The following is a 57,671-nucleotide window of genomic DNA, read 5'->3' on the forward strand; positions in this document are numbered from 1 at the left end:
ATAGATGAGGGGGAGAAAAGGGGTTGCCCTCGGCAACCCCTTTTCTCCCCCCTTAAAATGATTATCATTCTTGAGAAAACCTGTCTCTTGTTTTTCTTGGAATAATTTATTCTTTGGAAGTCCCTAACTTCTTTTTCTTGTCCGCGCCAAGGTTGACCAATGGGGTTGCCGTGAATATCCCACAAGCGCACTGTAGAATCATTGCTGGCACTGATAATCCACTTACCATCAGGGCTAAAGGCGACAGAATTAACTTCTTTTTCATGTCCGTGCAAAGGTTGGCCAATGGGGTTGCCGTGAATATCCCACAAGCGGATTGTAGAATCATTGCTGGCACTAATAATCCACTGACCATCAGGGCTAAAGGCGACAGAATTGACCCAATTCTCATATTTGCGCTGCGATCGCCCGATGATCCGATCTTGTAATATTTGATGTAGCTCCCACAAACGCACAGTGCGATCGCCACCACTGATAATCAACTTGCCATCGGGGCTAAAGGCTAGGGAATTAACCTGTCCCTCATGTCCCCGCCAAGGTTGAGTGATGGGGTTGCCATTGATATTCCACAAGCGTATTGTGCGATCGCAGCTACCACTAATAATAAACTTACCATCAGGGCTAAACGCTACAGAATTTACATGTCCTTCATGCCCGTGCCAAGGTTGACCGATAGGATTACCTTGGATGTCCCACAACCGCACTGTAGAATCACTGCTACCACTGACAATCAACTTGCGATCGGGGCTAAAGGCGGCGCAAATAATTTTTGCCTCATGTTTGTGCCAGGGTTGAGTGATGGTGTTACCTTCTAAATCCCACAAACATACCGTTCCGTCAAAACCAACGCTGACAATAGAATCGCCATTTGGGCTAAAGGCGACGGAAATAACTCCTTCCTTGTGTCCGCGCCAAGGTTGAGTAATGGCGTTACCTTGTAAATCCCACAAACACACCGTTCCGTCAAAACTAACACTGACAATGCGTACCCCAGAGGGGTTGGCGCAGCCATCGCTATTTGGGCTAAAGGCGACGGAAATAACTCCTTCCTCATGTCCCTGCCACGGTTGAGTAATGAGATTACCTTGTAGATCCCATAAACACAAAATTCCGTCAATACTGCCACTAACAAGAAACTTGCCATCAGGACTAAAGGCTATACAATTAACCTCTTGCTCATGTCCACACAAAAATTGAGCGGTAGGATTGCCAATGACATTCCATAAGCACACCGTAGAATCGCTACTGCCACTGGCAATAAACTTGCCATCAGGACTAAAGGCTACACAATTAACCTCTTGCTCGTGTCCGCGCAAGCTATTTGCCTCTGTGGGTGTGTTCATTGCTTCCTTTAAGCTTCCCAAAACAGGAGCTAGAAGCTGGTTTGGGTATTTCTCTAGATTCTCACCCATTGTTTGAATTGCCAGCACCAGACCCTCTAGCGGTTGGACAGGAAGTAAATTCAAAACCCTGGCGGATTGCTCGCGCAGTTTTAATTCAGTCAGTGCAAGGTTTAACTTTTGAATCTCTTGTTCCTGGCGATCGCCCCATCCAACACTAGCATTAATAAATCGATTAGCTTGTTCGCTTAAAGAACCAAAAGTTTGCTCTTTTAGTTCTTTATAAGTGTTTGTCTTCAGAACCCTGCTTGCAATATTTTCTCTTTTCCACAGCATATCTAAGGTGTATGCCAGAAGTGGTAAATAATCATTTTGTTGGTGAAAATCATGAATAATTTGTTCAACTAATCCTTGTTCAAAGATAACGCCATGTCTAGCAGCAGGTTCAGCGATCGCTAACTTTAATTCTGCATCGCTCATTCTAGTGAGTATACGACTATAGCGATCGTGAATCTTGGCAAGTTGAGGATACTCACTAAATTTATCCAGAAAATCAGACCGCATTGTTAAAACAATTTTGACAGAGCTATCCTGCTGCTGGAACTGTTGAAAGAGACTAGCAATAAATTTATCGCATTTCGGTTTTTGAGTTTTCGTAAACAGTTCTTCAAATTGGTCAATAAAAATCAGAACGCACTGATAATCTTGTTTGAGGAATGTGACAATTTTAATTAGGGTATTTTCTCTTATTTCTCGACTAATATCAGCTATTGGTGATTTTTTTCCATAATTAGAAGCAAGACACTGATAAAGAGATTTAAAAGGATTTTCATTTGGGTGAAAACTTATATTAATTAATGAATTGTTATTATTTCCTAAATAAGGAATTAAACCTGCCCGAATCAATGATGATTTGCCAGTGTCTGATGCTCCTAAAAGCAAGATTATATTATCTTTTTTTAAGCGATCACCCAGATTAACAATCCACTTTTCCCGACCAAAAAATTTGTCTTTATCTTTAATTTCAAAAGTTTTTAGTCCTAAGTAGGGAGAGTCTGTTTTGAGTGGACGACAATAAATGTCCTCAAAATTACTGTCAGAAAAAAAGTCGTATTCAGAAATACATTGGACATTACACCCAATATTTATATCGCCTTCAGAACTGTTAACCATCTTATCTCCTTACCTTTGAACATCTCTGGCTAAATCTTTACCTCAGTTATAGTTCCTTGGCTAATCTTTGTAAGTACCTCAACAAAATTAATTACATATTCTCTTGTGAAGCTTTCTCTATCGCCGCCCTAGAAGTTTTGTAAATCCTATCCGTGAAAAATTAAGGTTTTAAATAGGTTTATTCAGCAAAATTACTTAAGTAACTTTCAAAAATATGTAGTAGCTTTATCCTAAAACACCGCAAATGACAAACGGGATGGAACTTTTTGATAACCTACACCTTGCTATGTTTAGTGGTAAAGGTGGAGTCGGAAAAACGACAATCTCCTGCACCTTTGCATGTCGTTGGGCGCAGAAATTTGCCAATGAGCAAATTCTTTTAATCTCAACCGATCCGGCTCACTCTCTTGGAGATGTCTTACAAGTTAGCGTTGATGACATTCCTCGTCCCATAGCGGAACTACCCAATCTACGAGTAAGGGCGTTGGATGCAAAGCGTCTACTACAAGAGTTTAAAGAACGTTATGGTCAGGTGTTAGAACTGTTAGTGGAGCGCGGTAGTTTTGTTGAAGGAGAAGACTTGTCTCCAGTTTGGGATTTAAATTGGCCTGGACTGGACGAGTTGATGGGCTTGTTAGAGATCCAACGCCTTTTTCAGGAGCAGCAGGTAGATCGAGTAGTAGTAGATATGGCTCCTAGCGGTCATACTCTTAACTTGTTTGGATTGATGGACTTTTTAGACACTTTCCTCCACTCTCTCGAACTATTTCAAGAAAAGCATCGGTATATTAGCAAGACCTTTGCTGGAAGTTACACACCCGATCGCGCTGACGAATTCTTGCAAACCCTGAAAGCTGAACTGTCGCAAGGTCGTCGTCTGCTTCAAGATCCCACCCATACTGCTTGTTTGTTAGTTGCGATCGCCGAACCAATGAGTTGGTTGGAGTCAAAACGATTCCTAGAAGCCTTACAAACCATGCAGGTTCCTTGCGGAGGGTTATTTGTCAACCAAGTCCTTGCCAGTGCGACTGACGCAGATCGTTACCAAGAACAACAACCGCTCATCAGCCAGTATACGGCTCTTGCTAACGGAAAGCCGATGTTTATTGTGCCACAGCAAGATGAGGAACCTTTGGGAATTGTAGCCCTTAGCCATCTCATCAACCAAATCCATATTCCTCAGCTTGAACCACTATCTCCTGTACATCTACTCCCAATTCAATGGCCTGAAAAAATTCCTCCTAGTTTTGGAGATTTTCTGACCCAAGGTCGTCGCCTGTTACTAATTGGCGGTAAGGGTGGAGTTGGCAAGACCACAGTAGCAGCTGCCATTGGTTGGGCTATGGCTCAACAACATCCCGATCGTAAAATTCGCATGGTTTCTATCGATCCAGCCCACTCCTTGGGTGATGCCTTTGGTCTGAGTTTAGGACATGAACCATATCAAATAACTGCCAATCTTCGAGGTCAGGAAGTAGATGGCGATCGCATTGTCGATCAATTCAGAGCCGATTACCTATGGGAACTAGCCCAAATGATGAGTGGCGAAACCCAAACAAGCGAATCTATCGAAATGGCCTATGCTCCTGTTGCCTGGCGCAAAATTGTCGATCAAGCTTTACCAGGGATTGATGAAATACTTTCCCTGTTAACAGTAATGGAATTGCTAGAGCAACAAGAAGAAGACTTGATTATTTTAGACACTGCTCCTACAGGTCATCTTCTGCGTTTTCTAGAAATGCCAACTGCACTAGCAGACTGGCTAGCTTGGATTTTCAAACTTTGGATCAAGTATCAAAATGTCCTTGGTCGTACAGAGTTTATGGGGCGTTTACGAATTTTGCGACAGCGCGTAGTCAAAGCCCAAAAAGTGCTAAAAGACCCACAACAAGTAGAGTTCATTGGGGTTACACTTAACCAGACTAGCGTACTTGCCGAACAACAACGCTTGTTCAAATCTATGCAAGAAATAGGTGTAAGTCAGAATTACCTTGTTCTCAACCGCTTTACTTCTACAGCAACTGTTAATTGCGATGACTGCGAGACAAATTTTCCAGGTTTGACAATGGTTCGTTTACCAATGCTTCCTCGCTCAGTTCAGACTTTAGAACGCATCCAAGCAGCAGCCGCCTGTTTATTTTAACGGCTAATTAGACTAAATACTTTCATACCCAAAGAGAAATTTATTATGCATCGCACTCCAAACCGCAGACAAATTCAAGCCAAACTTAGCACCATGCCTCCTCAACGTTCTCAAGCAACAGCTTACTTAAATGCTTACAAAATGATGTTAGAGAAGGAGCGTTTAGAGGAGGAACTAGAGAAACTCGAAGCACGCCGACATCAGATTCAGCAGCGTCTTGCTATTTTAAATAGTCAAACAATTACTGAAGGGGACATGACCCATCAGCAAACAAATACTGACTTGAAGGACAATACACCAAAATTCAAAACCTTAACATTGGAATACTAAAATTTTTATACCTTTTGTTTCATTTTTAGACAACAATGTAAATAGTATTTGAAATTCTTACAACTGCATTGATTTCTAAGGCTTTTATCCAAGAACAAGGTAATGGACGGCTCCAACATGAGGAGCAACTTGTTAGTGAAGAACTCAGAGCCAGAGGCATACCAATTACTTTTTATACCCAAAAACGTATTCAAAGGCGACAACTGGCACTTGATAATGAGTCTTTAGTTGTTGGTGATATGCCATGTATTTTAGGTGCAATCAAACAGCTTGGTATTCCAGAACCTGAGCCTAATGATTATCCTGCTTCACTAAAGAACTTCATGCACCGCCGGACATGGACATCTACCTTAGAACAGTTAGAAATAGAATTACGCAAAGGTAGATATGCGCCAACATTTGCTAAACCTGCAACACGCCGTAAACGCTTTACAGGTTATGTTTTTGAATCGGAATATGATTTGTGCCAAGTCTACGGAGTCTCACGCCAAGAGCCGTTGCTGTGTTCAGAAGTTGTATCTTGGGTAAGCGAGTATCGAATTTATGTGGTTCATTCACAAATTAGAAGCATTGATCATTATGATGGTAATCCCAATATTGTACTAGATATTGAAAAAGTTCTCTGTGCTATTCAAGCTTTAGACAATGCAGGAGAATCAATTGCTGGATATGCAATTGATTTCGGAGTTTTAGATTCTGGAGAAACTGCTCTGGTAGAAATGAATGATGGTTTTGCAATTGGAGCATACAAAATTGATAGAAAAAACTATACAGATATGATTGTGGCAAGATGGGAAGAGCTTTTAATGAGCGTCAAATAAGATGTAAACAGTCTAAAAATAACTTTTTATATACAGCTACAGGCTTAAAATCTGCGTTTAAAATGTGCCTTTAATTTGTAAGTAAAAAGTAAGAAAATCTAATGATTAGTCACTGTTAAACCATGATGACTAATTACTTCTTACTTCTATGAGGAGCGACCGCATACCTTGATTGCGCTGTCGAAGCAAGCAGATAGAATAACCATTTATCCCCAGTGAGTGGAAGCTTATCGTCCGGTTAAAAATATTTGCCTAAAATTAGTCAGATCGCTTCACAAGGAATGGAAAATCGACATCTAAAAGCCAATTCTCATCAATAAATTCTAGATTTTCATCATAAACAAGAACCAATTCGCCAAGTTTTTGAGCATTGCTACTTGCAGTTTTTCTATTATCAACAGCATCAGCTATGAGCAAAAACTTTAGTTGTAAAAAACGTTCTTCGTGAGTAACGCCTATTGAACTGCTAACTAATTCGGCTTCGAGAGTACGAGGTAACGTAATTTTCTCATAATATTCATCTTGTTCATCCCAATAGCCACGCACTTGATAATCACACTGGTCAAGATGTTCTTGAACAAGAAGATTAGCATCTAAACTTTGTAATATTTCAGTTAAATCTTGCCAAACTTGATGATTTTTTAATTCGAGCCTTGTCATAGTTATGTGGGTTTAATGTTCTGTTACCAAACCAGAGAAGTGCAATATACCATCAATGAATTTTGCATGAAATCGGCGGTCGCCACCTTTACCTAAGACTTTAGATTTCAAATCGTAGCCAGATTCTTGGGAAGCCACCAACCCAACATTACCGCGAGGAGGTACAAGCCCTTTCTCAATGGCTTTTAAATGTTTCCCCTTCCGATCATATTTTAATCCCAGCTTTATTTGTTCACTGCCAAATGAAACTAGCAGACCACTGATTGAAAGATATACAGTATCAGGTTGAATATCTGCCCAATTATCGGGTAAAGCTTCCATTAAATTAATACTTGTATAGTAGAAGCATAATTTACTTAAGTATAATAGCTAACAATATTTTTAAAATTAACGTGAGTCTCCAACGGAGGCGCACGTTAGTTAATAGGTTAATCTACAATGCTTGCTCTAATATCTTTTAAAGTCATCATTAGCGTTAATGCTTCTATTGGCGATGCTTGAAAACCACGTTTTAAATAAAAATTTTTGGCTTCTTCATCTTTAGCATGAACCAAAATACATCTAACACCAGCTATTTGAGATACTGATAAAATGCGTTTAATAGCATCTTTTAATAAACCAGACCCTATACCTTGTCCTTCCCATTTGATATCTACAGCTAGCCTACCAATAAGCATACACGGTATAGGGTCTGGTGCGTTCCGTTTAGCTTTGCTAACAGCTGCTAAATGAGTTACAGAAGCTGTTGATAAACAGTAATAGCCTATTACTTTATTTTCAACTGTTACTACAAATGTTCTGGCTGTATCCCCCTCATTTTTCAAAGCTCTCTCCTTCAGCCAGCTATTCAAGGCTTCTGATTTGGATTCAAACTCTGATACATCATGGTTTTTAGTAACAGGCTGAGGAGCATTGATCATTTTCCTTTGGTTTGTCATCAATCCCAAGGCGATTTAGCAGTTAAGAGTTTACGAATTTCTTCATTCGCTTTAGGTGGTGAGTCTAAAATAGCAAGGAACTCTTGATATTTTTCCTCATCTAATGCAAAAAAGGTTTTGTCACAGATGACTTTTTCAGCTTCTCTACAGGCTACCTCTAACATAAAGTCAGAACGGCTTTTACCAAGAATCGCAGCCGCATTGTCAATTAAATCCCGTTGTTGTTCTTGAACTCTAATATTAATTACTTGGTTACGACCAAGATTATCCATTTTAGAACGGGCAACCATTAGGTATCTTCCATATTTATGTGTCAGATTAAGCATTACCGAAGTAAGGTTGCAGCTTACTTCGGTAATGCTTAATATCTAATATAGAACATTTGTATATACAATGCCAATACATTTTATGTGTTATAGGACTTACGCAATAAACCTCCCAAACTCTTATTCCTCCGTGTCCTCTGCGTTCTCTGTGGTTCGATTTTCCGTGACTTGTGCGTAAGTCCTGTGTTAGTGAAAATGTCGGGAAATGACTCTTTTCCTGGCGTTGCTGAATCTAGGGATGAAATTGTACGTATTGAAATATAAAATTCCTTATCCTCTCTGCGTCTGGAGCGCGACGGACACTTTCTACCCTGCGGGTTCCGCGTTAGCGGTACAAGTCGGGAAACCCGCCCACAGAAGTGTCCTCCTCTGCGTGAGAAAAACCATCCCGCATTTATGCAACGCCCTATTCCTCCAACTCTGTTCCCTCCTGTTCTGCTTCCAGAATCGCTAATAAAAGAGCTTCTTCCTGAATTTCAAACTCTTCTTCAGGAATTTCTCCCATATCAAAAGCAAGTTGGAGTGCAAGAAGCTGCTTGCTGAGATTTTCTTTATCATCAATTTCAGTACTCGCCTGTTCTAAAATTTTTTCCCCAAGCCACGTTACCCCCATTAATGGGCCGGTAATCGGTAATAGTAAAAAGCGCAGAACCATATTGCTTTACACCTGAGTGGATTTATTAAAGGTATCCTTTCAAGACCGTAATCATGCTGATGACATAAATATTAAACATTACTAGTCTTGTGTTGATGCCAAAATGCGTTGGATTTTAGTCCAGTTAAGGCTAATTGACATCTGTATTTTATATTTGCAATGTAAAAAAAAATACTTTCGTATGACACATTACTATTTACGAGGTACTTAGAGTTTGACAACAGTATTAAATGCATCTCCCCAACGATTTGTCAATACCCCTGCTGTTCAACGCATCGCTCAACGTGCTTTACGCTATCTACAGTCAGGTTTTTCAATACACTTACGTGGTGCAGCCGGAGTCGGAAAAACTACTCTGGCAATGCATCTAGCTGATTTGCTCAACCAGCCGATCATCCTCTTATTTGGAGATGATGAGTTTAAAACCTCAGACTTGATTGGTAATCAATTAGGTTACACCCGCAAAAAGGTTGTTGATAACTTCATCCACAGCGTTGTCAAAATTGAGGATGAAGTCCGACAACATTGGGTTGATGCACGATTAACCCTAGCTTGTAAAGAAGGATTTACGCTGGTTTACGACGAATTCAATCGATCGCACCCGGAGGTAAATAACGTTTTACTCTCCGTACTTGAGGAGAGGTTGTTAGTATTACCAACAAACCAACATCGAGCCGAGTATATCCGGGTTCATCCTCAGTTTCGGGCAATCTTAACATCAAATCCTCAAGAGTATTGTGGAGTTCATGCAACTCAGGATGCTTTGATGGATCGTGTTATTACCATTGATATGCCTACACCTGATGAACTGAGTCAGCAGGAAATTGTAGTTCATAAAACAGGTATAGATTCTGAGAAAGCAGAAGTAATTGTCCGCTTAGTACGGACGTTTTGGAGTCGATCTGGTTCTGGACAGGGCGGTGGATTGCGTTCCTGTCTGATGATTGCCAAAATCTGCCACGAACACGAAATTTCTGTAAACCCTGGAGATCCTAGCTTCCAAGATATTTGTGCCGATATCCTGCTTTCTCGCACGAATCAACCTCTCATGGAAGCAACTCGGCTACTGGAAGAGGTTTTAAGTGAATTGTATCGTAGTATAAATACTCAATCTCAGTCGTCAGAGATAATACCAAACAACCAAAATCAGATTGTATTGGAACAACGAGTACCTTACGAGCATGAAGTCTACAACTACCTGTGTAATTCTCCAGGACGGCGTTTCTCTGAATTGGCAGTAGAGTTAGGGATCGATCGCAGTCAAATTGTGGCTGCACTCAAGTCTCTCAGAGAACAGGGAGTATTAGTACAAATGCAGGGTAATGCCGAGCCGCCAAGCATCTCACAGACAGTTGCTTTTGATTCTGGCCATTTAATAAACAAATGAGTACTAATACTAATCGGGGAGCTATCACCACATCAACTCAAGGTTCTACCTTGGCAGATATTCTAGAACGGGTTCTGGATAAAGGCATTGTTATAGCAGGAGATATTTCTATTTCCGTAGGCTCCACAGAACTGCTCAACATTCGGATTCGTTTGTTGATTTCTTCTGTTGATAAAGCCAAAGAGATTGGAATTAACTGGTGGGAGAGCGACCCCTATCTTAATAGTCAAACTCGCACCTTATTAGCAACTAATCAACAACTTCAAGAGCGTCTTGTCAGTCTAGAAACAGAACTGCAATCGCTCAAAGCACTCAATCCTAATAATCATCAGAATGCAGGCGATTAGTAAATCAAAAGGTTCCGATTCCGGTTTAGCACCGTTGTTACTGACGGTTGTTGAACTGATACGCCAACTCATGGAAGCTCAGGTGATTCGGCGAATGGATGCTGGCACCCTCAACGACTCTGAGCTAGATCGAGCTGCCGAAAGCCTGCAACAGCTTGAACAACAGGTTGTTAAGCTTTGCGAGATATTTGATGTTGACCCAGCCGATCTAAATATTAACTTGGGTGAAATGGGAAATTTATTGCCCCAATCTGGAGGATACTACCCCGGTGAAACCTCTAGTCAACCTTCTATTTTAGAACTTCTCGATCGCTTATTAAATACGGGTGTGGTGGTTGAAGGTGACTTGGACTTGGGACTGGCTCAGTTAAGCTTAGTTCATGCCAAATTAAGACTAGTACTCACTTCTAAACCCCTATAACTTTTTTATCTACATTCTTCTTTGGTAAGACATTTTTATGAGTTATGGCTTTTACATTTATGGAATTTTGACCTTGCCTGCTCCACAAAACTTAAATTTACAGGGCTTAGATCGGCAACCTGTACAAATTAAAATTTTGGATGATTTTGCAGTCATCTACTCGGAAGCACAGCAAGAGCGTTATTTGGCCAGCCGTCGTAACCTGCTAAGTCATGAGAAAGTCCTTGAGGAGATCATGCAAGGAGGCGATCGCTATTTACTGCCAGTGCAATTTGGACTTTTGGTTTCAAGCTGGGAAACGGTTTCACAGCAATTAATTCGTCCTCATCAAGAAGAATTGACGCAATTGCTTGCGAAGTTATCGGGTTGCCGAGAAGTTAGTGTCAAAGTTTTTTGGGATACCGAGGCAGAAATTCAGGGACTATTAGCAGAACACCCAAATCTCAAAACCGAAAGGGATAAACTAGTGGGTCAACCCCTGAGTATGGAGCGAGTAATCCAAATAGGGCAAACCATCGAACAGGGAATGAGCGATCGCAAGCAAGGCATCATAGATATATTTCAAAGCACGCTCAACTCCATTGCGATCGAAGTGGTAGAAAATACTCCCCAAATGGACACAATGATTTACAATTCAGCCTACCTAATTCCTTGGGAAGCAGAATCACAATTTAGCGAACACGTTGAAGCACTCGATCGGCAATTTGAAGACCGTTTGCGAATTCGCTACAACAATTTCACTGCCCCGTATAACTTTGCTCGTCTTCGATTAACAATTTCCAACTGATTAATTCCTCTCTCTGTTGAATAGCAATAAAAATTGAGAATGAAAAATTATTGAAACTTTTAATTTTTTGGGAAATTAAATTTTCTCTACCTTTTATTTAAGAGGATGTTTGAAAAGTCCTCTTGTCGATAGTAAAACGTTATAGATCCCCCTAAATCCCCCTTAAAAAGGGGGACTTTAATTCCGGTCCCCCCCTTTACAAGGGGGGTTAGGGGGGATCTAAAAGTACCCAAAATCACAGTAAAACACTTTTCAAACAACCTCTAAGTAAAATCAATGGACGACATATTTAAAGGATTTGAACACCTATTAGAAATTGCCAAAGCTTTAGAAGAAAAAGCAGAGAAAGGCGAGTTAAAAACTTCTATTCAAATTCGCTCTCATAATCTCAGTAGTATTCCCCGGCAAGGCAATATTCCCAGAACAAATAATTCCAGCCGAGTCAGATCCAATTCCACCGTTGGCACTACACCAATGGATGATACTGATGTCACTCCCCCATCAGATAAGACGAACTCAAAAACTTCTTGGCAAGATGTCGGCGGCTTGGCTAATGTTCTCCAAGAAATCAGAGAGTTAGTTGAAATTCCACTTAAGCGTCCAGATTTATTGGTGAAATTAGGGTTAGAGCCTCCGAGTGGAGTTTTGCTCGTTGGGCCGCCCGGTACGGGAAAAACTTTAACAGCCCGTGTTTTGGCAGAAGAGTTAGAGTTAAACTACATTGCCATCAATGGCCCAGAGGTGATGAGCAAGTATTACGGGGAAGCAGAAGCTCGTTTGCGAAGTATTTTTGAGAAAGCAACTCGTTCTGCTCCCTGCTTGATATTTATTGACGAAATTGACAGCCTTGCCCCAGATCGCAGCCAAGTGGAAGGTGAAGTTGAAAAAAGACTAGTGGCGCAGTTGCTTGGGTTAATGGATGGGTTTGCCAAAACCGAGGGCGTACTTGTATTAGCGGCAACAAATCGTCCCGATTATCTCGATCCGGCACTGCGTCGTCCGGGACGCTTTGATCGCGAAGTTCAGTTTCGGGTTCCCGATCGCAATGGACGATTGGAAATTCTGACGATTTTGACAAATGCCATGCCCTTGGAGACTTCGGTTAATTTAGGAGCGATCGCCGATTTGGCTGTCGGTTTTGTCGGAGCCGATATCAAAGCTCTTTGTCAAAAAGCAGCCTACATTGCCCTTCGTCGTCAAGTCCCCTCGCTCAACAGTCCCGTTCCTGAGAACATGACTATCGTACAGCAGGATTTTCTCGAAGCAATTAAGGAGATAAAACCCTCAGTTCTCAGGGATGTAGCAGTTGAAGTACCAAGTGTCAGTTGGGATGACATTGGTGGATTGGATGATGTTAAACAAAAACTTCAAGAATCTGTAGAGGGCGCACTTCTTTATCCCGAACTATACGAGCAAACCAAAGCCAAGCCTCCGCGTGGGATTCTGTTGTGGGGACCGCCGGGAACGGGAAAAACATTACTGGCAAAAGCGATCGCTTCCCAGGCTAGAGCCAATTTTATTGCTGTGAATGGCCCGGAATTACTTAGCCGATGGGTAGGTGCAGCAGAACAAGCAGTCAGAGAACTCTTTCGCAAAGCTCGGCAAGCAGCTCCTTGCGTTGTGTTTATAGATGAAATTGATACCCTGGCACCAGCACGGGGACGATTCACTGGTGATTCTGGAGTTAGCGATCGCGTTGTCGGTCAACTGCTCACCGAACTCGATGGGTTGCATGAATGCCCGAAAGTACTGTTAGTAGGAGCAACCAATCGTCCAGAAGCGCTCGATCCTGCCTTGCTCAGAGCGGGAAGATTGGACTTACAGATAAAAATCGATCTGCCAGATCGAGCCAGCCGATTAGCGATTTTAGGAGTTCACAATCTAGATCGTCCCTTCGTTGATGTCGATTTAGAAACCTGGGCGACAGTTACCGAGGGTTGGAATGGGGCAGACTTGGCTTTGTTAAGCAATCAAGCTGCCTTAAGCGCCATTCGTCGATACCGCGCCCAAGGATTGACTGACTCCAGCTTGATTCAGATTACAAATGATGATTTCCAGGTTACATACCAAATGCTTGCTAATCAGCATCAATCTGAATAGAGGGCAGAAGGCAGGAAGACTCCTGCCTCATCCCAACTACAAATATTTACGCCGTTATACTTATGTCAATATATGTTTATGCTCTTCTAGTCCCGATCGCATCACCGCTTGTTCTACCTTTAGGGATGGAAAGGAATATTGAACTAGTTTACTCTTCTGGTTTAGGTGCGATCGTAGAGCCGGAAATCTCACTGGAGGCAATACAGGCAACGGATGAGCGTTTACTTCAAGCTGTATTAAACCACGATCGCGTAATTCGAGAACTTTTTCAACAAACTCCCCTTCTTCCCCTGCGCTTTGGGAGGGGTTTTACCTCGCAAGAAAAACTGCTGAATCATCTAGAAAAGCACCAAGAGCAATATCTAGAAGCCCTAACTCAGCTAGCAGACAAAGTTGAGTACACTTTAAAATTGACACCCTGTGATTTACTTGACGATTCTGACAATATTGATGCCAAGGGAAAAGCCTATTTATTAGCTAAGAAACAACGCTACCAAACACAGCAAGCATTTCAAGCACAACAATGCGAACAGTGGGAACTCTTGAACCAGTTAATTCTCAAAACATATACAAATGTTATCTGTGAAACTCGACAGTCAGATGTGCGGCAAATCCACTTTTTGGCACAGCGCAACGATTCAACGGTCAGTACGCAGCAGTTTTCCCTCTGGCAAGTACAATGCTCGCACTGGCAATTAGCACTCAGCGAACCTCTGCCACCTTATCATTTTCTCAAAAACACTCTCATATAAATTCATAAAAAATAATATTTATAACTTTTCCAGAAAAAATAAAGATGAGATGATTTTTTCTTGAATTTTTGTCTAAAAAAAATATTGTTAACTTTTTAATATTTTTTTATTTTCTTATATTTATCTTATATTTTTGGGAACACTAAACTCAGGAAGAATAAAACACATTGTGTAAGTTTTACCTACTGCTCAATCAGAGCAGAATTAAATCAATAATTAGAGTTGTGAGAGCAAAATAAAATGGCTGTTGAAAAAGTTAACTCATCTTCAAGTCTGGCTGAAGTTATTGACCGCATTTTGGACAAAGGAATTGTAGTTGATGCTTGGGTACGTGTTTCTTTAGTTGGTATTGAACTGCTATCAATAGAAGCTCGGATTGTAATTGCTTCAGTTGAAACTTACTTAAGATATGCCGAGGCAGTTGGTTTAACATCTCAGGCTGCTGTTCCATCTGCTGCTTAACACCAGATTATAAAAAGGGAGTCTTCATGGCTCCTATTTAATATTTCTAGTTAACAAAATAGGAGATTTCAGCTGATGGCTCTCAAGAATTTATGGGAACAAGAGCGATTGCAGCGATTGCAAATAACTGCTGAACGCCGTCAAAAAGTTAACCAGTGGAAACAGCTAACTCAAAAAGAATTGCAGCTGCAAGCAGATTTGCTTCATCAAGAATTGAGCAGTTTTGTTACCAGCCTTGACAACAACAGAAAGTTACAACAGCAGCAATTTCAGCAAGAGATTCTAGAGCGGCAATTGGAAATATTGCAAATAAAAACAGATGTCTCGCAACGCCAACAAGAATACCGCCAACAGCGTTCAGCAAAGGCTCAGGCATTATTCCAAAACTTGCAAAATTTCCGGGCAATCTTACATAACAGTGTTTGGGACGATTACAGTCCCGAACAACCAGTTCCCCCAACTCCTGTTAAAGAAGAGAAATCAGTTGTAACAGTTCCAAAATGGTCAATCTCCCGTTCTGCAATTAAAGCCACTGGTTTTCGTACTTCCGTCAATACCATAGCTAAGAAAGTGCCTGTCTTGAATGCGGATACTGCTAAATCTAAAGTGCAGCAATACATTCAGCAAGCTGAAGGAGCTACTCTGATAGAAATTGAAGAGGTGATCGGCTTAAGCCGGGTGCAAACGATAGATATCCTGCGTTCCTTGATCAAGCAAGGGGTACTGGAACAACGCGATCGCCAATACTTTATTCGACAACAAGCAATTTCTTGACAAACTTAATTCAAGCTCATTTTTTGTATTTGCAGACTAGCTGTTGGGCGATCGCTTGTCTCTCTCGCCTTAAGCAGCAGAGTACAAAATCGATAAGCATTAAAGCTGGTCTATGCTTTGTAGTATTCAACATTTCCATCTTTTTCCCGTCTGTATTGCAACTACATTTGTACAAGCAATTTGCTCAGTAGATGTAACATGGCAACAAGTTAACCTATTAATAATTAGTTAACCTATTAATAATTAGAAAAAGAGCTTAAATCTTTGTTCAAGCTTCCGGCTTTGAACTTTAAAAATATCCGGTTGCAAAGGGATATAACAAGCTGGGGTAGCTCAATCAAGGTTTTTAACTGTGCTATTGGCGATCGCACGATGAAGTTAGTAAACTGGATTGTTTGAGCAATTTTAATGTAAATCCAAAACTCAAGATATATAAGGAGGTGCGATCCATTGTGAATCAATTGATCGAGCAACTTCAAATTAAATTATTTACAGGCAGGCTGAATCTTGAAGCAAGGGATGGGCCGACTTGGACGCTATATTTTCGTTTAGGACGATTAATTTGGCAGGCTGGCGGTTCTAATGCCGATGAGCGATGGCGACGACACTTGTTGCGGTACTGTTCTAATGTGGATGTGACACAGTTGGAGCAGCTTGTTTCTCCCCAAGAAAATTATCGCGAGTATTCCATTCTTGCTAAGTTACGAGAACAAAAATTAATCGAACAACAACAACTTGTGAGCTTGATTGCAAGCTCAATAGCTGAAGTCCTGTTTGATATAATGCAGTACATTGAAGCCAAAAGAAATAGCGACAATCCAGCAGGGCAGTTGTCACATACTACCGTTGTTGGTGAAGTTCCAGGGGTTCTCCTAGCTGTAATACCAACAGAGGAAGTTTTGAAACGGGCTACACAAGCCTGGCAAGAATGGCGAGATGCAGGACTGGCAACCTACTCGCCCAATTTATTTCCGATAATTCAAAAAATTGAGCTACTTCAAGGACAAGCATCCTCTAAACAGATTATTGCTCTAGTTGATGGAACAAAAACTTTACGAGGTTTAGGGCAAAAAAGCGGTCGGGATGTCTTAGCTTTGACTCGGTTATTGATGACATTGGTAAAAACAGGGGCGATCGTTTTTTCACCCACCCCAAAGCTCAGGCAGGTTGGGATTAGTAAAGAAACTGGCAACCCGTCCAGTGCAGTTAATAATTCCAATTCTTCACTAAAGACAGAAGAGGACACTGTTTTACAAGTTGCGCCCAATTTCAACAAAGTTGCTCCCCCAGCGACTAGTAAAGAAGTTTTCACTCCGTCCAGTGCAGTTAATAATTCCAATTCTTCACTGAAGACAGAAGAGAAGACTATTTTACAAGTTGGTCTCCCAGCAGCTAGTAAAGCAATTATTGATGTCTCAAGACCTTTAGTAGCCTGTGTGGATGATAGTCCAATGATCTGTCGCAGTTTGGAGGAAATTCTCACCCATCAAGGTTATCGCTTTGTTGGCATTCAAGATTCCTTGACGGCAGTTTTAAATCTAATTAAAAGCAAGCCAGACTTCATTTTTTTGGATCTTTTGATGCCAAAAGTAAATGGCTATGAAATTTGTTCTCAAATCCGTAAAACTCCAAGTCTCAAAAATGTGCCGGTTGTCATCTTAACGGGGAAAGATGGAATAGTAGATCGGATGCGAGCAAAATTAGTAGGAGCAACTGACTTTTTGGGTAAACCTGTAGAAGCAGACAAAGTACTCAATGTACTTCACAAGTATTTAAGTGTTTAGGTTGAAGCGGTAGTCATGCCAGTGGCTCTCCTACATCCATTTTCAAAACAGCTATTCATACCCAGTTTTGGCACAACCAAGTATGAAAATTATTAAACCTTCTTTCTGCCTCCTGCCTCCTGCCTCCTGCCTTTTACTCTCTTGTTAATTCATTTGTCGCAATAATTTGTCAAATTCTAAATTAAATAGTTAGGAAAAAATGAAAAAAGTTCTTTTAGTTGAAGATAGCCTCACAGAATCCGAAAAGATGACACGTTACCTAGAACAAGGAGGATATTCAGTTTATGAAGTTCGCAGTGGTGAAGAGGCTCAACTCAGGTTGAAACAACAAAAACCTGATTTGATTTTACTGGATTTGATTTTGCCAGGTCAAAGTGGATTTGAGTTCTGCCGCAAGTTGAAAGCCGATCCGACAACAAAAGGAATCCCGGTAGTGATTTGCTCAACTAAAAACACAGATGTTGATAGAACTTGGGGCAATATGAGTGGTGCCGATGGCTATTTAGTCAAACCTGTAGATGAAAATACCTTGCTCCAGACTGTTAATAAATTTATTCGCTAAAGGAAACTAGGGCAATGGTACAGGGCAATGATAGCTTTAGAGAGCTACCCATAAATAGCCAATTTCGACTTGAAAACTCTCCTCAAGGAAACAACCAGAGGTTTTTAAGATTTCCGTTGAATGGAAAGGTAAATGGGTTACTCCCATTAGCTGATTTACGGGGAGTAATTCAGGTTGCGCTGACCGAGATTTTGCCAGTACCGCAAGTAGCAGAATTCTTGTTAGGCATCATGAATTGGCGGGGAGAAGCGATCTGGATTCTTGATTTAGCAGCTTTGTTGGGAGCAACACACTGGTGTCGGCGAGAAAGTGTGCGTAACTCTGGCATGGCGATGCTTGTTCAAGTCCAGAATCAAACCGTCGGGCTGTTGGTGGAGCAAGTCAATACTATTGAAGTTCACGATCCCCAAGAGCGGTTAGCGATTTCGACATCGATGTTACCTGGCCGACTAGGCTCGTTCTTACAGGGTTACTTTGTGGATTCTCAAGGTAGCCCTTTGATGTTACTTGACACCCATGTTGTGATTCAAGCCCTTCAGCCTCTTTAACACTAGACCTCTTGCAAAAATAGTTTTGCACTCTTGGGGGAAAGGGTAAAGGTAAAAGGGCAAGGGTTTTTTCTTATCCCTTTACCCTTTCCCCCTTACCCTTTTCCCGACTTCTGCAAGAAGTCTACTTATTAACTCCGACAACCTTCATAGCAAGAAAGATCATGGTAGCGCAACACAATCTTAGACCGAGCCAACCTCACTCAAATCCCAGCAACGGTTATAAGGAAACCGATAACGGGCATACCGTTGATGCACCAGCAAAACAGCAAATCACCTCCGCTCTAGAAGAATTGCGAACAGAACTGGATCAAGCTGATTGGGTGGAAACAGGGCCATTGCGAGAGAGAATTCGCAAGTTAAAAGAACTGCTAAGTGTGTTGCCATATCAAGACGGAGGAGATGGATTAGAGGTAGAGCAAGTACAGGCGATCGCTAGCAAAATCCGCCAATTTTCCGATCTAGATACATTGCTGGCTACTGCTGTCATGGAGATACAAAGCGCCCTGCAAGCCGATCGCGTGGTGCTGTATGAGTTTACGAATCCGACGCTGGGGATAGTTGCTGCTGAGGCAATGAGGGATGGCTTTACCCCAATGCTGAAGGAAAAACTGCCCGCCGTCACTTTTGGGTTAGGTTCTGCCAAGCTTTATCAACAAGAAAAATTAGTGGCGATCGCGGATACCTACACTGCTGGCTTGTCTCCTTACCAAAAGCAGTTAATGGAGCGGTTTCAGGTAAGAGCTTGTTTGAGTTTGCCGATCTTAGCAAAAGATGGGGTTTGGGGTTTGTTGGTAGTACAGCAATGCACAGCTGCTCGCCAGTGGCAGAATGCTGAAATTCAGTTACTAAAATTAATCGAGCAGGAATTAGAAGCGCAACTGCAAGTTGCCGTGATTCAGGCTACGTTGCAACAAGAAGTAGAAAAAGACCAAATCCTGGTCGGTGTAGCGAATAAAATTCTCCAGTCCAAAGATTTGGATACCATCTTTCGCGTTGCCACCCAAGAAGTAAGACAGTCACTAAAATGCGATCGCGTGGCAGTTTATCGTTTCCAGCCAGATTGGAGTGGGGAATTTATCGCTGAATCTGCTGGAGCTGAGTGGGTTTCTCTATTAGAAGAACAGCGAAACAACCCAGCAATTGTCAATAACGTTAACTATTGCAGTGTGAGGAACCTTGCAGACGAAGGAGGATTGGTTGGGACAACAGGGCGATCGCACAGTGCAGATAGCTACATTCAGCATAGCCAAGGCAAAAATTTCCATCGCGGACAGATTTATCGAGTCACTAATGATATCTACAGTGCTGGTTTTTCTGACTGCTATATCAAAATTTTAGAAACCTATCAAGCCAAAGGATACATTATTGTTGCTATCTTCCAGGGAGAAAAGTTGTGGGGCTTGCTCGCTGCCTATCAAAATTCTCAGCCTCGTCAGTGGAAAGATAGTGAAGTTCGCCTAATGGTGCAGGTTGCAACTCTGTCTAGTATTGCGATTCAACAGGTGCAATATCAGCAACAACTTTATCACCGCTCTGAGGAGTCAGCCAAACTTGTGGAACGAGAACGCACTGTTTTCGGCATCATTGAAAAGATTGGGCAAGCAACCGATCTTCGCACCCTTTTCCGCATTACCACCCAAGAGTTGCGGCGATTTTTAAAATGCGATCGCGTTGTCGTTTATCAATTTCATCCAGACTGGAGTGGAGAAGTGATCGCGGAATCTGTGGCTGCTGGTTGGTCGTCACTGTTGGAGATGCAGGAACAAGACAGCATTTTAAAAACAGGTCTGATGTCTTCAGAACGTTGTAATGTTAAGGACTATGGCTCCCCTGTTAAACCTGATGCCGATACCTATCTGAAGGAAACCCAGGGTGGAGTGTACACCAAAGGAACGCGCTTTCGTAAAGTCAACGATATTTATGCTGCTGGTTTTTCACCTTGCTATTTAGAAACATTAGAGAAGTTCCAAGCCAAAGCGTACATCATTGTTCCCATCTTCCGCGCTGGTAATCTTTGGGGTTTGTTAGCAGCCTATCAGAATTCTGATGTTCGGAAATGGACTGAGGAAGAAATCGGTGCTTTGTTGCAGATCGGCGAACCGTTGAGCATTGCCCTCCAGCAAGCTGAATATATCGAACAGCTACGATTAAAAAATATCGAAATGACACAAGTAGCTGAAGTAGAACACGCGATCGCCCGAATGACGGAGAGAATGCTTCATTCCCAACACCCAGAAACAATTTACCGCACTACCTTGGCAGAATTGCGGCAGTTGTTCAAATGCGATCGCCTAGCAATCTATCGCTTCAACTCTGACTGGAGTGGTGAATTTATTGCTGAATCTGTCGGAAGTGACTGGGTGCCTTTGGTTGGTCCCGATATCAAGACCGTATGGGAAGACGAACACCTACAGCAAACCGAAGGCGGGCGCTATCGCAACAATGAAACTTTTACCGTCAATGATATCTATACTGTTGGCCATGCCCAGTGCCACATCGACCTATTAGAGCAGTTCCAGGCTAAAGCCTACACCATCGCCCCTATTTTCGCTGGAAACAAACTTTGGGGTTTGTTAGGAGCTTACCAAAATAGCGGTCCGCGCCAGTGGAATTCCGAGGAGGTGCGATTGCTGACCAAATTGGGTATTCAGTTGGGTTTAAGCGTGCAGCAAGCCGAGTACATCGGAGAACTGAAAACGAAGAATGCAGAGTTGGCGCGGGCAGCAGAAGAGGAACAGGTGCTGACAGGGATGGTGGAAAAAATTCGCCAAGCTCAAGAGGCAGATACAATTTTCCTGAATGTGCTGCCAAGTTTACGCAAACAACTACAGTGCGATCGCCTAGCAGTATTTCGCTTTCATCCCGACTGGAGTGTGGAATTTATTGCCGAATCCGTAAAAGATCAATGGCTGTCTTTAGCTAGTTCCGACATCAAAACGATGTGGATGGACGATCACTTACAAGAAACTCAGGGCGGACGCTATCGCAATCATGAAACCTTTGTTGTCAATGATATTTACACTGTCGGTCACGTTCAGTGCTACCTAGAGATATTAGAAAAAATCCAGGCCAAAGCTTACGCGATCGCTCCGATCTTTGTTGGAAACAAACTTTGGGGCTTTTTAGGAGCATACCAAAATACTGGCCCTCGGCAGTGGAAATCCAAGGATGTGCAACTGTTGCGAAAAGTAGCTGTGCAAATGGGTATAGGCTTGCAACAGGTTAGGTATATCGAACAGCTCAAGAAGAAGAATGCAGAGTTAGCGCGAACCGCAGAAGGGGAACGAGCATTGACACGGCTGGCAGAAAAAATCCGCCAAGTTCAAGAGCTAGATACGATTTTCCGCAATGCCTTACCAGAATTGCGATCGCATTTGGAATGCGATCGTCTAGCCGTGTATCGCTTCAATCCAGATTGGGGTGGGGAGTTTATTGCCGAATCCGTAAGTCGGGAATGGGTGGCTTTGGTTGGCCCCGATATCAGGACTATATGGGAAGACGAACACCTACAACAAACCCAAGGTGGACGCTATCGCAACAACGAGACATTTGTAATCAATGACGTTTACACTGCTGGTCATGCCCAGTGCCACTTGAAAATTCTAGAGCAATTCCAGATTAGAGCCTATATCATCACCCCGATTATTGCCGGAAACAAGCTCTGGGGTTTGTTAGGAGCTTACCAAAATAGCGGGTCGCGGCAATGGCAAGATAATGAAGTCAACTTGGTAACGAAAATCGGCACGCAGTTTGGGGTTGCCGTCCAGCAATCGCAATACTTACAACAAACCTTAACCAAGAATGAAGAACTGATCAAACTGGCAGAACGGGAAGTAGCAAACGCCCGATTTTCTTATCGCCTGCCAAGTCGGTTAACAGAGATGGCTCAAAGTCATAGTAATGTTCTGGAATTTGTCCAGTTTGCCACCCACGAACTTCGTCAACTGCTGAAAGTAGATCGAGTTGGAGTTTATCGTTTTGAGCCTGATTGGTCTGGAGAATTTGTCGTTGAGTCTGTGAATGGAGATTGGCCTAAGCTTGTGGGAACTAGCCTTGCCAGAGTTAGAGATACCTATCTCCAGTACAACCAAGGAGGGCGTTATGCCCGCAAAGAAAGTTTGCGGGTTGACAATATATATACTGTCGGTCATGACGAATGTCACATCCAATTGTTAGAACTGTGGGGAACTAAAGCCTACATGATTTCTCCGATTTTTCAAGAAAATCGGCTCTGGGGGTTGATGGGAGTTTATCAAAATAGCGCATCGCGCCAGTGGGAGCAATCCGAGGAGGATGTTCTCAACCAAGCCAGTGTCCAGATTGGTCTTGCCCTCAATCTTGCAGACTACCTAACACAGGTGCGTATTCAAGAGCAGCAACTAGCAGAAGCAGCAGAGCGCGAACGCACCGCCCGCGAAAAACTCCAACAAGGAGCAATACGCGTTCTCATGGCTTTGGAACCATCCTTCAGAGGCGATCTTACCGTTCGAGCGCCCCTATCTGAAGATGAAATTGGGACGATCGCCGATGGTTACAACACTACGATCCAAAGTTTGCGAGATTTAGTGCGACAAGTGCAGATTGCTGCTGGCAAGGTGAGTGAAAATTCCAGCAATAACACTACCTCAGTAGTAAAACTATCTGACCAAGCTCAACAGCAGGCAGAACGCCTCGAACACGCTCTGGAACAATTACAAATGATGGTAACTTCCACCCAGATAGTCGCTGCTGATGCTCAAAAAGTCGGACAGGCGGTTCAAAGAGCTAATAACACCGTCCAAGCTGGTGATTCGCTGATGGAAAGAACTGTAGATGGCATTTTGGAGATTCGGGAAACCGTGTCGGAAACAGCGAAGAAGATTAAACGCCTCGGTGAAGCTTCTCAGAAAATCTCGAAAGTAGTAAGTCTGATTGAAAACTTTGCCACTCAAACCAATTTGCTGGCACTTAATGCTGCGATCGAGGCTACCCGTGCTGGAGAGTATGGCAAAGGCTTTGCGGTGGTTGCAGATGAAGTTCGTTCTTTGGCTTATCAGTCAGCTAGTGCCACCACAGAAATTGAGCGACTCGTGCAAGAAATTCAAGCTGGCACCAACGAAGTTACCGAAGCAATGGAAATAGGGATTAGCCAAGTTGTCCAAGGCTCGAATTTGATCGATGAGACTCGTCATTCCCTAAGTGCGATCGTGGTAGCTACCAACGAAATTGGTGGACTGGTACAAGGAATTACCCAAGCAGTTTCCCATCAAAGTCAGCAATCCCAGATGTTGACAGAGGCGATGATGGATGTTTCGGCGATCGCCCGTAAGACTTCAGAAAGTGCCATCCACATTTCCGAGTCTTTTGAGGAACTACGGATGACTTCACAACAACTGGAAACCAGCGTTAGCCAGTTCAAAGTTGACTAAGGGACTTCCAAATAAAAAAATACCCCAAAACTGACGGAAAAATCCTCTCTATTTCTCTTCTCTCTGTGTTCTCTGCGTCTCTGTGGTTCGTTTATTTGGATAATTTATTTCTTGGAAGTCCCTAATCTCGCAAAATATGTTATGAACCCCGATCCCAGTAATCAAGAGCAGGCTTTTCTTGCGGAAGCGGCAGAGTTGTTACAAACCATTGAGCAGAATTTGATCGGTCTACTTGATGAAAAAACAATAGAAAAAGTTCATGCCTTGATGCGAAGCGCCCATACTATCAAAGGGAGTGCTGCCAGTGTTGGGCAAGAAACTATTCAGACAATTGCCCATCATTTGGAAGATGTATTCCAAGCGTTATACGCTCCAGAATTAGAAATCGATCCAGAATTGGGTGCTTTGCTTCTAGATGCTTATGAGTGCCTGCGAACTCCATTGAGTGCTGCCTTGATGGGCTTATCCTGCAATGAGGCAGAAATACTCGATCGCACTGCCTCAATTTTCGCCCAACTCCAACATAAACTAGGCGACTTTTTTGGTCGTGAGGCTCCGCTTCCCAGTTCGGAAGAACTTGGCTTTGATGTGGTAGAGTCAATCTTTTCCGGGAGTGTACTCCAGGATTTGCAACAGCTTGAAACTGACATTCAAAGCCAAGATCCGCAACAAATTCAAACAACACTCAACTCCCAAGCCGAATTTTTTGTCGAACTAGCAGCATCTTATGGCTTATCTGGATTGGAAGAAATTGCCCAGGCGACCCTAAACGCGCTCAAAGCACATCCAGATAAAGTATTGCAAATCGCTCAGGCGGCTTTAGAAAATTTTAAAGCGGCTCAAGCAGCAGTACTTACAGGCGATCGCACTCAAGGAGGAGAGATATCTCCACAATTGCGAGAATGGGCAATGCTCACTACTCCTGTCCAAGAACTGCTTGGGCAGCCAGTTGCGATCGCTGCCCAACCAATACAAACGACTACAACTGAGAATCAGCCATCTCCCCTCCTCAGTGCCAGCGAAGCGGAATCAATTTGGTCGTTTTTCCCGAAGCGGACTGATAACTCCGTACCGAAAACACCGGAGGTACTGGCACCTATTTCTCAGGATTCGGTAGTAGCCCCCTCTGCCATAGAGCGGATTTTACAGTCAATCTGGATCGGAGATCCACAGACATCCTGCCGATACTCAGACTCAGATCGGCCAGCCTCTCCACCACCACCAAGCCTCCAGGCTCAATCATCGGCATCACTTCCCAGTATCCGAGTAGCGATAGAACAGCTCGATCGCCTCAGCCATACAATTGGGGAATTGCTAATCAGCGAAAACCAACAAAACCTGCAATCTAATCACATCCACAAAGCAGCTCAAGACACTCTACTACAGTTTTTGTACTGTCAACAACAACTTAGTAAAGTTTTTACTTGGTCGGATCGACATCTGCTGCTTCCCGAACGCAAGCAGCGACATATACATGGATCTCCACGAGTTATCTCTGCTACCGAGGCACAATCCAATTTTGATGCCTTAGAAATGGATAACTATAGCGAGTTGCACATTCTCCTGCAAAATCTTACAGAAGACATGGTGCAATTAGGAGAACAGATTGAGGCTGTTAATGGCTTAGTTCAGCAATCTCGCTTCAGTCTCGGAAAGCGCAAGCAACTGCTTTCAGGAGCGCAGGAAGATTTGCTGCAAGCCAGAATGGTTCCACTGGGAACAGTGTTGAATCGATTACCCCGGCTGCTGCAACAGATGGTAGCAAATTATCATAAGCCTGTTGAACTCAAGCTTGGCGGTACGAAGGTACTGGTGGATAAAGCCATTTCTGAGCAGCTATACGATCCCTTGCTGCACATGATTCGCAATGCCTTCGATCACGGCATTGAACCGGTAGAAACCCGCCGCCAGCAGGGTAAACCAGAAACCGGAACAATTACAATTCAAGCCTATCATCAAGGCAACCGCACTACTATTGAGGTACGGGATGATGGTCAAGGCTTAAACTGGGAATCCATTCGTCAACGAGCTATAGAAAAACACCTGCTGACTCCCGAACAAGCCGCCTACGCCTCAGAAGACCAACTGGCAGATTTATTATTTGAACCAGGCTTTTCTACCGCCAAGCAGGTTGGTGAGTTATCAGGCCGTGGTATCGGCTTAGATGTTGTTCGCACTCAATTGCAAGCTTTACAAGGTTCGATTGTGGTGCGATCGTTTTCAGGGCAGGGAACCACCTTCATGCTGCAATTGCCCCTGAGCTTGACAACAGCACGCTTGCTCGTTTGTCAATCTCAAGGTATTACTTATGGCTTGCTCTCTGAAGGAGTTAGCCAGGTTTTATTACCGCAGCCAGAGCAGATTCAAGTCCAGCAATCTTTACACGGGCAAGGCAGCCAAAAATTCTGGCAGTGGGGAGAAGGGCAAAGTCAGCAACTAGTTCCCATCCGCTCGCTTGCGAATTTGCTGGATTACAAATATCCTTTATTCACCCAAGACCACAATTTAAACCTAAGTCCTTTTCCAGTCAAACAACGGAACACCGTTGAACCTCTGCTGCTGTTGGAAACAGAGCATCAATACCTGTGTTTGCAAGTCGATCAGATTTTAGTCGAGCAGGAATTAGTAATTAAATCCCTCGGCAGAGTCCTAACTTTACCTAGTTACATCCAAGGCTACAGCGTGTTGGGCAATGGTAGTCTTACCCTAATCGTTGACCCGTTGGAGTTAGTTCGGCAAACTTGGGAGACAGATATGATGCCGACTTCCCCGGCATCAAGTCTTACAACTAAACTATTGCCCGCGCCTGAGCCTGTTCTTGCTCTAGAGGGGCAGCAATCCCAGCTAACTACGCAACCGCAACAACAGCCGATGGAAGTCAATACAGCCGTTGCTCAACCTAACCGACTGATGGTGTTAGTGGTAGAAGATTCAGTTGTACAAAGGCAAAGTTTGGTGCAGACGCTCCAGAAAGCCGATTATCAAGTGTTGCAAGCAGGCGATGGTCGAGAGGCGATCGCTCAATTGGTGCAACACAGTGATGTCGATCTAGTGATTTGTGACATTGAAATGCCGCGTATGAATGGATTTGAGTTTTTAGAACACCATCGCCAAGACGAGCGTTTGTCCGGGATTCCTGTGGTGATGCTGACTACTCGTAGCGGCCAGAAGCACCGCCAATTAGCTTTAGCTCTAGGGGCGAAAGCTTACCTGACCAAACCCTATTCAGAACAGAGCTTTCTAGCCGCGATCGCTGAATTGGTTAATGGGTAAAGGGGAAAGGGGAAAGGGGAAAGGGGAAGGGGGAAGGGAAGGAATGGAATGGAAAGGAAAAAAATTGAAACTTTTGAGGATTTAAAAGTATGGCAAAAAGGTATTGACTTAGTTAAGCAAATATACTTAAGGACTAAGGAAGGTGAACTGAGTAGAGACTTTGGTTTAAGAGATCAGTTAAGACGTGCATCCGTATCAATACTTACAAATATTGCAGAAGGATTTGAACGATATTCTCGCAAAGAATACTTAAACTTTCTAAATATTGCTAAAGGGTCTGCCGGTGAAGTTCGCAGTCTTTTAAGAGTAGCGTTAGAAGTGGGCTATCTAGACCAACCAACTTATACACAACTTTCTAATCAAGCTATAGAGTTGAGCCGTATGCTATCTAATCAAATTCAATCTATAAATCAGTCATCAAAATAATAAAATCTTTACCCTTTACCCCTTCCCCTTTACCCTTTACCCTTTCTATTATTTATGCTTAACACTCCCTTTCCGTTTAAGCGATTATCTGGCGCTGTCAGCGAGCGCGACTCATTACGAGTCGTTGTTTTTGCGATCGCAGACTATTTATTTGCCCTGCCAGTTGGTGCAGTTCTCAAGGTGATGGCTTGTCCCCCTATTAGCAGTACGGTTGAAAGTGGTATCGGGATGGTTGATTTGGGAGCGCAAACCATTACGATTGTGGACTTGCGCCAGAAATTCATTCAGCAAGTGCAAGCCCAACAGCCGCATCAAGTTCCCTCTGCGGTTGACACTTCAGGGCGCTTCTTACTTCTGACTCAAACGCGGACTGGGGAAATTTGTGGCATTCCTGTGGACAAGCCCCCTGCCTTAATCGATATTCCTTTGTCAGCTGTGCGTCCGGTGCCTTGGTCTTATCGGCAAGTGGCGGAGTTAAGCTGTGTTAGCCACATGGCTGTTTTGCCTGTAGCACCAAACGAGGAACCACTCAAAGTACTTCTTTTTGGTATGAGCCAGATATTGGCTGATAAATTGGGGTTGCCCGGAACAACCCCAACCTTGGCTCCTGGATTGACATCAGGCGAACAACGGCAAAGATTTCTCCGTTTTCCCTTGGGAAATCAAGGAAGTGGATTGCTACCATTTGACTCAATAGTGGACATGATTCATCTCGCTAGCCAAGAAATTTCCCCAGCCCCGGCCTTACCAAGTTGGATTTTAGGTTTCTATAATTGGCAAGGACAGATGCTGCGGCTGGTTGACTTGGAACATTTGCTTGGTTATGCGCCACTTTTGAAGCGGCAGTCACGACCAGAAAAGCCAATGGTTCTGGTTCTCGAATTGCAAAATCAGGTAGTCGGGTTTTTGGTAGCTCATGTCTACGATGTAGAGTGGCAGGATTTACAGCAAGCACAATCGGCACCAACCGACTTTTCGCCAAACAAACTGCTAAATTTTGTTCGAGGTATTCTGCCAGGCGATCGCTGGATTTTAGACACCAGAGCGATCGCCCAGACATTGCAATGGCAAACCCACTGATTTAACTTGATGCTGCCAAGGAGTTTTCTGTGACGCTCGCAACTTTAGACCCTAATTCTGAAACCCAGCCTGTTGAAAATGAAATCCAGATAGAAGAAATTTTGGCTAATGTGGCTCTAATCAAAGCAGTCTTTCAATCTGCTAAGGGGCCAAAGGTCGCTCAATTGCAGCAGAAGGTAAGTCAAATCGAAGCTTTTATCCAAGCTTTGGCTAAGGATTCGCCCAGTGACAACGATCAAAATGTTCGAGGGGCTTTTCAACTCCAGCGAGAACAACTTGCGGTCATCGATCGGCAAATGCAGCAAGCAAAAAATCAAACTGCACTTTTGGAGGTTACAGTTACCGCCCTTCGAGATGTTCTCAACGCCGATCGCGTCCTGATTTATCGTTTTGAGGAAGATAATCGCAGTCGAGCGATCGCAGAAGCTATACAAGCGGGTTGGACATCGTTGCTCAACCAATCCCTACCGATAAATTTGTTTGTTAATAAACCCGATGTTGGCGACGGACAAAACTTACTCAACAACCTAACTGAAGTATTAGAATTAACCCCACGCCAACAGCAGTTTTGGCAGCGCTTTCAGGTGCAAGCTAGCCTGTGCTTACCCTTGATTGTCAAACAACAGCCTTGGGGTTTTTTAGTTATTCATCATTGCCTCCAACCCCGACAATGGCAGGAAGCAGAGCGCAGTTTGCTGCAACAAGTAGGAATGATGTTGACAATTAACTTGCGCTGGGCTGAAATAGTAGCTCCACCTGCTCAACAGCTTGAATCCTGCGATCGCTCTGAATTACTAGTGCCATTTCAGCAGGTGAGCCAGGCTGTACAAGCAGGAGCAAGAATCGCCGAGCTTGCCGGTGAGCATTTAATGTCTATTCAAGATACTGTTGCTGTTACTAATAAACAGCTGCAATACCTTGGTGAATTTTGCCAGCAAGCTTCTGGCTTTGTTCACCTTGTGGAAGGTTTGAGTAGCAAAATTCAGGTTTTGTCCCTGAATACAGCGATTGAAGCAACAAAAGCTAGCGATCGGGAAAGAGGTTTGTTAGCTGCTGCCGAACAGGTGGAAATTCTCGCCCGTCAAGCCCGCGACAGCACCCTAAATATAGAGGAATGGTTCCAAGAACTACAGGTGGCAGCAGGAGATGTTGCTTCTGCTATCGAGCCGTGCGATCGCCAAATCAGTGCTGGGCTGGAGTCAATCGCGCAAATCCACGAGCAATTTAGAGCGATCGCCCAGATTGCTGCTTGTAGCCTCCAAACAATATCGAAGCCATAAGACCTCTTGCAAAAGTGCTTTTTGCAAGAGGTGGGAAAAGGGTAAAGGTTAAAGGGGAAAGGCAAAATACAGAACCTTTCTCTTTCCCCCCGCCCCTTATCCCCAGAGGGGACCCCACCTTCCCCTTTCCCCTTTTCCCGACTTCTACAAGAAGTTTATAGAATTGTCACAAACCCCATAGAAACTGAGAGTTGTTTTCATGAGTACCGATTTTGTCCCCCAACCGCAGAACGACGATCGCTTTCTAGAAGAAGCGATCGATCTGTTACTGTTCTTGGAGCAGGAGTTGCCTAACTATACAAAAGACAGTAACCCTGGTACAGCTTCGGCTCTCATGGAAGCTGCTCGCTCTCTGCATTCGATTGCCATAGCAGCTGAGTTAGATGCCATTGCCATAGTTGCGGCTGCACTAGAAGAGATTTTTCAGCTTCTGCATCAGTATCGGGCAACTGTCAACGCCCCAATCGCCTCCCTGTTGTCAGAAGGATTAGATTGCCTACAAATGCTGTTGATGGCATTTTTAACAGCCTCGCAAATTGACGAAGTAGAAATTCTTGAGCGGATGTCTGCCATTGTTGCTCGTCTACAAGCAGAGTTTGGCGATCGCCAACAAAGCGTTATCTTCCAGGAAACAAACCTTGAGACATCGGTAGAGCAACCACAGGAACATCAACCAGTTATTCAGTTTGGCGATCACTTGGCCGAGGTAGAATCTTTTGCGGCTCTACCAGAGCAAGTTATGGTTAAAGACAAGGATAGTTTTGACAGGGAACTAATAGGTGAAACTAGCCCCCAGTCTGACAGCCTTGTTCACGTAGATACAGAGCAGCTTCCCATCAAGGTAGAGGAACTAGCGAACCTAGAGGAAGAAGATTTTCATGCTTGGTTGGGGGATTTTTCCCTGCCTACTGAAACTTCTGTTGCATCCCTAGTTAAATCTGTTCGCGATCGCCATCCACTCTCTTTGCAAGAATCGATTTCTACCATTCTTGCAACAAGTATTCCAACCGCCACACCCATCAATATTAAGCATCTCGAACAACTAAACGCGCTAATTGCAACATTATTAACTACATATAATCAGCAAGCCTGTCAAGAAGAACAACAGCAACATACAATCGGGCGGTTGCTCCGACAAGTTAAACGATTACAACACCTGCTGGATAATCTACAGGAATGGTCAGGACGTTTAGCAGGAATTTCAGATACCCTTTCTCCTCTAGCTGCTTCTCGCTCTCAGCAATTATACAGTACTCTGCAATCTGTTTTGGCTGAAGCGTCTCAGGTGGCATCAACTGTTCATTCGCTGAATAACAATCATCATCAACTCAAACAAGAACTCATACAGCAAGAAAAGTTACTTAACCAGTCTTCTAATTTAGTCAAAAAAGTTACAACTATTCCTTTAAAAGTAGCCTTAGAATCCTTGCATCGGCTTTGGTCTCAGTTACAAGCTCTACAAGATAAGTCTGCTAGACTACATTTACAAGTTAGCGATATCCAAGTCGATCGGGCATTTAGCGATCGCCTCCATGCTCTTCTGTTGCATATAAGTTGCTATTTACTAGAGCAAAGTATTGAGTCTAGCCAAACACGCCAACACCTTGGTAAAAATAGCAACGGTATTATTGAAATTCAAATTTACCAGCAAGGAAATCAACTAATTATTGATGGCTGTGATGATGGCGGAGGACTTAACTTATCTCAAATCTATCAACAAGCTTTAGCCCAAGGACTCGCCCTGACAAAACCAGGGGATATCTTACAAGAACTGGTAATTGAACCAGAGGTTTCATCTGTTTTATGCGATCGCGCTGCCTTAGAGTTAGGAGTAGAATTAACTGAAGTTTGCAAGCAATTAACAGTTCTTCAGGGAAGAATAGTATTGAAGTCTAAAGCTGGACATGGTACAGCCTTCTCTCTCCAAATTCCCCTCGATCAAAAAATTGCTCAACTTATCGTCTGTCAAGCTAACTCCAGAGTCTATGCATTTATTGCCGATTCTGTAGAGCAGATTTATCTATCCCAGTCCGAACAAATTATCCAAACTCAAGCGGGACGCATGTTATTATTGCAGTCTTCTGGCACCAGTGGCTTCCTTGGTTGTGCTGATGAGGATTTAACAACAGAAATGCTCGTCCCTGTCCACTTATTGACTGATGTGCTGACTTGTCCTAACCAACTTCCCACCTCAGCTACTACTTACAGCACAAATACACTAAATGCTTTCAAGCAGGATAAGCCTTTATTAGTATTTCGTTACTTAGACAAACGATGTGCTTTAGAAGTAGATTGCATCATCGGCAAACAATCTTCTGCGATCCATCCTCTGGGGGAAGCAATCCCAGTTGCTGCTTATATCCAAGGAACTAGCGTTCTTGCCAATGGGCAACTTACCCTGGTTTTAGACGGCCACCTTCTCACAAAATCTCTAACTTGAACTCAATACCTGCCGAAATGTTTGTTGCACATAAATTACAGCAGTTTTAACATAGACCCCTAATAAAACGTGAGTTCGACGGTTAGAAAACGGCAGGAGGTAGTGCAGGTAAATCTTTTGGGTAAATATCAATCGACGGTTTTTGTTGTTTTAACTTATTTACTGACCAATCTGAATTGGCTAGAAAATGATGTAACGACGCTCGCTGAGTTTATACTTACTACTTCCGCTATCTCTGGTAATGATTTTCTTTGAATTTGGGACATTATTCCCAGATGTAAATATTTGAAGCACTCATAATTTCTTACTTCTTTAAACAGGTCTTTATACTCTGCACAATATTCATCTATGGTGGCAACTGTTGGGTGAGGATCTCTTGCCAAATGTTTCAAGATTTGTAATTCTACATCCATTGCCCTACTTACCTTTCAGGGTTTTCTTTTTTTATTCTTTTATTCAGAATACCCGGAAAGTGACAGAAGCTGTTCATGAGCGATCGCCCACTATGGATGAAAGAAACCATTCTGTTTTCTTAGGAGAGGGGTAAATTACGTTGAGACAAATTCGTGTCATCGAGTTAAGTCTTACCCGCTTTAGGCTTGCAGCCATTAGTGTTGATATAGGTTGTAAGCTCCCAGTGCTACTTCTAAGCTTAATGCTCTTTGAGTGCAAGCTTTACACCCTCAATGACATTAATTTGGCATAGCGACACATAAAAAGTCACTGTACATCTGGTAACTACTTCTTGCAGGTCAATCAATTCAGTGGCAGCACTAACTACAACCTGACTTTTGACCACTTAACCATAAGAAGCCTCTGGTAACACAGAGTCTATTTTGTATCAATTACAACAAACTTTGTGTTGTCAGCAAGGTTTGTCAAAGCGATCGCTTACTTATTCACACATCTCTTATTTCATCAAACTCATTCTTGATTACGCGAATGGTGAGTTATAAGACTTTTTCTGACTAAACAATACAAAGCACTTGGCATTTACTTTAACAAACACCTAACTATAGAAGTCTTTTTCATGCTGTGTTTATTGAAGAAACAGTTTAATTTAGATTCATGGTTAAACAACAGGTTCTGAACACGGCTTGCACAAAACCAAACAACTAAGGCTCTATTGAAAATAAGAAATAATATTTATTTTCATCAAACTCTAAGCCGTTAAATTCTGGTAAATGTCGATTTAAATCGGGCGTTTATATTTGTACAAACCACAACTTAATCTGAACTTGACCACATCAAAATCAACACCTAAAGGACAAACAAATGGCACTTTACAATCTTGGTACACTCGGTAGCACACCCATTCTTCAGAATGACTTTCATTTAGATCCATCTGACCTCACCGATGTCTTTCAGTTCAAAATCACTAGCGGCAAAAATATCAACCTGTCTTTGACAGATATCAGTGCTGGCGATAATGCCGACATCCGACTGTTTAGAGATGCTAACAATAACGGTGTATTGGACAACTTCGACCGAATTTCTGGACTAGTTTCTAATCAGGGAAGCAACCATGATGAGGCGATTAACTTTAAAACTAGCTCAGGTACTTTTTTTGCCGAAGTATCTCCGGTCAATTTAGCTAGTTCAGGCGATCTCAGCTACGATTTAGCCTTATCTGCGACTGAACCGTCTGGAACTGCGGTTTCAGCTAGTTTCAGCAATCTTCTGCCTAAGGAATTTGTACTTGGTAATTTGTCAGCTGATGTGACTCGTACAGGTAACGTCAATAACACTAACACTGCTGATGTTTACAACTTCTCTTTGGGAAACTTTGAGGGTGTCAACATTAAATTGAACGGACTAAGTACTGATGCTGACATGCGGCTGATCCGAGACATTAACAATAATCGCATTGTTGATGCCGGAGAGGAAATTGCACGCTCTACTAACGGAGGTATTACTTCAGAACTGATTTCCAACATTAACCAAGCTGGTAATTATTTCTTGCAGGTTACAGAATTCAGTGGTGCGACTAACTACAACTTGACTCTTGACCACTTCACCACCACCTTTGCTTAAGTTTAAGCAGTGGTAGTGATGAGCAGTACTTGAAAGCATTGTACGGCAATGCTTTCAAGCGTATGCAAATGATGCAAGCGGCAGACAATCATACTTGAACTTTGCCGCTTTATTACAAAAATCGTAGCTGCACTTATCAAAATATTTCAACAAAATTAGGATTTAAATATGAATAAATCTTTACAAATAGGCGAACACGCCCTCTTGCCTAACGAAATTCTCCCCTTTTTGGCTAGTTACAATCTGATTCCGCAATTGTTATCTCAGAGCATTATCGAGTCTGCGATCGCACCAATCACCTGCACACTAGCCGAAACAACTCAGGCTTTAGAACAATTTTATCAGCAGTGGAATTTGACAACTGAGCAAAAAATCCAAGATTGGTGCTTACGTTACGGTTTAACTCAAGAACAATTAGAACTTTTTGCAACCCGAAAGCTCAGAGTCGAAAAGTTCAAGCAAATAACTTGGGGACATCAACTAGAATCTTACTTCCTGAAATACAAAAGACATTTTGATAAAGTAATTTATTCTTTAATTCGGACTGATAACAGAGGAACTGCTAACGAGCTATACTTCCGAATTACAGAAGGGGAACAGTCATTTGCTGAGTTGGCGCATGAATATTCTCAAGGTCCTGAAGCTGAGACAAGTGGCATCATCGGCCCAGTGGAAGTTGGTACAATCACCCCAAATTTTGCTCAGTTACTTTGCACAAGTCAAGTGGGTATAGTTCAAGCACCTGTAGCCTTTGGAGAATCATGGGTGATTGTCCGGGTGGAAAAGTTTATAACTGCACAGTTAGACAATTTTATGCGCCAACGATTGCTGCAAGAGAATTTTGAAACTTGGTTTCAACAGCAACTAAGTGAACTATCACCAGAAGAGAAAACCTGGATGGGAATCAACACAAAACCAGCACATACTCAACAAGCCATCGCTGCGTAAAACTTATTAAAATAGGGTGTCTAAGATGATGACAAATACAACCGTTGATATTCAAGAATTTATTGCTGATTTGTTTCCTTTCAATTATCTGTCACCAAATGTTTTAGAAAATTTGCTCAACAAAGTGCGATTTTGTCGCTATCGCATCGGGCAAGTAATAGTAGCAAGGGAAGCGATGCCCGATCAGATTAGCATTATTTACCAAGGACAAGCGCGTTTATTAACATACAATTCCCAAGGACAAAATCCGGCGACACTGAAATTACTCTCATCTGGAGAAGTTTTGGGTTGGGTAAGTCATGTGCGGGGGATTGCTTGTGAAACTGCGATCGCTTCTACTGAAGTGATCGCGATTAATCTACCTATTGCTGATTTTCTAACTTTACTCAAGCAGGAAGAGGCTTTTGTCCAAGCATTACAACATGAAATCACTCTTTTAGAAGTGTATGAACTGCTCACCGAAGAACTCAGCCGTCGCGCAGATGGTAGTAAAAATGTAATTAAGCTTGCCCAGGCTGCAACTGAAGTTGCTATCATCCGAACAATCCCTGCGCGCAAAGTCTTCCACCAGCATTTAAATCCTGAATTTTTGTGGTTAGTCAGCAGTAATTTTGATGCTGAGTTCCCCGTGGGTAGTCGCCTAGAATTAGATGAACTCAACCCCAAGCTGAAATTTAATGTAAATATGCGTCTGGTGGGATTGCCCAAATCAATACTTGGAGAAAATCTCGCTCCTTTTACACCAAAAATACTTTTACCCGCAGAGATTCCTTACGCCTCAGAAATTACTGCCACAGAAGAACCAGCAGCTAAGGGTAAACAAAAGAAGTTTCCTTATATTAAGGGTAGAGGGCCGTTGGATGGTTCCCTAGCTTGCTTCCAAATGTTAAGCCAATACTTTAATATCTCTTGGCGCAAAGATACACTACGCCGGGTTCTGACAAAGCAGCACGAACAGAAGGGGATTATATCTTTGCAATTTTGCGCCGCCGCCGCCGAGTTGATGGGGTTGACAACACAGATAGTCAAAGTTCCCGCCACCGCAGTCGGACGCTTGCAATTACCAGTCATAATTTCTTGGCAAGATAGTTTTGCCATCATCTACAAAAATAGCGATCGAGAGTTACTCATTGCTGTTCCTGAGATGGGATTACTGCGCTACAAATTGCGAGACTTTGCGGAAAACTGGGGGGCTGAAGGAGAAGTTCTGCTGCTACAAACCACCAAAAATACTCCCAAGTCGCGCTTTAGTTTGAGTTGGTTTGTACCCTCACTGCGGCGCTACCGCAAAGTATTAATTGAAGTACTTATTGCTTCCATTGTTATCCAACTGTTTGGGCTGGTAAATCCTCTGGCTACACAGGTGATTATTGATAAAGTATTGGTTGGTAATAGTCCTGATACCCTGGAAGTTTTCGGCATCTTTTTGCTGGTAGTTGCAGTCATCGAAGCAATACTTACCAGCGTTCGCACTCATTTATTTACAGATACCACCAACCGGATTGACCTCACCCTTGGTTCTGAGGTGATTAATCACCTGTTGCGTTTGCCTTTATCTTACTTTGAACGCCGCCCTGTGGGGGAATTGGCAACGCGAATCCACGAATTAGAAAACATCCGTTCTTTTTTAACTGGTACCGCTTTAACTGTAGTGATGGATGCTGTGTTTTCAGTGGTCTACATCGTAGTAATGGCAATTTACAGCCCAGTGTTGACATTAGTTGCTTTGGCAACAGTACCGCTATTTGGCTTGCTCAACTTGATGGTATCACCTTTGATGCGCCGACAATTGCAAGAGAAAGCTGAGTGCAATGCCGAGACACAATCTTATCTAGTAGAAGTAATGGGGGGAATGCAGACAGTCAAGGCGCAAAATTTAGAAATGCGATCGCGTTGGCAATGGCAAGAACGCTATGCTCGTTACATCAGCGCTGGTTTCAAAACAGTCTCTACCCAAACTACCGCCAGTTCTATTAGCAGTTTTCTCAACAAGTTTTCCAGTATGTTAGTGCTGTGGGTAGGAGCTTTTCTCGTCCTCAATCAGCACCTTACCTTGGGACAACTCATCGCCTTTCGCATTCTTGCTGGTTATGTCACCAGTCCCTTGTTACGCCTGATGCAACTTTGGCAGAATTTTCAAGAAACCGCTCTATCTCTGCAACGCCTTGCTGATATTTTAGACACTCCCCAAGAAACAGAAATCGGCAACTCTCAAAATATTCTCATGCCCAGTATTCAAGGTAGTGTCAGGTTTGAAAATCTCAGCTTCAGTTTCGCGGAACACGGGCCGATGCAACTGTGCAATATTAACTTAGATTTTCCTGCTGGCTCCTTTGTGGGAATTGTTGGTCAAAGCGGTTCTGGTAAAAGCACACTGCTAAAATTATTACCTCGGCTTTATGAACCTAAGTCTGGCAAAATCTTGATTGATGGCTATGATATCAGCAAAGTAGAACTTTATTCTTTACGCCGTCAAATTGGTATGGTGTTACAAGATACCCTCTTGTTTGATGGCACAATCCGCGAAAACATTGCCTTGGGATATCCTGATGCTAGCGATGAAGAAATTATTAGCGCCGCCAAGGTAGCATTCGCCCACGACTTTATTATGTCTTTACCCAATGGCTATAACACCCGTGTAGGCGAACGAGGTTCGGGTCTGTCTGGGGGACAACGCCAACGAGTCGCGATCGCTCGTACTGTTCTACAAAATCCCCAATTACTGATTCTGGATGAAGCAACCAGCGCCTTAGATTACAATGCCGAAGCCCAAGTCTGCGGTAACTTGGCAAGAACCTTCAAAGATAGGACAGTGTTCTTTATTACTCACCGCCTCAGCACAATTCGCAATGCCGATGTCATTCTGATGATGGATGGAGGTGCTGTAGTAGAACAGGGAACTCATGAAGAATTGATGGCACTCAAAGGTTATTACTACTGTCTGTATCAGCAACAAGAAGCGAAAGTGTAGTCATTAGTCATTTGTCATTTGTCATGTGTCATTTGCCAGCAGTAAATACTATTGTTTCAACTTTAAATAATGAAACTTCAAGCTTAAAACTCGATACTTCAGCCTTTGAACTCGGAAGTTGCACCTTTTTGCTTGAACGTTGAGCCTTTGAACTCGGAAGTTGCACCTTTTTACTTGAACGTTGAGCCTTTGAACTCGGAAGTTGAGCCTTTTTACTTGAACGTTAAGCCTTTGAACTCGGAAGTTGCACCTTTTTGCTTGAACGTTGAGCCTTTGAACTCGGAAGTTGCACCTTTTTGCTTAAACGTTGAGCTTTTAAACTCGGAATTTTAACCTTAGCACTTCTAACTCTTGTACAGACGCGATTCATCGCGTCTCTCAACACTCCCCAATGCCCAATGCCCCATTCCCCCATTTATTATGAATATTCAGCATAAATTCGATCAACCAGTACTTTTACAACAAACTCCTACTTGGTCACGAGCGATCGCTTGGACTATTATCGGAGTTAGCACCTTCACAGTAATTTGGGCCTCAGTCTTCCAAATTGATGAATCAATTCATGCTACTGGCAAGTTAGAACCACAGGGTGCAGTCAAAGAAATTCAGGCTCCGGTTCATGGTGTTGTCAACGAAATTCTAGTTAAAGATGGTCAGCGAGTCAAAAAAGGTGAAACACTCATTACTCTAGAAAAAACTACTTCTGAGGCTGAGTTAACTTCATTAAAGCAAAGTCGGACGGCTCAGTTGCTTGCCAAACAGGCGCTAGAACAAGAAAATGACTTCTATCGCCATCAGCTTCAAGGGAGCATATCACTACAACAAGTAGTACAGCAAACTGCTCTGTTGAAAATTAAACCCGAATTAGCCTTCTTGACCAAAAGCCGAGCAGCGATTATTGCCGAAAACCAGTTGTACCGGACACAATTAAACGGTGCGACTGCTGAAAGTCCTCTCACAAGAGAGCAACAGTTACGCTTGCAAAATCGCCAAATAGAATTAGAATCGCGTTTAGCCACAGCTAATTTAGAAACGGGACAGACACAACAGCAATTTTTTCAGACTCAGGCACAGTTAACTAGCGCTAAAGAGTTGCTGACAATTAATCAACAAATTCTCCACAAGTTTGAACCTCTAGCGCAGCAGGGGGCAATCTCCCAGATACAATACTTGAAACAGCAACAGGATGTCAGCACCAAACAAGCAGAAGTAATCCGATTGAATCGAGAACAGCAGCGATTACAATTAGCGATCGCACAATCAAATGAAAAACTTCGCAATACTGCCGCTGTCTCTCAAGAAGACTTATTAGCCAAAATTACAGATAATGACAAAAAAATTGCCGAAATTGACAGCCAATTAACCAAAGTAATTGTAGATAATCAGAAACGACTGTATGAAATTAATGGTCAGATCGGTGAGATTGAGAGTAAGTTAATCCAGGCACAACAAACTCTTAAATATCAGAAAATTACTGCACCTGTAGATGGTACTGTTTTTGAACTTAAAGCTAAAACAGCAGGATTTGTAATTAATTCTAGTGAACCGCTCCTAAAACTTGTTCCTAGTGATAACTTGGTTGCTAACGTATACATCACTAACCGCGACATCGGTTTTGTCAGAGAAGGGCAACAAGTGGATGTGAGAATTGATTCCTTTCCCTTCCAAGAGTATGGTGACATCAAAGGCGAACTAATTGAGATTGGCTCTGATGCTTTACCTCCAGACCAAGTTTATAATTTCTGGCGTTTTTCCGCAAAAGTCCGCCTACATGGGCAGAAATTACTGACTAATCAGCGTCAAATTCCATTGCAATCCGGGATGTCCATTGATGCTAATGTGAAATTGCGTCAGCGCACAATTATGAGTATCTTCACTGATTTCTTAGTTCAGAAGACTGAAAGCTTAAAATCTCTGCGCTGAACAAAATCCTTAACCTTGTACTGTTACTTAAAAACATTAATTACTCAAGAATCAATATCAATACAAATCACTGTAACGTATGGATTAATTACTGATTCAGGTACATCAATTGTTAATTCTCCTAATGGATTGGGATTAAGAATAGAATCTATAATTGCACAGCGGCTTGTGTAGGTTAGTGCTGTGCTATCAGCAAGAACAAATACCGATTTTACCCGTTTGATTGGTATACCCCTAACTGATATTGTTTCGTAAGGTTTCATTAATAGGTGTAGATAAATGCGGTCGCCTTTACGAGTTGAGGGGCCATAAAATTGCCACGGTTCTAACCCTGGGGTTGTATCAAGTATACTTTCACTGTGGCTCTCCATCCAATCTGCTATATCTTTGAGACGCTCTAACTGCTCAGGAGGGATTTGTCCATTACCCATTGGGCTAACATTGAGCAAAAGATTGCCTCCTTTGCCTGCTACTTCGCAAAGGGTATGAATTAGCTGACGAGATGACTTGAAGCAATGATCGTCTGAATTATATCCCCAACTTTCATTAATAGTCAGACAAGTTTCCCAAGGATGATCGGGTGGATGAGGAGGAATAAACTGTTCAGGAGTTTCAAAGTCTCCACAATTTGGAAGACGATCGTTGATGAGAATATTCGGTTGTAAATCACGAATCATTTTTGCTAAATTTTGAGCCTGCCATTGCTCTGGAGTGCGTTCCCAACTTCCGTCAAACCAGATGATGTCAATTTGACCATAGTTGGTCAATAATTCTCGGATCTGATTGAACATAAATTGGATATATCGCTCCCACTGTTGCGCTGTAGGTTGAGGTAGCTGGTCAAAGCGATAAGGTTTATCTGCTTCTGTAAAAGCTGGATAGTCTGGATGATGCCAGTCACTAAGCGAAAAATAAAGACCAATACGCAATCCGACAGAGCGCATCGCTTCGATATATTCACGTACAATATCTTTTTTGTAAGGTGCAGATGCAATTGAAAAGTCTGATTCTTGGGTATGAAATAGAGCAAAACCATTATGATGCTTGGCTGTTAATATGGCATATTTCATTCCGAGACTTTTTGCTAAATGTGCCCATTCTTGGGGATTGTATTGTTGTGGATTGAAAGTATTAGCTGTGTAGTGATATCTCTCAACTGGAATATCTTTGCAAAAAGGAAGGCTGAATACACCCCCAACTAACGGCCAAGATAACTCACATCCTTGTTGAGAACTATGTCCCCAATGAATAAACATCCCCAATCGAGCTGTATCAAACCAGTTATTCATCATGGTGAAATTTGGCAATAATTCTACTTAATTAGGAGAAATAGCTCCCTTTGCATATTAGTACATATACAGATTTTGGTTGTTATTATTTGTTGGCTGAGGTGAAGATGCGTAGGCGTAGCTCGCCGCAGGCATCGCTATAAAGTGGGGCGTAGCTCCTCGTCCCTTTTCCTCATAACTAGAGATAAGCGCTTGCTTGTCGTGGGTATAGCGTCATAGGGCGTTACAATCCAGGGTCTTTCTCTAGCATCTTGTTGACTGGTAGGGGGTTAGGTTTCTGAAGCCTACTGTTTAAATTTAAGTGAATAAGGAAAAAACTATGAATAATTCCGCTAAAGTCTTATTTAAAACCAACTTTATTCTTTTTACAAATGAATATAGAAGAAGCATTAGTAATTCTAGATACATTCCTTGAACATAGTTTAAGTGATGTTCAGGAAATAATATTTCGTCAAGCTTGGGAAGGAAAAACTTATCCAGATATCGCTGAAAGCTGTGGTTATGATGCCAATTATATAAAAGATGTTGGTTCTAAGTTATGGAAGTTACTTTCACAAGCTTTTGGGGAGGAAGTGACAAAAAGTAATTTTCGCTCAGTATTGAGACGGCGCTCGCAAAGCAGCATTTTGCCAGAAAAACTACAAATGCCAGCAGTCTTGAGACAGTCTCAGCAAACAAGCACAGAGAAAAATGTGATATTAGCATCTTCTTTGGTAATAGAAAAGCAAGAGGAGAAAAAAACCCCAGTCCTAAATTCCGACTTTTTAGAAATTCCTGGTGGTTCAGTGCCGCTCAATTCCTTTTTTTACATAGAGCGTCCGCCAATTGAAGAACGCACATATACAGAAATCAATAAACCTGGAAGCTTAATCAGAATCAAAGCCCCCAGCAAAATGGGAAAAACATCCCTAATGCACAGAATTCTTACTCACGCTAAACAGACTGGGGTACACACTGTACAGATCGGTTTCCAGAGAGCAGATAGTCAAGTTTTCACCAGCTTGGAAAAATTCTTACGCTGGTTTTGTGCTAACGTCAGTCGGCAGTTGAACTTAGAGATCAGACTGGATGATTATTGGGATGAGGATATTGGCAGCAAAGTTAGCTGCACATTGTATTTACAAGAGTATGTGCTGGAGAAAATCGATGCTCCGGTAGTTTTAGCTTTGGATGAAGTGAATCGAATTTTCGAGTATCCAGAAATCTCTAGGGATTTTCTGCCGCTATTGCGTTCTTGGTATGAAGATGCTTCCGAATTAGAAATCTGGCGAAAACTTCGACTAATAGTAGTTCATGCCACTGAAGCTTATATTCCGTTAGATATTAATCAATCCCCTTTCAACGTAGGACTACCGATTAAATTACCAGAATTTAGTTTAGAGCAGATGCAGGATTTGGCAGTGCGTCATGGACTCGATTGGGCTAAAGGTGAGAAAGGATTGGAAAATCTGGCTCCTCTGTTAGTGATGATTGGTGGACATCCCTATCTAGCTCGTCTGGCTCTTTATAACCTGGGACATGAAGAAGTAACTCTAGAGCAACTACTAAATGAGGCTCCCACAATTGCCGGCATCTATAGCAACTATTTACGGCAGCATCTAGCCAATCTTCAAGAACATCCCGAACTAGCAACAGCACTCAAACGGGTAGTTACCTCTCCAACAAGCGTGCAATTAGAAGCGATCGCTGCCTACAAATTAGAAAGTATGGGTTTAGTAAAACTTGAAGGAAATCAAGCAATATCTAGCTGTGAGTTGTATCGGCTCTATTTCCAAGAGCATTTAGGCTAAATGTAATGAATAAATACGAATATCAAATTGGCGGTAGTCTTAAAGTCGATGCTCCTAGCTATGTAGAACGACAGGCTGATATTGAACTTTATAATGCTCTCATCCAAGGTGAATTTTGTTATGTATTTAGTTCCCGACAGATGGGTAAATCTAGCTTGCGGTTACAAACAAGACACCGATTAGAACGAGCCGGCTACAGTTGTGCTTCTATCGATATGACTCGTATCGGCAACGGCAATATTACTCCTGCTCAGTGGTATAAGGGCATAGTAGTTGACTTATTAAGGAGCTTTAATATCTTTGGCAAAGTTAATTTAAAAACCTGGTGGTCGGAGCGAGAAGATTTGCCTGCGTTACAGCGATTGAGTCAGTTTGTCGAAGATATTTTGTTAGTTGAAATAAAAGCTGAAAAGATATTTATTTTTATTGATGAAATTGATAGTGTTTTAGGTTTAAATTTCCCGGTAGTTGATTTCTTTACCCTAATTCGCTCATGCTACAATCAGCGAGCAGAAAACCCAGAATATAATCGCCTAACTTGGGCACTATTCGGAGTAGCAACCCCTTCGAATTTGATTACAGATCGCAACTGCACCCCATTTAATATCGGTAAATCTATTGAACTGCACGGCTTTAATTTATCGGAGGTTCAGCCATTAGTAGCAGGGTTAGAAGGTAAAGTTGCTAATCCGATGGCAGTTATCAAAGACATTTTGGCTTGGACAAATGGTCAACCTTTTTTAACTCAAAAGCTCTGTCAAATAGTAGTGCAAGAAAGAAACTCTGGAAGCAAAAATGTTGAAGAGCAAAGAAGTATAGAAGTTGACGAGCGTTATAAATTGGATGACCATTTACCAATTATTAATCAACATCTGATAAATTTTTATTACCAATTTCCCTTGTTAGTTTTAGAAAAACTCGTGCAAACCCATATTATAGAAAAATGGGAAGCAAAGGATGATCCAGAACATTTGAAAACAATCCGCGATCGCTTGCTGAGAAATGAGCAGCGTGCTGGAGGTTTACTGGGAATGTACCAGCAAATTTTGCAAGGTATTCAGATAGCTAGTGATGATGGAGAAGAACAAATAGAACTGCTTTTGTCGGGGTTAGTAACTAAGCAGCAAGGGCAACTCATAGTAAAAAACCGCATTTATGAAGAGGTTTTTAACCAAACTTGGGTAGAAAAACAATTAGCAAAACTACGGCCCTACTCCCAAGCATTGAATGCTTGGATAGCCTCAGAACATTGTGACAATTCACGACTATTGCGTGGAACAGCTTTGCTTGAAGCTCTAGCTTGGTCACAAGGCAAAAGCTTGAGCGATCTAGATTATCAGTTTTTAGCAGCTAGCCAAGAATGCGATCGGCGAGAAGTTGAGACATGGTTAGAAGCAGAACGAACTAAAGAAGTTAAAGCTAGATTAGTTCAAGAGCAAAAAGCAGCTAGATTCCAAAGATTATTTTTTCTAGGGGCATTTTGTTGGGCATTGATAGTTGTTTTAGGATTGGGGATAGTGACTTTTCAATATAAAAAGCACTGCCCTGTTACCTCAAAGCAATTACTAGTAAACTAAAAAGTTTTTTCCCAAAGAGCGAGTGCTAATCACATTTACGTAACAGGCGATCGCCTTTCCTGAAAATATATTGCTTGTATTACCAAGTGTGGGAGATATTTATGTGGCCTAAGACAAAACTGATAGATTTGCTCAAGATCGCACACCCAATAATTCAGGCCCCGATGGCCGGCGCTTCCACACCTGAGTTGGTTGCAGCCGTTTCTAATGCAGGAGGTCTTGGCTCCTATGGCGGTGCGGCCACCGCACCAGCCAAACTTCGCCAGATTATCAGGCAAATCCGAGAGATGACAGACCAACCCTTTGCAGTTAATTTGTTTGCACCAGCAGTTGAAGCGTATGAACTTGCACCTGAGCAGCATTTCCCCATGTCCGAGCTATTAACAATATGGCACAACGAACTTGACGTGGGGCCTGTTCCCGAACCAATATCAATATTAGGGCCATTCCTAGAACAATTTACTGTCTTGCTGGAAGAGAAAATACCTGTATTTAGTTTCCACTTTGGGCCTGCACCAATTGAGGCAATTCGTGAGATACACAGCATAGGCTCAATTGTCTTAGCTACCGCGACGACAACTAGTGAAGCAAAAGCTCTGGTCGAAGCAGGAGTCGATGCGATCGTAGCCCAGGGCTTTGAAGCCGGAGGTCATCGCGGTACTTTTGCTGTGCCTTATGAACATGGATTGATTGGAACAGCAGCCTTAGTACCGCAAATAGCTGATGCGGTGTCGGTTCCAGTGGTTGCGGCAGGCGGAATTATGGATGCTCGTGGAATCGTTGCTGCATTTGCACTTGGGGCAAGCGGGGTACAAATGGGAACCGCCTTTCTTCCCTGTCCTGAGAACAATATCCCGGAAGTCTATAAGCAGGCAGTACTCAACTGTAAGGACGAGGACACAGTTATTACTGAGGTATTTTCCGGCAGACCCGCCAGAGCAATCCGAAATCGATTTATACGTGAAATGGAGAATCACAAGGACAAGGTACTGCCATTCCCGGCTCAGATGTCTATAGGACGAGTTTTACGTCAAGCTTCTGCTCAACAATCAAGTCCAGATTTTGTCAGTATGTGGGCAGGACAAGGAGCAGCATTAGCTGAAGCTCTCCCAGCAGGGGAGCTAATCCAAAAAATGATCCAAGAATTTCTTGCCGTGACTGCTTCTTTACAAGTCACTTGAAGAAGAATTCAGGAGTCAGGAGCGGAGCCGTTCCTGACTCCTGAATTCTGTTTCGATAAACTATAAACCGAACACAATATTAGCTCGACTTTATCCATTTTTTGGTAACACTCAAGCTGACGCTAAAACCTTTGTAGAACAGTAGTTTTACTTTTTCAATTTCAGCTTGAATCAGTGATATGGAAAAAAATTTGCCAAAAAGCTAGGGCTTTTGCTCTATAAGGAGAACCAAGTTCTTAATTTTGGATAAAGTCGAGATTAGTAAGTGTTGGGATAGTAGGCACTAGTACATAAATATTCCTGATCTTTGAACTCTAGATAACTAAAAGTTATTTTCACATCTAGATTACGACCATCTTCAGTTTGGTGAATAGATTCAAAACTTGAAGAATCTTTTTGTCTAAGTTCTTGCCATTGTGAGTGCCAAGTTTCTGCGGGAAAATTTGGATCGATATCGTGAACGGTCATGGTCAGCAATTTTTCGCGAGAATAGCCTAAAATCTGGCACGCCGCTTCATTTACATAAATCAACTGGGCATTTGAGTTAACAAAAAAAATTGGCTCTCTAAATCTGTCTAAATAAAATTGGCTTAACCGCAGTGCTGATTCTGCTTTTTGGCGACCCCTTCGGGCAGCTTCGCTAACGCTAATTTCCTGTTGCAAAAGTAAATTTTGCTCAGTCAGTTGTTTTTGTAGCCTTCGGATAGTCAAGTTATTTTCTACACGGGCAAAAACCTCTTCTTCACTAAAAGGTTTAGTAATATAATCTACTCCCCCGACTGCAAAAGCTTTAACTTTATCAAATACTTCATCCAAAGCGCTAATAAAAATCACTGGAATGTCGCGGGTTATTTCCGAGGCTTTCAAATGTTGACAGACTTCATAGCCATTCATTTCTGGCATCATGATGTCAAGTAAAATTAAATCCGGTGGCGCAGCTTGTGCTGTTTTCAAAGCTGTTGGCCCGTTAATGACTCTGCGAATTTCATACCCTAACTGAGTTAGCATGGCAGATAAAAGTCGCAGATTATCGGGCGTATCATCCACAACAAGAATATTTGCTTTTGCTAGCTGAATTTGATGGTTATTCATATTTATTAGAAACGATTTATAAAAGTAAGTATTAACAATTATCAAAAACAAGCAGCTATTACCATGACTTTATATAAATAACATGAGCAAAGTATAGATATTTAAAAACTTATTTATATCGTCACGGTACAGCTTATCTTAAATCGTCCACCTCTGAAAATTCACTTCATAAATCATTTATTACAGTTGGGTTAAATCAATAACTTTATCAATCCGAAAATTATTAACCCAATCAGACAGAGTGTTTGCCAAAAGAGTAGATTCTTCAGGAATTTGCTCAAGCAAGCTGAAAATCAGCTTTTCATCAGTACACAGTGCCGCTTGGTGTAGCTGTGTCACCCACTCAGTGGGCATCTGAGCTAGAATCTCTTCTACTGATAGAAGTTTAAGGTTAGAATTTTCTGCAAGTTGGTCTTTTTGAAGTGGTTCTTGTTCATACACATAACGCACCCCTAAATATTTAGATATTATATTTAAAATTACTTCCTCTCGGAACGGCTTACGCACAAAATCGTTGCAGCCTGCTGATAAAACCACAAATCGTTCCTCGTCAAAAGCACTAGCAGTTAGAGCAATAATCACAGTAGCTTGACCTTTTAAAGTAGCTCTGATTTGTTTAGTGGCTTCATACCCATCCATCACGGGCATTCGCATATCCATGAAAATTAGGTGAGGTTCCCAACTTTGCCAAAGAGCGATCGCTTCTTGACCGTTAGCTGCTGCCTGAGTTTCAAAACCAATACTATTAAATAACTGCGTTAATAAATGGCAATTGTCTTCGCGGTCATCAACTACCAGAATTCTGTATACAGGTTGGCCTGATACCAAAGCAATTACTCGACGTTTAAGGGTTGGTGGTGCAATATCTAATGAATTTGCTAATTCAATTTTGATATCGAAGTAGAAAGTTGAGCCACGACCTACCAGACTATGAACGTGGATATCGCCACCCATTAACTGCACAAATTGACGGCTGATTGTTAATCCTAATCCTGTGCCTTCTCTTACTTGTCTAGCACTTGCAGTCTGAACGAAAGGCTGAAATAAATTATCTAATTCCTCGGTAGGAATTCCCAATCCTGTATCTTCAATTTCAAAGGTAATCAGCGATTGAGGATTCCTCAAAGAATTTTCAGGATTATCTTCTCCTACTTCTACGCGCAACGTTACTCCCCCAGTATTGGTAAATTTGATCGCATTTCCCAATAGGTTGATCAGCACTTGTCGGAGTTTACTTTCGTCTGTGAGGATATATTGGTGTAAATTCGGAGCAAGTTCAAATGAGAGTGATAACTTTTTGTCCTTGGCTCGTATCTGGAACATCTGTTGCATCTCTTGCAATAACCTATGCAAATCAAAGGATGTCGGGTTAAGAACAATCCGTCCAGCTTCGATTTTGGACATTTCCAGCACATCATTAATTAAGTTGAGCAGGTGTTCTCCACTACGATTGATAGTTGCTAAAGAGTCTCGCTGACGTTTGTTGAGGGTGGTGTCTCGTTCCATTAGCTGGGCGAAACCCAAAATGGCATTGAGTGGCGTTCGCAGTTCATGGCTCATGTTAGCTAAGAAGGCGCTTTTTGAACGGTTGGCAGTTTCGGCGGTTTCTTTGGCAATTCGTAGTGCCTCCTCTGCTTTGTGCCGCGATCGCCCAATGGCTATGAGTTCGCTCACCAGTTGCAGTAAGTTGATTTCCTCTTGGCTCCAAGTTTTAGATTTGTTAACAGCATCTAATTCCAGTAGTCCAACGACTCTGCCGGCGTAAATCATCGGTACAGCCACTACAGATTTAATTATTTCTCTCTCGGCGTTCGCCTCTGGTGAAATATCTGTAATTCGAGATGCTTGTAAACCTTGGATAGGATTACCGTTGAGAATTTGGTTGTAAAACCAAGGCAACGGTTCAGATGAAGTAGCGCTGTTTAATAATAGTCTGTTGCTAGGATCGTACCACTCATGAGCGATGTGAAATTGCTGTTGTGGCTCGTAATATTCAAAGATACAACTGCATTCAGCCCCCATAAATTCGGCGATCGCTTGCAGGGTAAAATTGATTGCGGTATCTGCATCCTGGTCGATAAACTGGCGAGAAATGCTGTTTAGCAGTCTGTCTACCTGAGCGCGATGCCAAAGTGTGGCTTCAACTTGCTTACGTTCGGTTAAGTCTTGCACCAACCCCTGAATAAGTGTGCGCTCACCCAACTTAAATATAGTTAACCACACCTCAGCCGGAAAATCTGTACCATCGGCGCGACGGTGAACCCATTCAAAACGATGTCTGCCTTGGTCGTAGGCGATCGCAATTTGTTCGCGCGCTAAACTAGCAGAAGTTTGACCGTTTGGTTGAAATGGTGGTGAAAATTCACTGGGATGCTTCTGTAAAAACTCTTGTCGAGAATAGCCGAATAGTTCTTCTGCTGCCCGGTTACAATCAAGAGGAATTCCGTTTTCCTGTAACATGACAGCAATACTGGTTGATTCGTAAAGAGCGCGAAATCTGGCTTCTGATTGTCGCAAAGATTCTTCTACAAGTTTGCGATCGCTAATATCGGTAATGACGGCATCTATACAACCATCCTCAGCATTCCGTCTCAACGATATTAATCCCCAACCAAGAGATTTATCCCGACGGCATAGTTGCAACTCAAAGTTACGTACCTCACCCTGCTGTGCCATTTCTGCCAACAGCAGTTGGCGATCGTTTGGATTCGCGTAAAACTCCGTCGTGAATTGCTTGCCAATTAGATCGGTGGCGCAACTATAACCCAAAATTTCGGCTTGGCGTTGGTTAGCTTCCAGAAACAGCCCATCTTCTAAGCGAATCCGAGCAATCCCCACTTGAAAGTTTTCAAAAATGTTGCGATATTTCTGTTCGCTGCGACGTAGAGCTTCTTCTGACTGTTTGCGCGCCGTAATATCGCGGAAGTACCAAATTCTACCGTAGTAATCTTTTGTTGGCGATCGCACAGATGCCGAATATCGGTCTAGAGTTCTTCCATCTTTCAGGCGAATTTCATCCCGGCTGATTTGGTCTGGATGGGCGTAGAGATACTCAACTTTTGCCAGAAACTCCTGTGGCTGTTCCAGTTTTTCGAGTGCTAATTCTAGTAATCGCCGATTGTTACCACTGACAAATCTTTCTGGAATTTGCCATAACTGACAAAAACGCTGATTATAAGATACAACTCGATTATTTTCATCAACGACTAAAATTCCATCAATTGAAGCTTCTTGTTGGGCTTTGAGTATGGCATTACTGCGGTGTAAATCTGCCTCTACTTGCTTGCGATCGTTAATGTCAGCAACCACGGCTTCAAGACAATTATCTTCCAGATTCAAACGTAAGGAAAATAAGCCCCAGTGAGCCTTACCGTTGCATTGATAAAACTGTAGCTCAAAGTTGTTGAGTGAACCTTTTTCACGCAGTTCGGTTATTATACGCTGGCGATCGCTTGGGTTTGCATAAAAATCTGTGGTAAATTTTGTGCCACCAATTAAGTCTGCTACAGAACTGTAGCCTAATAGCTCCGCAAGGCGTTGATTGGCATCTAAAATCAGTCCATCATCAATTCGGCTGCGAAGGATGCCAAATTGAGAGTTCTCAAACAGGTTGCGAAACTTTTGCTCACTCTTGAGCAAAGCTTGTTCAGCCTGCTTCCGCTCTGTAATCACACGCGCAACGCTGATCAGTACCAAGTTACCATCGATATCATCAGTTGTAGCTAAGTTTGTGGCTTGCCATTGCCAACTACCATCCTTGAGTCTAGCTCTATACTCAACTTCTACCCTCTCCCCTGTTGTTACTACCCTGTTGACTGCATCTAAACAACTTGGTAAGTCATCAGGATGAAGAAAATCTGTAAATGCTATACCTTCTAACTCAGTTGTTTCATAGCCTGTAAGCTTGGCTAAATTGGGCGAAATATAGGAGATTCGTCCTTCTAAGTCAATCAGAGAAATAATATCATTAGAATTTTCCACAATGCGGCGGAACTTAATCTCGCTTTCGCTCAAGGCCTTCTCTACCTGCTGACGTGCAGTAATATCCCGAAAACTCCAAACACGTCCAATAATTTTATCGTTTTGCCATTGAGGTTGAGAGTAACGCTCAAAAACACGTCCATCTTTCATCTCTACCAAATCAAAAGCTTCCTGTTCTGGGGAGTTATAAAATAGTTCCTTGACTCTGGCAGTAAAAGCTTCGGGATCTCGCGTTTGTTCAGACATAAACTTGAATCGTTCATTGCTCTGAGAAGGTTGCAACAACGATTCTGGTATTGACCACATCTGAATAAACTTTTGATTAAAGACTGCTACATTAAAGTCTTGATTTACAACTATAATTCCATCAGCTGTAGATTCAAGTGTCGCTTGCAAAAGAGATAGAGTTTCTGCTTGTTTTTGTTGTGCTAAGTAGCCTTCCGTTTCCCAATGTTTTGTTTGAGTGACATCTCGAATTACTAGTATAGATGACCTGTCACCTCCTGCAAGTTCGACGCAGTTACCTGATATTTCTAAAATTAAGGAGCGATGTTTGCCGTCACGACATTCATATTCTTCTGTGATTTCATACTCTCCCCCTAACACCCTCATATTTGGATAAGACTCTGGTGCAACTTCTTCACCAGCTAGGCTTAAAAATAACAAGTCACTCAGCTTGGAATTAAGAACGAGAATATGTGGTCGGTTAACCAGTTTGTCAAAAGCAGTATTGCACCATTGTATTTTGCCATCACTACCAGTCCAGACAATAGCATCAGCGATCGTCCCCAGCGCCACCTCCATCTTGCCCAAAATTGCCCGTAATTGGTTGACCAAACTAGTCAAATGTATGCTCATCAGCAAACTCACCTCCGGGGAATTAAAAATCAAAAATTAAGAATTAAAAATTGTAACTATTGGGGACTTGTACCCAAAGATTAATTAAAATTTACTATTTTTAAGAAAAAAAAGGTCAATTTATGATTTTTTTTGGCGAACTATCTTCTCATTTATTTTAAAGAGGACGCAACATGGCCATAAATACCCATTCTCCCTGATGTTTCTCTGCCATAATCAAATGCTCGGCTTCAATTTCTAGACCATCTTTGGTGATGCCAACTAGACGCAGGGGGTGATTGAGAATAGTAGAATTTTCTGTTGAAAGAAAGCGGGAAAAACCAAGATGGTGCGGGGCATGAAAACCTTCTGGAATTACTACTGTAATAATTTGACCATTAATTTCAGCCATGCTCCAGCCAAAAACAGACGTAAAGCGATCGTTTACATAAGTGACAAACCCTTGTTGATCTGTAATTACAACTGGCACGTCTGTTTCTTGCTTCATATCACTGAGAGTTTTCATCGCTGCTTTAGCTATAAAGTTTTGCTATAGTTGTGCAGTTTTTAGAGCAGTATAATCTCCTCCAATAATAGCAACATGCTTAGGTAATATTCTCAAACTTTCTATTAGATTGGTAATAACCCAAGTTGCGGGTTATCAACTGATCTGTGGTTGTTACCACTCAATTGATGCGATGCCTCCGGCGGGCTACGCCTACACGTGCAACAATGGCATTCAAGTACTTAAATGATTTGGCTGTTATATAAATTACTTAATTAAATAAAAGCTTGTTGAAGAGTAAAAGAAAAAATAAATGCTTGTAGCTTAAGTAAAAACCCTTTACAAGTGACTGCATGTATTGATTTTGGGAAAACACAAGTGATACTACTAAATACGGTTTCAATATTTTGATGAAATGGTAGGCGTGATGCGTCAGTACATCAAACTCAAGAAAACTTCCGGTAGCCCAAAACTGAGTAGAGAAGATCAAGTACTGGTGGCTTTACAGTATTGGCGCGGAGCCAGAGACGCTCCGCCTCCGGAGAATATCGTACAAGTTCCCATTCGTCCAGATGAAGCGGTCTTAGGCGCTCAAATTCAAGTACCAACACCAGAGGGTAGCGTCACATTGAGCGTTCCGAAAGGCGTGCGTTCCGGTCAATCGCTGCGGCTGCGAGGAAAAGGCTGGACGCAACCAAAAGGCGGGCGAACTGACCTAATTGTGAAACTTCAAATCGTCTCTCCGAAAGAGTTAAGCGAAATTGAGCAGGATTGCTATGAAAAGATTCAGGCGAATAGCAGCTTTAACCCACGTACTGCATTAGAAGGATTAAGGTTATGAGCGAGTTTAGCCTCTCCAGTACAGTTGTTTCCCATGAAGGCGATCGCCTTTATACATTTGAGTATGCAGCCTCTGTTACCCAAACTTCAACGATTGTAATTGAGCGATTTGTGCAACTCGGATTGATCGAACCGAAAGGCTCAATGCTGCACTCACGAGAAATTGCGCGAATTGCTCAGATCCAACGCTTGCGTCAGGATTTGGGACTAAATCTCGTAGGCGCAGCAATGGTCATGGATATGGCGGCTGAAATTGCCCAGTTACGGGCACAGCTAAAAGCGTTGCAGTCTTCTTAAAAACATCACCCAATATTCAGAGGTGAAAAAGTTGGCGCAATCAAAATTTTAACAAGTTACCATTGGCTCATTTTTGAGAGAGGAACGCGATCCGCCAGGATGGGTGCCTGAATCCTACTTGATGACAAAGTTAGACGGGTCTTGATCTCGTCGATGCTTAGTGGGAATGGGGTCTGGCTGCCCATCACCCGCAAGGGCTGCGGTTTTTTCCAGGGATTCTCTCAATCGCTTGGCCGCATAGATGGACATATCTCGCGGTACATTAATGCGATCGCGCAAATATCGGAGAGCGACATCAGAACCTGATGGAGGTACACAGTCTTCACCTGTCATCATGTGTGTTAAAGCACAACGTAGCGCTTGATCAAACAATTTATCATCTAGGGGGTTGACTCGGATAATATTGATGCGATGCTCGATGGTTCGCTTAAGAGCTTCCATGCGGGAGTTTTCGGGTTCTGGGTAAGCAACATCTGGTAGGCCAAACCAGGGGCCATTATCCACCCGCGCTTTGTTGAGAAGCATCTGGGTTTCGCCGTTTTCCCAACAGCCTCCCATCTGGGGCGGCAAATCATGTGCGTGGGTGTGAAAGTCGCTCTGGGTACCGCAGTAGGTCGGTCGGCTTTCCATTGCCGCAAACCATGCGCTCAAGCGGGGGTTTTGCGATCGCAGGGAGTAACCCTTGTAGTAGTAAAGGCTCGCATTCATCCGTTCGAGATATGGCGTAAAAATGACATCGACGATGCCAAAGCTATCTAGAAAGTAAGGACTTGGGGTGCGACCCAGAGCCTCCTCGACCATAGCCACCACTGCGATAAATTGTTCTCGGTTGCGTTGTTCTTGTTGAGAGGAACCGGCTTTAGAACACAGCCAAACGCACCAGGCTCTAAATAAAAGTCGTTCTAATTGACGTAGAGGCAGCACCGTAGGGTCTTCCATCCCTTGGCTCAATGGAGCAAAAACCTTTTCCAAAGCGATCAAAATGTCATCGCTTTCCTTAATAATCCGTCCATCTAGCTCGATTGCAGGGAGCATTCCTGACGGTACCTTACGTTTATACCAACTTTCTTTCTCCCCATAGCAAAACATTGTCACTTTTTCGATGCGGTAGGGGATCTGTTTTTCCTCCAACCATAACCAAACTTTTTGACAGTAAGGACACCAGGCATGGTTATCGCGGTACAGCGTTACCCGCACATCAGATTCTGGCTTCCCAAACAAGCGCAACCGGGCTTTAGCATTGGTGAGACCATTAACGGTATCTATTTGATAGTCCGTAAGGGCTTCTAGTTCTTCCCAGCTTAAGGGTGCGGTAGTCATAGGGTGAGTTACGTAGGACAATACTTAGGGCAATCCTATACTCTACAATATTTTCAATTACACCAAGGCTTAATTTAACCGATAGGTTCGACCATCAATTCTTTCCACTTGTCCTTGAAGAAAAAGTTGAAATGATCTGGTATGGCTCAAACTCTACAGCAATTCTCATTATGAGAATTGTTGCCCCACTCCTCCATTACTTGACTTTCAGTGCTGACTTCCCTAATGACTGACAAATAACATCGTTTTGTGGTGTATGGATGCGGCTGCACAGAACGTCACGGTAGTGTCGCTCTAAAGGATTTCTTTTTAACATACCAGGATTACCAGTTAGTTCCAAGGCAATCTCCACAGCACGAATCGAGTTAGTTGTAGTAAGGTATTTAACAGCTTGTGCCTGTAATCCTACGTTAGGATCGTACTCGCTGCGATCAATATCTTGAGCCAAACTATAAATTAATCTATTGTTAGCAAATAGTAGTGCTTCTATTTCACCTACGGCAGTTTGGAAGCGTGGCAGAGTTGCTAGCGGTTCTTTGAGATTAGAAGGCGATCGCTCCCAAAGATATTTAACCAGCCAGTCTCGCGCACTGGTAGCCACACCGAGATATAAAGCGCTCACTGTCAAACTGCCCCAAGTGGAAATCAATGGATCGAGTGATGGTGCAGCAGATATGGGACTGATATTCAGGGCGTACTCTAAGGGAATTAATACATTCTCCAAAATCAGATCGTGGCTGCCTGTAGCTCTCATCCCCAAGTGATCCCAGGTTTCGACAATTTGCAAACCGGGCAAATCGCGCGGAACCAAAAAATTGCCAACTTGTGGTTCATCTTCAGTTGTCCGCGCCCAAACCACAAAGTAACTGAGGATGGGACTACCCGTAGTGTATTGCTTGTGGCCTGTTAAACGCCAACCCTCTGTTGTCCGTTCGGCAATTGTGGCAGGTAATCCGCCTCTAGCTGGGGTTCCTAACTCTGGTTCAACACGGGCGGCATTGATTAGGGCAATACCTTCAATGGATTCACGACACAACCTTTTATATACTTCTGGATGCCAGCGACGGCTACGGGCTGCATTGGCATGTTGGAGATAGTGCATCGTCAGTACTAGCGCAGTTGAAGCATCGCCACGTGCTATCCCTTCAATGACTTGGCAGATAGTTGATAGCCCTAAACCCTCACCACCTAATTCACGGGGAATGGTGAGGCTGAGTAATTTTGCCTCAGACAAAGCTGTAAAATTCTCGAAAGGAAAGGAACCCTCTTTATCGTGTGCGCCTGCACGGGTGGCAAAGTCTTTAGCTAGAGCCTCAACCTGGTCGAAAATATTGGGGAGAGTTTCTAAGCTTTTGGTTACAAAGGTGTCTGGCAGTGCTTGCTCCAACTGTGACATAAATACTCCTTAAAGCTCACTTTACTCTCATCCCACAAAAAATTGATGTTCCAGCAAACTTAATATAGGATTTATTTTAACCCTCTCTCTAGTTACCAAGAATTAGAAGCGATGCCTACGACGGGGTATGCCTACGCATCTGTGGTAGAGTTAGATACAGGCTAGCTCAAATGTTCCCACTTGCTGAGATGGGAATACACTATGAACCAATTTGGTTTTGTTGTACTGTGACTTTACCCATAAGTTTGCCGCTACTGGAACCATAAGTTTGCCGCCAACAAGATTATAACCCTCATTTTTGTGTCACCTAATTTTGGATGAAATTGACAGTTTGGAACCATAACTTTGCCGCTAGTCCAAATTGGAAGGATAAGCTTGCCGTGAGTCCAATCAAGCATAGAAAGCAGAAAAGCACCGAATTTTTTTATAATGGAGCAGAAGCAGTTGATGGTGGTATAGAATAGGAACTTTTGGCTATCCATCTGTTTTGAGCAACTACTGGAGTATTAGAAGCTCCTCCTGACCAGTGAGAATATTGCGAACAATAGCCTAAACTGGATTGCCACTTTAACCAAAGTAGTCGGCGATGACAATGAGGACAATTTTGCACAAGAGTATGTTGATGTATTAAACAAACTTTGACATCTCAAAATTTCTATCTATGGCAGCCATATTAATTCAAAGCGAGGAATATGTAGATTTAACGTTTAAGCTGAGAGGCGCACCGATTCCTCTTGACAACGGTTATCTTACCTATGCTGCCTTATCCCGTATTTGTCCCCCACTACATGAACTAAACAATATTGGGATTCATCCGATTGCTGGAATACCGACCAGAAACAATTTGCTTGAACTCACTGCTCAATCTCGTCTAAAAATTCGGATTTACCATCAACAAATTCCTTTAATTTATCCTTATTTAGCGGGTCAAGCTTTTCATATAGGTCAAAATTTTTATCAACTAGATATTCCCGACTACCAACCTTTAATTTCTTCAGAAAGTGCCTATTCCAGATTAGTGGTAATTAAAGGGTTTCAAGACTCTACTAGCTTTATTGAAGCTGTTCAACGGCAACTAGATAATTTAGGAATACAAGGAAAAATTGAACTTCTTACCCGACAAGATGGAACACCTCAACGAAGACAATTAACCATCAATAAAGAAGGGAAACAGTTTAAAGTTAGAGGATTTGGCATAAAAATCAGCGAACTCAACTCAGAAGATTCCTTAATCCTGCAAGAACAGGGAATTGGCGGGAAACGAAAGATGATGTGTGGAATATTTGTTCCAGCGACTCGCAGCAAGGAAGAAGAGGAAACCTGATTATGGTTGCTACCCAACCCAAAATTTCCCTATCTCTCCATGCTGCGGATACGACAATAATGCACCGCGTCGGAATAACGGGACTTTACATGACTTTAAAGCGATTAGAAAAGCAATATCCCTCATCTCATCAACGGGCAGGAAAA

44 protein-coding genes and 2 pseudogenes (1 of these 46 running past the window's edge) are annotated in these 57,671 nt (G+C 42.6%); 32 read left to right on the forward strand and 14 right to left on the reverse strand.

Going from position 1 to position 57,671, the window contains the following annotated elements; translation table 11 throughout:
- Positions 1 to 2,513 (reverse strand): WD40 repeat domain-containing protein (locus IQ274_RS28880; protein WP_194144276.1); only part of this gene is annotated, 2,513 nt, incomplete at its 3' end.
- A 244-nt stretch (positions 2,514 to 2,757) separates the two neighbouring features.
- Here IQ274_RS28880 and IQ274_RS28885 point away from each other — a divergent pair.
- From IQ274_RS28885 to IQ274_RS28895, 3 genes are all read left to right on the forward strand, one after another.
- Positions 2,758 to 4,656, forward strand: coding sequence for an ArsA family ATPase (locus tag IQ274_RS28885; RefSeq protein WP_228058425.1), 1,899 nt, complete (start codon positions 2,758 to 2,760; stop codon positions 4,654 to 4,656).
- A 45-nt stretch (positions 4,657 to 4,701) separates the two neighbouring features.
- On the forward strand, positions 4,702 to 4,986 hold the full coding sequence (locus IQ274_RS28890; protein WP_194144277.1) for a hypothetical protein: 285 nt from the start codon (positions 4,702 to 4,704) through the stop codon (positions 4,984 to 4,986).
- Positions 4,987 to 5,054: 68 nt separating this feature from the next.
- Positions 5,055 to 5,807 (forward strand): ATP-grasp domain-containing protein, encoded by a 753-nt coding sequence (locus IQ274_RS28895; protein WP_194144278.1) that lies wholly within the window; start codon positions 5,055 to 5,057, stop codon positions 5,805 to 5,807.
- 258 nt (positions 5,808 to 6,065) lie between these two features.
- Here the strand turns inward: IQ274_RS28895 and IQ274_RS28900 are convergent, their stop codons facing one another.
- From IQ274_RS28900 to IQ274_RS28920, 5 genes are all read right to left on the reverse strand, one after another.
- Entirely contained in the window at positions 6,066 to 6,467 is a 402-nt protein-coding gene (locus tag IQ274_RS28900) for a hypothetical protein (RefSeq protein WP_163932027.1), read from the reverse strand.
- A gap of 12 nt (positions 6,468 to 6,479) precedes the next feature.
- Positions 6,480 to 6,788, reverse strand: a complete 309-nt coding sequence (locus tag IQ274_RS28905; protein WP_163932025.1) for a hypothetical protein — start codon at positions 6,786 to 6,788, stop codon at positions 6,480 to 6,482.
- A gap of 107 nt (positions 6,789 to 6,895) precedes the next feature.
- Positions 6,896 to 7,387, reverse strand: coding sequence for a GNAT family N-acetyltransferase (locus IQ274_RS28910; protein ID WP_228058426.1), 492 nt, complete (start codon positions 7,385 to 7,387; stop codon positions 6,896 to 6,898).
- A 17-nt stretch (positions 7,388 to 7,404) separates the two neighbouring features.
- A complete protein-coding gene (locus IQ274_RS28915; RefSeq protein WP_194144280.1) occupies positions 7,405 to 7,695 on the reverse strand; it encodes a DUF1778 domain-containing protein in 291 nt (96 codons plus the stop codon).
- A 442-nt stretch (positions 7,696 to 8,137) separates the two neighbouring features.
- A complete protein-coding gene (locus IQ274_RS28920) occupies positions 8,138 to 8,386 on the reverse strand; it encodes a gas vesicle protein GvpG (protein ID WP_163932017.1) in 249 nt (82 codons plus the stop codon).
- Positions 8,387 to 8,600: 214 nt separating this feature from the next.
- On the opposite strand from IQ274_RS28920, the gene gvpN reads away from it, so the two are divergent.
- The 17 genes from gvpN (at position 8,601) to IQ274_RS29005 (ending at position 32,220) form a co-directional block, all read left to right on the forward strand.
- The gene (gene gvpN / locus IQ274_RS28925; RefSeq protein ID WP_194144281.1) at positions 8,601 to 9,773 is read left to right on the forward strand and encodes a gas vesicle protein GvpN; all 1,173 of its coding nucleotides are present in this window, start codon (positions 8,601 to 8,603) and stop codon (positions 9,771 to 9,773) included.
- A complete protein-coding gene (locus IQ274_RS28930) occupies positions 9,770 to 10,120 on the forward strand; it encodes a gas vesicle protein (RefSeq protein ID WP_194144282.1) in 351 nt (116 codons plus the stop codon). Before gvpN ends, IQ274_RS28930 begins: the two co-directional genes overlap by 4 nt.
- A complete protein-coding gene (locus IQ274_RS28935; protein WP_194144283.1) occupies positions 10,107 to 10,541 on the forward strand; it encodes a gas vesicle protein K in 435 nt (144 codons plus the stop codon). The genes IQ274_RS28930 and IQ274_RS28935 overlap by 14 nt, the downstream gene beginning before the upstream one ends.
- A gap of 37 nt (positions 10,542 to 10,578) precedes the next feature.
- On the forward strand, positions 10,579 to 11,328 hold the full coding sequence (locus tag IQ274_RS28940) for a GvpL/GvpF family gas vesicle protein (protein WP_194144284.1): 750 nt from the start codon (positions 10,579 to 10,581) through the stop codon (positions 11,326 to 11,328).
- A 276-nt stretch (positions 11,329 to 11,604) separates the two neighbouring features.
- Positions 11,605 to 13,428, forward strand: coding sequence for an AAA family ATPase (locus tag IQ274_RS28945; RefSeq protein ID WP_194144285.1), 1,824 nt, complete (start codon positions 11,605 to 11,607; stop codon positions 13,426 to 13,428).
- Positions 13,429 to 13,490: 62 nt separating this feature from the next.
- Positions 13,491 to 14,180 (forward strand): GvpL/GvpF family gas vesicle protein, encoded by a 690-nt coding sequence (locus tag IQ274_RS28950; protein ID WP_163932001.1) that lies wholly within the window; start codon positions 13,491 to 13,493, stop codon positions 14,178 to 14,180.
- A gap of 240 nt (positions 14,181 to 14,420) precedes the next feature.
- Positions 14,421 to 14,642, forward strand: a complete 222-nt coding sequence (gvpA, locus tag IQ274_RS28955) for a gas vesicle structural protein GvpA (RefSeq protein ID WP_163931998.1) — start codon at positions 14,421 to 14,423, stop codon at positions 14,640 to 14,642.
- 75 nt (positions 14,643 to 14,717) lie between these two features.
- A complete protein-coding gene (locus tag IQ274_RS28960) occupies positions 14,718 to 15,416 on the forward strand; it encodes a gas vesicle protein GvpC (protein ID WP_163931995.1) in 699 nt (232 codons plus the stop codon).
- 452 nt (positions 15,417 to 15,868) lie between these two features.
- On the forward strand, positions 15,869 to 17,200 hold the full coding sequence (locus IQ274_RS28965) for a response regulator (RefSeq protein ID WP_163931992.1): 1,332 nt from the start codon (positions 15,869 to 15,871) through the stop codon (positions 17,198 to 17,200).
- 199 nt (positions 17,201 to 17,399) lie between these two features.
- The gene (locus IQ274_RS28970) at positions 17,400 to 17,762 is read left to right on the forward strand and encodes a response regulator transcription factor (protein ID WP_069071669.1); all 363 of its coding nucleotides are present in this window, start codon (positions 17,400 to 17,402) and stop codon (positions 17,760 to 17,762) included.
- Between the two features lie 14 nt (positions 17,763 to 17,776).
- A complete protein-coding gene (locus tag IQ274_RS28975) occupies positions 17,777 to 18,310 on the forward strand; it encodes a chemotaxis protein CheW (RefSeq protein WP_163931989.1) in 534 nt (177 codons plus the stop codon).
- Positions 18,311 to 18,474: 164 nt separating this feature from the next.
- A complete protein-coding gene (locus IQ274_RS28980) occupies positions 18,475 to 23,721 on the forward strand; it encodes a GAF domain-containing protein (RefSeq protein WP_163931986.1) in 5,247 nt (1,748 codons plus the stop codon).
- Between the two features lie 141 nt (positions 23,722 to 23,862).
- Positions 23,863 to 26,994: a hybrid sensor histidine kinase/response regulator gene (locus tag IQ274_RS28985; protein WP_194144286.1), complete on the forward strand. Its 3,132-nt coding sequence runs from the start codon at positions 23,863 to 23,865 to the stop codon at positions 26,992 to 26,994.
- Positions 26,995 to 27,042: 48 nt separating this feature from the next.
- On the forward strand, positions 27,043 to 27,420 hold the full coding sequence (locus IQ274_RS28990) for a four helix bundle protein (protein WP_163939498.1): 378 nt from the start codon (positions 27,043 to 27,045) through the stop codon (positions 27,418 to 27,420).
- Between the two features lie 54 nt (positions 27,421 to 27,474).
- Entirely contained in the window at positions 27,475 to 28,500 is a 1,026-nt protein-coding gene (locus IQ274_RS28995) for a chemotaxis protein CheW (protein WP_194144287.1), read from the forward strand.
- A gap of 29 nt (positions 28,501 to 28,529) precedes the next feature.
- Positions 28,530 to 29,780 carry a GAF domain-containing protein gene (locus IQ274_RS29000; RefSeq protein WP_194144288.1) on the forward strand — a complete coding sequence of 417 codons (1,251 nt, stop codon included), beginning with the start codon at positions 28,530 to 28,532 and terminating at the stop codon, positions 29,778 to 29,780.
- Between the two features lie 199 nt (positions 29,781 to 29,979).
- The gene (locus IQ274_RS29005; protein ID WP_163934063.1) at positions 29,980 to 32,220 is read left to right on the forward strand and encodes a chemotaxis protein CheW; all 2,241 of its coding nucleotides are present in this window, start codon (positions 29,980 to 29,982) and stop codon (positions 32,218 to 32,220) included.
- A gap of 139 nt (positions 32,221 to 32,359) precedes the next feature.
- Here the strand turns inward: IQ274_RS29005 and IQ274_RS29010 are convergent.
- Positions 32,360 to 32,633: pseudogene (locus IQ274_RS29010) on the reverse strand (IS701 family transposase); the annotation flags it as partial.
- Positions 32,634 to 32,872: 239 nt separating this feature from the next.
- The gene (locus tag IQ274_RS36815) at positions 32,873 to 33,019 is read right to left on the reverse strand and encodes a hypothetical protein (RefSeq protein WP_228058427.1); all 147 of its coding nucleotides are present in this window, start codon (positions 33,017 to 33,019) and stop codon (positions 32,873 to 32,875) included.
- 476 nt (positions 33,020 to 33,495) lie between these two features.
- On the opposite strand from IQ274_RS36815, the gene IQ274_RS29015 reads away from it, so the two are divergent.
- From IQ274_RS29015 to IQ274_RS29035, 5 genes are all read left to right on the forward strand, one after another.
- On the forward strand, positions 33,496 to 34,254 hold the full coding sequence (locus tag IQ274_RS29015) for a PPC domain-containing protein (RefSeq protein WP_163934066.1): 759 nt from the start codon (positions 33,496 to 33,498) through the stop codon (positions 34,252 to 34,254).
- Positions 34,255 to 34,422: 168 nt separating this feature from the next.
- Positions 34,423 to 35,202, forward strand: a complete 780-nt coding sequence (locus tag IQ274_RS29020) for a peptidylprolyl isomerase (protein WP_163934068.1) — start codon at positions 34,423 to 34,425, stop codon at positions 35,200 to 35,202.
- 28 nt (positions 35,203 to 35,230) lie between these two features.
- Positions 35,231 to 38,173, forward strand: coding sequence for a peptidase domain-containing ABC transporter (locus IQ274_RS29025; RefSeq protein WP_194144300.1), 2,943 nt, complete (start codon positions 35,231 to 35,233; stop codon positions 38,171 to 38,173).
- A gap of 105 nt (positions 38,174 to 38,278) precedes the next feature.
- On the forward strand, positions 38,279 to 38,506 hold the full coding sequence (locus IQ274_RS29030; RefSeq protein WP_194144289.1) for a hypothetical protein: 228 nt from the start codon (positions 38,279 to 38,281) through the stop codon (positions 38,504 to 38,506).
- 87 nt (positions 38,507 to 38,593) lie between these two features.
- Positions 38,594 to 40,096 (forward strand): HlyD family efflux transporter periplasmic adaptor subunit, encoded by a 1,503-nt coding sequence (locus IQ274_RS29035; RefSeq protein ID WP_194144290.1) that lies wholly within the window; start codon positions 38,594 to 38,596, stop codon positions 40,094 to 40,096.
- A 44-nt stretch (positions 40,097 to 40,140) separates the two neighbouring features.
- Here the strand turns inward: IQ274_RS29035 and IQ274_RS29040 are convergent, their stop codons facing one another.
- On the reverse strand, positions 40,141 to 41,388 hold the full coding sequence (locus IQ274_RS29040) for an alpha-L-fucosidase (RefSeq protein WP_194144291.1): 1,248 nt from the start codon (positions 41,386 to 41,388) through the stop codon (positions 40,141 to 40,143).
- A gap of 368 nt (positions 41,389 to 41,756) precedes the next feature.
- On the opposite strand from IQ274_RS29040, the gene IQ274_RS29045 reads away from it, so the two are divergent.
- The 3 genes from IQ274_RS29045 to IQ274_RS29055 all read left to right on the forward strand — a co-directional run bounded on the left by IQ274_RS29045 (position 41,757) and on the right by IQ274_RS29055 (position 45,933).
- Positions 41,757 to 43,175 (forward strand): AAA-like domain-containing protein, encoded by a 1,419-nt coding sequence (locus tag IQ274_RS29045; protein ID WP_163934077.1) that lies wholly within the window; start codon positions 41,757 to 41,759, stop codon positions 43,173 to 43,175.
- 5 nt (positions 43,176 to 43,180) lie between these two features.
- Positions 43,181 to 44,752: an AAA-like domain-containing protein gene (locus IQ274_RS29050; protein WP_163934081.1), complete on the forward strand. Its 1,572-nt coding sequence runs from the start codon at positions 43,181 to 43,183 to the stop codon at positions 44,750 to 44,752.
- A gap of 101 nt (positions 44,753 to 44,853) precedes the next feature.
- A complete protein-coding gene (locus tag IQ274_RS29055) occupies positions 44,854 to 45,933 on the forward strand; it encodes an NAD(P)H-dependent flavin oxidoreductase (protein WP_163934084.1) in 1,080 nt (359 codons plus the stop codon).
- 258 nt (positions 45,934 to 46,191) lie between these two features.
- Here IQ274_RS29055 and IQ274_RS29060 read toward each other — a convergent pair whose 3' ends face one another.
- The 3 genes from IQ274_RS29060 to IQ274_RS29070 form a co-directional block, all read right to left on the reverse strand.
- Positions 46,192 to 47,025: a response regulator gene (locus IQ274_RS29060; protein ID WP_194144292.1), complete on the reverse strand. Its 834-nt coding sequence runs from the start codon at positions 47,023 to 47,025 to the stop codon at positions 46,192 to 46,194.
- Between the two features lie 180 nt (positions 47,026 to 47,205).
- Positions 47,206 to 51,864 carry a PAS domain S-box protein gene (locus tag IQ274_RS29065; protein WP_194144293.1) on the reverse strand — a complete coding sequence of 1,553 codons (4,659 nt, stop codon included), beginning with the start codon at positions 51,862 to 51,864 and terminating at the stop codon, positions 47,206 to 47,208.
- A gap of 157 nt (positions 51,865 to 52,021) precedes the next feature.
- Positions 52,022 to 52,369 carry a PAS domain S-box protein gene (locus IQ274_RS29070; protein WP_167306221.1) on the reverse strand — a complete coding sequence of 116 codons (348 nt, stop codon included), beginning with the start codon at positions 52,367 to 52,369 and terminating at the stop codon, positions 52,022 to 52,024.
- 532 nt (positions 52,370 to 52,901) lie between these two features.
- On the opposite strand from IQ274_RS29070, the pseudogene IQ274_RS29075 reads away from it, so the two are divergent.
- Together IQ274_RS29075 and IQ274_RS29080 are read left to right on the forward strand one after the other, a co-directional pair.
- Positions 52,902 to 53,189: pseudogene (locus tag IQ274_RS29075) on the forward strand (DnaJ C-terminal domain-containing protein); the annotation flags it as partial.
- Positions 53,186 to 53,485, forward strand: a complete 300-nt coding sequence (locus IQ274_RS29080; protein ID WP_194144294.1) for a chaperone modulator CbpM — start codon at positions 53,186 to 53,188, stop codon at positions 53,483 to 53,485. The pseudogene IQ274_RS29075 and the gene IQ274_RS29080, both read left to right, overlap by 4 nt.
- Before the next feature lie 114 nt (positions 53,486 to 53,599).
- Here the strand turns inward: IQ274_RS29080 and IQ274_RS29085 are convergent, their stop codons facing one another.
- Together IQ274_RS29085 and IQ274_RS29090 are read right to left on the reverse strand one after the other, a co-directional pair.
- Positions 53,600 to 54,805, reverse strand: a complete 1,206-nt coding sequence (locus IQ274_RS29085) for a glutathione S-transferase family protein (RefSeq protein WP_163934143.1) — start codon at positions 54,803 to 54,805, stop codon at positions 53,600 to 53,602.
- A 196-nt stretch (positions 54,806 to 55,001) separates the two neighbouring features.
- Positions 55,002 to 56,201 carry an acyl-CoA dehydrogenase family protein gene (locus IQ274_RS29090; protein ID WP_163934140.1) on the reverse strand — a complete coding sequence of 400 codons (1,200 nt, stop codon included), beginning with the start codon at positions 56,199 to 56,201 and terminating at the stop codon, positions 55,002 to 55,004.
- Between the two features lie 661 nt (positions 56,202 to 56,862).
- On the opposite strand from IQ274_RS29090, the gene cas6 reads away from it, so the two are divergent.
- Positions 56,863 to 57,525, forward strand: a complete 663-nt coding sequence (gene cas6, locus IQ274_RS29095; protein ID WP_194144295.1) for a type I-MYXAN CRISPR-associated protein Cas6/Cmx6 — start codon at positions 56,863 to 56,865, stop codon at positions 57,523 to 57,525.
- Positions 57,526 to 57,527: 2 nt separating this feature from the next.
- Positions 57,528 to 57,671, forward strand: the 5' portion of a protein-coding gene (cas8a1, locus tag IQ274_RS29100) for a type I-MYXAN CRISPR-associated Cas8a1/Cmx1 (protein WP_194144296.1). 1,434 nt of this gene lie beyond the right edge of the window; 144 of the gene's 1,578 nt are visible here — the first part of the coding sequence; the start codon lies at positions 57,528 to 57,530; its stop codon lies off the right edge, out of view.

The organism is Nostoc sp. LEGE 12447 (assembly GCF_015206985.1).
In the GTDB taxonomy this organism is placed as follows: Bacteria; Cyanobacteriota; Cyanobacteriia; order Cyanobacteriales; family Nostocaceae; genus Nostoc.

Bases quoted from the DNA above. Each gene is read 5' to 3' on its own strand.
- IQ274_RS28885 (WP_228058425.1), top strand. From the start codon at position 2,758: ATGACAAACGGGATGGAACTTTTTGATAACCTACACCTTGCTATGTTT.
- IQ274_RS28890 (WP_194144277.1), top strand. From the start codon at position 4,702: ATGCATCGCACTCCAAACCGCAGACAAATTCAAGCCAAACTTAGCACC.
- IQ274_RS28900 (WP_163932027.1), bottom strand. From the start codon at position 6,467: ATGACAAGGCTCGAATTAAAAAATCATCAAGTTTGGCAAGATTTAACT.
- IQ274_RS28905 (WP_163932025.1), bottom strand. From the start codon at position 6,788: ATGGAAGCTTTACCCGATAATTGGGCAGATATTCAACCTGATACTGTA.
- IQ274_RS28910 (WP_228058426.1), bottom strand. From the start codon at position 7,387: ATGATCAATGCTCCTCAGCCTGTTACTAAAAACCATGATGTATCAGAG.
- IQ274_RS28915 (WP_194144280.1), bottom strand. From the start codon at position 7,695: ATGGTTGCCCGTTCTAAAATGGATAATCTTGGTCGTAACCAAGTAATT.
- IQ274_RS28920 (WP_163932017.1), bottom strand. From the start codon at position 8,386: ATGGTTCTGCGCTTTTTACTATTACCGATTACCGGCCCATTAATGGGG.
- IQ274_RS28930 (WP_194144282.1), top strand. From the start codon at position 9,770: ATGAGTACTAATACTAATCGGGGAGCTATCACCACATCAACTCAAGGT.
- IQ274_RS28935 (WP_194144283.1), top strand. From the start codon at position 10,107: ATGCAGGCGATTAGTAAATCAAAAGGTTCCGATTCCGGTTTAGCACCG.
- IQ274_RS28940 (WP_194144284.1), top strand. From the start codon at position 10,579: ATGAGTTATGGCTTTTACATTTATGGAATTTTGACCTTGCCTGCTCCA.
- IQ274_RS28945 (WP_194144285.1), top strand. From the start codon at position 11,605: ATGGACGACATATTTAAAGGATTTGAACACCTATTAGAAATTGCCAAA.
- IQ274_RS28950 (WP_163932001.1), top strand. From the start codon at position 13,491: ATGTCAATATATGTTTATGCTCTTCTAGTCCCGATCGCATCACCGCTT.
- gvpA (WP_163931998.1), top strand. From the start codon at position 14,421: ATGGCTGTTGAAAAAGTTAACTCATCTTCAAGTCTGGCTGAAGTTATT.
- IQ274_RS28960 (WP_163931995.1), top strand. From the start codon at position 14,718: ATGGCTCTCAAGAATTTATGGGAACAAGAGCGATTGCAGCGATTGCAA.
- IQ274_RS28970 (WP_069071669.1), top strand. From the start codon at position 17,400: ATGAAAAAAGTTCTTTTAGTTGAAGATAGCCTCACAGAATCCGAAAAG.
- IQ274_RS28975 (WP_163931989.1), top strand. From the start codon at position 17,777: ATGGTACAGGGCAATGATAGCTTTAGAGAGCTACCCATAAATAGCCAA.
- IQ274_RS28980 (WP_163931986.1), top strand. From the start codon at position 18,475: ATGGTAGCGCAACACAATCTTAGACCGAGCCAACCTCACTCAAATCCC.
- IQ274_RS28985 (WP_194144286.1), top strand. From the start codon at position 23,863: ATGAACCCCGATCCCAGTAATCAAGAGCAGGCTTTTCTTGCGGAAGCG.
- IQ274_RS28990 (WP_163939498.1), top strand. From the start codon at position 27,043: ATGGAAAGGAAAAAAATTGAAACTTTTGAGGATTTAAAAGTATGGCAA.
- IQ274_RS28995 (WP_194144287.1), top strand. From the start codon at position 27,475: ATGCTTAACACTCCCTTTCCGTTTAAGCGATTATCTGGCGCTGTCAGC.
- IQ274_RS29005 (WP_163934063.1), top strand. From the start codon at position 29,980: ATGAGTACCGATTTTGTCCCCCAACCGCAGAACGACGATCGCTTTCTA.
- IQ274_RS29015 (WP_163934066.1), top strand. From the start codon at position 33,496: ATGGCACTTTACAATCTTGGTACACTCGGTAGCACACCCATTCTTCAG.
- IQ274_RS29020 (WP_163934068.1), top strand. From the start codon at position 34,423: ATGAATAAATCTTTACAAATAGGCGAACACGCCCTCTTGCCTAACGAA.
- IQ274_RS29025 (WP_194144300.1), top strand. From the start codon at position 35,231: ATGACAAATACAACCGTTGATATTCAAGAATTTATTGCTGATTTGTTT.
- IQ274_RS29035 (WP_194144290.1), top strand. From the start codon at position 38,594: ATGAATATTCAGCATAAATTCGATCAACCAGTACTTTTACAACAAACT.
- IQ274_RS29040 (WP_194144291.1), bottom strand. From the start codon at position 41,388: ATGATGAATAACTGGTTTGATACAGCTCGATTGGGGATGTTTATTCAT.
- IQ274_RS29045 (WP_163934077.1), top strand. From the start codon at position 41,757: ATGAATATAGAAGAAGCATTAGTAATTCTAGATACATTCCTTGAACAT.
- IQ274_RS29050 (WP_163934081.1), top strand. From the start codon at position 43,181: ATGAATAAATACGAATATCAAATTGGCGGTAGTCTTAAAGTCGATGCT.
- IQ274_RS29055 (WP_163934084.1), top strand. From the start codon at position 44,854: ATGTGGCCTAAGACAAAACTGATAGATTTGCTCAAGATCGCACACCCA.
- IQ274_RS29060 (WP_194144292.1), bottom strand. From the start codon at position 47,025: ATGAATAACCATCAAATTCAGCTAGCAAAAGCAAATATTCTTGTTGTG.
- IQ274_RS29065 (WP_194144293.1), bottom strand. From the start codon at position 51,864: ATGAGCATACATTTGACTAGTTTGGTCAACCAATTACGGGCAATTTTG.
- IQ274_RS29070 (WP_167306221.1), bottom strand. From the start codon at position 52,369: ATGAAAACTCTCAGTGATATGAAGCAAGAAACAGACGTGCCAGTTGTA.
- IQ274_RS29080 (WP_194144294.1), top strand. From the start codon at position 53,186: ATGAGCGAGTTTAGCCTCTCCAGTACAGTTGTTTCCCATGAAGGCGAT.
- IQ274_RS29085 (WP_163934143.1), bottom strand. From the start codon at position 54,805: ATGACTACCGCACCCTTAAGCTGGGAAGAACTAGAAGCCCTTACGGAC.
- IQ274_RS29090 (WP_163934140.1), bottom strand. From the start codon at position 56,201: ATGTCACAGTTGGAGCAAGCACTGCCAGACACCTTTGTAACCAAAAGC.
- cas6 (WP_194144295.1), top strand. From the start codon at position 56,863: ATGGCAGCCATATTAATTCAAAGCGAGGAATATGTAGATTTAACGTTT.